The organism is Microbacterium sp. 22215 (genome assembly GCF_052045655.1).
Classification (GTDB): domain Bacteria; phylum Actinomycetota; class Actinomycetes; order Actinomycetales; family Microbacteriaceae; genus Microbacterium; species Microbacterium phyllosphaerae.
In genome coordinates this window covers 226,422-281,545 of record NZ_JBQEPC010000002.1, presented here as the reverse complement: position 1 = coordinate 281,545, position 55,124 = coordinate 226,422, and the positions used below count along the sequence as shown (strand labels likewise).

General features: G+C 68.3%; 52 protein-coding genes and 2 tRNA genes (1 of these 54 only partly in view). 30 read left to right on the top strand and 24 right to left on the bottom strand.

What is annotated here, in order from left to right; translation table 11 throughout:
* The first annotated feature begins 77 nt into the window (after window positions 1–77).
* Complete coding sequence (gene serA, locus ACTJKH_RS04620) at window positions 78–1,682, top strand: phosphoglycerate dehydrogenase (protein WP_210097760.1); 1,605 nt, start codon at window positions 78–80, stop codon at window positions 1,680–1,682.
* A 77-nt stretch (window positions 1,683–1,759) separates the two neighbouring features.
* Here the strand turns inward: serA and ACTJKH_RS04615 are convergent, their stop codons facing one another.
* The gene (locus ACTJKH_RS04615) at window positions 1,760–2,305 is read right to left on the bottom strand and encodes a TetR/AcrR family transcriptional regulator (protein WP_440735934.1); all 546 of its coding nucleotides are present in this window, start codon (window positions 2,303–2,305) and stop codon (window positions 1,760–1,762) included.
* A 111-nt stretch (window positions 2,306–2,416) separates the two neighbouring features.
* Between ACTJKH_RS04615 and ACTJKH_RS04610 the strand changes: the two genes are divergently transcribed.
* From ACTJKH_RS04610 to ACTJKH_RS04585, 6 genes are all read left to right on the top strand, one after another.
* Complete coding sequence (locus ACTJKH_RS04610) at window positions 2,417–3,952, top strand: MFS transporter (RefSeq protein ID WP_440735933.1); 1,536 nt, start codon at window positions 2,417–2,419, stop codon at window positions 3,950–3,952.
* Between the two features lie 75 nt (window positions 3,953–4,027).
* Window positions 4,028–5,071, top strand: coding sequence for a 3-isopropylmalate dehydrogenase (locus tag ACTJKH_RS04605; protein WP_440735932.1), 1,044 nt, complete (start codon window positions 4,028–4,030; stop codon window positions 5,069–5,071).
* Between the two features lie 60 nt (window positions 5,072–5,131).
* Window positions 5,132–6,232 (top strand): branched-chain amino acid aminotransferase, encoded by a 1,101-nt coding sequence (locus tag ACTJKH_RS04600; protein ID WP_210097764.1) that lies wholly within the window; start codon window positions 5,132–5,134, stop codon window positions 6,230–6,232.
* An 80-nt stretch (window positions 6,233–6,312) separates the two neighbouring features.
* The gene (locus tag ACTJKH_RS04595; protein WP_440735931.1) at window positions 6,313–7,089 is read left to right on the top strand and encodes a fumarylacetoacetate hydrolase family protein; all 777 of its coding nucleotides are present in this window, start codon (window positions 6,313–6,315) and stop codon (window positions 7,087–7,089) included.
* Window positions 7,086–8,345, top strand: a complete 1,260-nt coding sequence (locus ACTJKH_RS04590) for an MFS transporter (protein WP_440735930.1) — start codon at window positions 7,086–7,088, stop codon at window positions 8,343–8,345. The genes ACTJKH_RS04595 and ACTJKH_RS04590 overlap by 4 nt, the downstream gene beginning before the upstream one ends.
* Window positions 8,342–9,106 carry a class I SAM-dependent methyltransferase gene (locus tag ACTJKH_RS04585; RefSeq protein WP_440735929.1) on the top strand — a complete coding sequence of 255 codons (765 nt, stop codon included), beginning with the start codon at window positions 8,342–8,344 and terminating at the stop codon, window positions 9,104–9,106. Before ACTJKH_RS04590 ends, ACTJKH_RS04585 begins: the two co-directional genes overlap by 4 nt.
* Window positions 9,107–9,216: 110 nt before the next feature.
* On the opposite strand, the gene ACTJKH_RS04580 is transcribed toward ACTJKH_RS04585, so the two are convergent.
* Window positions 9,217–10,461: an acyl-CoA dehydrogenase family protein gene (locus tag ACTJKH_RS04580; protein ID WP_440735928.1), complete on the bottom strand. Its 1,245-nt coding sequence runs from the start codon at window positions 10,459–10,461 to the stop codon at window positions 9,217–9,219.
* A gap of 185 nt (window positions 10,462–10,646) precedes the next feature.
* Between ACTJKH_RS04580 and gltX the strand changes: the two genes are divergently transcribed.
* Entirely contained in the window at window positions 10,647–12,152 is a 1,506-nt protein-coding gene (gene gltX, locus ACTJKH_RS04575; protein ID WP_440735927.1) for a glutamate--tRNA ligase, read from the top strand.
* Window positions 12,153–12,312: 160 nt separating this feature from the next.
* A tRNA-Gln gene (locus ACTJKH_RS04570) sits at window positions 12,313–12,384 on the top strand.
* A gap of 50 nt (window positions 12,385–12,434) precedes the next feature.
* On the opposite strand, the gene ACTJKH_RS04565 is transcribed toward ACTJKH_RS04570, so the two are convergent.
* Complete coding sequence (locus tag ACTJKH_RS04565; RefSeq protein WP_440735926.1) at window positions 12,435–13,358, bottom strand: hypothetical protein; 924 nt, start codon at window positions 13,356–13,358, stop codon at window positions 12,435–12,437.
* Between the two features lie 151 nt (window positions 13,359–13,509).
* Between ACTJKH_RS04565 and ACTJKH_RS04560 the strand changes: the two genes are divergently transcribed.
* Window positions 13,510–14,469, top strand: coding sequence for a DNA topoisomerase IB (locus ACTJKH_RS04560; protein ID WP_440735925.1), 960 nt, complete (start codon window positions 13,510–13,512; stop codon window positions 14,467–14,469).
* 7 nt (window positions 14,470–14,476) lie between these two features.
* Here ACTJKH_RS04560 and ACTJKH_RS04555 read toward each other — a convergent pair whose 3' ends face one another.
* A complete protein-coding gene (locus tag ACTJKH_RS04555) occupies window positions 14,477–15,334 on the bottom strand; it encodes a 3-hydroxyacyl-CoA dehydrogenase (RefSeq protein ID WP_440735924.1) in 858 nt (285 codons plus the stop codon).
* A gap of 35 nt (window positions 15,335–15,369) precedes the next feature.
* Window positions 15,370–15,816: a MarR family winged helix-turn-helix transcriptional regulator gene (locus tag ACTJKH_RS04550; protein ID WP_440735923.1), complete on the bottom strand. Its 447-nt coding sequence runs from the start codon at window positions 15,814–15,816 to the stop codon at window positions 15,370–15,372.
* 88 nt (window positions 15,817–15,904) lie between these two features.
* On the opposite strand from ACTJKH_RS04550, the gene pepN reads away from it, so the two are divergent.
* Window positions 15,905–18,391, top strand: a complete 2,487-nt coding sequence (pepN, locus tag ACTJKH_RS04545) for an aminopeptidase N (RefSeq protein ID WP_440735922.1) — start codon at window positions 15,905–15,907, stop codon at window positions 18,389–18,391.
* Here pepN and ACTJKH_RS04540 read toward each other — a convergent pair.
* Window positions 18,385–19,263, bottom strand: coding sequence for an aminoglycoside phosphotransferase family protein (locus ACTJKH_RS04540; protein WP_440735921.1), 879 nt, complete (start codon window positions 19,261–19,263; stop codon window positions 18,385–18,387). The genes pepN and ACTJKH_RS04540 overlap by 7 nt on opposite strands.
* 2 nt (window positions 19,264–19,265) lie before the next feature.
* A complete protein-coding gene (locus ACTJKH_RS04535; protein WP_259159340.1) occupies window positions 19,266–19,904 on the bottom strand; it encodes an MBL fold metallo-hydrolase in 639 nt (212 codons plus the stop codon).
* Window positions 19,905–20,057: 153 nt separating this feature from the next.
* On the opposite strand from ACTJKH_RS04535, the gene ACTJKH_RS04530 reads away from it, so the two are divergent.
* A tRNA-Glu gene (locus tag ACTJKH_RS04530) sits at window positions 20,058–20,130 on the top strand.
* Between the two features lie 65 nt (window positions 20,131–20,195).
* Here ACTJKH_RS04530 and ACTJKH_RS04525 read toward each other — a convergent pair.
* The 5 genes from ACTJKH_RS04525 to ACTJKH_RS04505 all read right to left on the bottom strand — a co-directional run bounded on the left by ACTJKH_RS04525 (window position 20,196) and on the right by ACTJKH_RS04505 (window position 25,118).
* A complete protein-coding gene (locus ACTJKH_RS04525; protein WP_440735920.1) occupies window positions 20,196–21,518 on the bottom strand; it encodes an acyltransferase family protein in 1,323 nt (440 codons plus the stop codon).
* Between the two features lie 57 nt (window positions 21,519–21,575).
* Complete coding sequence (locus ACTJKH_RS04520) at window positions 21,576–22,817, bottom strand: MFS transporter (RefSeq protein ID WP_440735919.1); 1,242 nt, start codon at window positions 22,815–22,817, stop codon at window positions 21,576–21,578.
* Window positions 22,814–23,362 (bottom strand): helix-turn-helix domain-containing protein, encoded by a 549-nt coding sequence (locus ACTJKH_RS04515; protein ID WP_440735918.1) that lies wholly within the window; start codon window positions 23,360–23,362, stop codon window positions 22,814–22,816. The genes ACTJKH_RS04520 and ACTJKH_RS04515 overlap by 4 nt, the downstream gene beginning before the upstream one ends.
* 113 nt (window positions 23,363–23,475) lie before the next feature.
* The gene (locus tag ACTJKH_RS04510; RefSeq protein WP_440735917.1) at window positions 23,476–24,570 is read right to left on the bottom strand and encodes a DUF4349 domain-containing protein; all 1,095 of its coding nucleotides are present in this window, start codon (window positions 24,568–24,570) and stop codon (window positions 23,476–23,478) included.
* Window positions 24,567–25,118, bottom strand: a complete 552-nt coding sequence (locus ACTJKH_RS04505; protein ID WP_210099162.1) for an RNA polymerase sigma factor — start codon at window positions 25,116–25,118, stop codon at window positions 24,567–24,569. The genes ACTJKH_RS04510 and ACTJKH_RS04505 overlap by 4 nt, the downstream gene beginning before the upstream one ends.
* 273 nt (window positions 25,119–25,391) lie before the next feature.
* Here ACTJKH_RS04505 and ACTJKH_RS04500 point away from each other — a divergent pair, with 273 nt between their 5' ends.
* On the top strand, window positions 25,392–26,396 hold the full coding sequence (locus ACTJKH_RS04500; RefSeq protein ID WP_440735916.1) for a TerC/Alx family metal homeostasis membrane protein: 1,005 nt from the start codon (window positions 25,392–25,394) through the stop codon (window positions 26,394–26,396).
* Between the two features lie 12 nt (window positions 26,397–26,408).
* On the opposite strand, the gene ACTJKH_RS04495 is transcribed toward ACTJKH_RS04500, so the two are convergent.
* Window positions 26,409–27,002, bottom strand: coding sequence for an LON peptidase substrate-binding domain-containing protein (locus ACTJKH_RS04495; protein ID WP_440735915.1), 594 nt, complete (start codon window positions 27,000–27,002; stop codon window positions 26,409–26,411).
* Window positions 27,003–27,038: 36 nt separating this feature from the next.
* Between ACTJKH_RS04495 and ACTJKH_RS04490 the strand changes: the two genes are divergently transcribed.
* A complete protein-coding gene (locus ACTJKH_RS04490) occupies window positions 27,039–27,536 on the top strand; it encodes a DUF427 domain-containing protein (RefSeq protein WP_440735914.1) in 498 nt (165 codons plus the stop codon).
* A gap of 15 nt (window positions 27,537–27,551) precedes the next feature.
* Here the strand turns inward: ACTJKH_RS04490 and ACTJKH_RS04485 are convergent, their stop codons facing one another.
* Together ACTJKH_RS04485 and ACTJKH_RS04480 are read right to left on the bottom strand one after the other, a co-directional pair.
* A complete protein-coding gene (locus ACTJKH_RS04485) occupies window positions 27,552–28,865 on the bottom strand; it encodes an LLM class flavin-dependent oxidoreductase (protein ID WP_440735913.1) in 1,314 nt (437 codons plus the stop codon).
* A complete protein-coding gene (locus ACTJKH_RS04480) occupies window positions 28,862–30,157 on the bottom strand; it encodes an O-acetylhomoserine aminocarboxypropyltransferase/cysteine synthase family protein (protein WP_440735912.1) in 1,296 nt (431 codons plus the stop codon). Before ACTJKH_RS04480 ends, ACTJKH_RS04485 begins: the two co-directional genes overlap by 4 nt.
* A 188-nt stretch (window positions 30,158–30,345) precedes the next feature.
* On the opposite strand from ACTJKH_RS04480, the gene leuC reads away from it, so the two are divergent.
* From leuC to ACTJKH_RS04450, 6 genes are all read left to right on the top strand, one after another.
* Window positions 30,346–31,830, top strand: coding sequence for a 3-isopropylmalate dehydratase large subunit (gene leuC / locus ACTJKH_RS04475; RefSeq protein ID WP_440735911.1), 1,485 nt, complete (start codon window positions 30,346–30,348; stop codon window positions 31,828–31,830).
* A complete protein-coding gene (gene leuD / locus ACTJKH_RS04470) occupies window positions 31,830–32,429 on the top strand; it encodes a 3-isopropylmalate dehydratase small subunit (protein WP_341957272.1) in 600 nt (199 codons plus the stop codon). The genes leuC and leuD overlap by 1 nt, the downstream gene beginning before the upstream one ends.
* Before the next feature lie 65 nt (window positions 32,430–32,494).
* Complete coding sequence (gene murA / locus ACTJKH_RS04465; RefSeq protein ID WP_210097787.1) at window positions 32,495–33,862, top strand: UDP-N-acetylglucosamine 1-carboxyvinyltransferase; 1,368 nt, start codon at window positions 32,495–32,497, stop codon at window positions 33,860–33,862.
* Window positions 33,863–33,867: 5 nt separating this feature from the next.
* Window positions 33,868–34,623, top strand: coding sequence for a lysophospholipid acyltransferase family protein (locus ACTJKH_RS04460; RefSeq protein ID WP_440735910.1), 756 nt, complete (start codon window positions 33,868–33,870; stop codon window positions 34,621–34,623).
* Window positions 34,613–35,746 carry an NAD(P)H-dependent glycerol-3-phosphate dehydrogenase gene (locus ACTJKH_RS04455; protein WP_210097789.1) on the top strand — a complete coding sequence of 378 codons (1,134 nt, stop codon included), beginning with the start codon at window positions 34,613–34,615 and terminating at the stop codon, window positions 35,744–35,746. The genes ACTJKH_RS04460 and ACTJKH_RS04455 overlap by 11 nt, the downstream gene beginning before the upstream one ends.
* Complete coding sequence (locus tag ACTJKH_RS04450; protein WP_440735909.1) at window positions 35,652–36,734, top strand: D-alanine--D-alanine ligase family protein; 1,083 nt, start codon at window positions 35,652–35,654, stop codon at window positions 36,732–36,734. Before ACTJKH_RS04455 ends, ACTJKH_RS04450 begins: the two co-directional genes overlap by 95 nt.
* Before the next feature lie 46 nt (window positions 36,735–36,780).
* Here ACTJKH_RS04450 and ACTJKH_RS04445 read toward each other — a convergent pair whose 3' ends face one another.
* On the bottom strand, window positions 36,781–37,410 hold the full coding sequence (locus tag ACTJKH_RS04445; RefSeq protein WP_440735908.1) for a hypothetical protein: 630 nt from the start codon (window positions 37,408–37,410) through the stop codon (window positions 36,781–36,783).
* A 76-nt stretch (window positions 37,411–37,486) separates the two neighbouring features.
* On the bottom strand, window positions 37,487–37,981 hold the full coding sequence (locus ACTJKH_RS04440; protein ID WP_440735907.1) for a DUF3515 family protein: 495 nt from the start codon (window positions 37,979–37,981) through the stop codon (window positions 37,487–37,489).
* 23 nt (window positions 37,982–38,004) lie between these two features.
* On the opposite strand from ACTJKH_RS04440, the gene thiL reads away from it, so the two are divergent.
* Window positions 38,005–39,000 (top strand): thiamine-phosphate kinase, encoded by a 996-nt coding sequence (gene thiL, locus ACTJKH_RS04435; RefSeq protein WP_440735906.1) that lies wholly within the window; start codon window positions 38,005–38,007, stop codon window positions 38,998–39,000.
* On the opposite strand, the gene rsmD is transcribed toward thiL, so the two are convergent.
* Window positions 38,970–39,572 (bottom strand): 16S rRNA (guanine(966)-N(2))-methyltransferase RsmD, encoded by a 603-nt coding sequence (gene rsmD / locus ACTJKH_RS04430; protein WP_440735905.1) that lies wholly within the window; start codon window positions 39,570–39,572, stop codon window positions 38,970–38,972. The genes thiL and rsmD overlap by 31 nt on opposite strands.
* 61 nt (window positions 39,573–39,633) lie before the next feature.
* Between rsmD and ACTJKH_RS04425 the strand changes: the two genes are divergently transcribed.
* From ACTJKH_RS04425 to mutM, 6 genes are all read left to right on the top strand, one after another.
* Window positions 39,634–41,808 carry an ATP-dependent DNA helicase RecG gene (locus tag ACTJKH_RS04425; RefSeq protein ID WP_440735904.1) on the top strand — a complete coding sequence of 725 codons (2,175 nt, stop codon included), beginning with the start codon at window positions 39,634–39,636 and terminating at the stop codon, window positions 41,806–41,808.
* Window positions 41,809–41,839: 31 nt separating this feature from the next.
* A complete protein-coding gene (coaD, locus tag ACTJKH_RS04420; protein ID WP_259159297.1) occupies window positions 41,840–42,337 on the top strand; it encodes a pantetheine-phosphate adenylyltransferase in 498 nt (165 codons plus the stop codon).
* Between the two features lie 83 nt (window positions 42,338–42,420).
* A complete protein-coding gene (locus tag ACTJKH_RS04415; RefSeq protein WP_210099164.1) occupies window positions 42,421–42,969 on the top strand; it encodes a YceD family protein in 549 nt (182 codons plus the stop codon).
* 2 nt (window positions 42,970–42,971) lie between these two features.
* The gene (gene rpmF / locus ACTJKH_RS04410) at window positions 42,972–43,181 is read left to right on the top strand and encodes a 50S ribosomal protein L32 (RefSeq protein WP_017830754.1); all 210 of its coding nucleotides are present in this window, start codon (window positions 42,972–42,974) and stop codon (window positions 43,179–43,181) included.
* A 17-nt stretch (window positions 43,182–43,198) separates the two neighbouring features.
* A complete protein-coding gene (gene rnc / locus ACTJKH_RS04405; protein ID WP_440735903.1) occupies window positions 43,199–43,891 on the top strand; it encodes a ribonuclease III in 693 nt (230 codons plus the stop codon).
* The gene (gene mutM, locus ACTJKH_RS04400; protein WP_440735902.1) at window positions 43,884–44,747 is read left to right on the top strand and encodes a bifunctional DNA-formamidopyrimidine glycosylase/DNA-(apurinic or apyrimidinic site) lyase; all 864 of its coding nucleotides are present in this window, start codon (window positions 43,884–43,886) and stop codon (window positions 44,745–44,747) included. Before rnc ends, mutM begins: the two co-directional genes overlap by 8 nt.
* 8 nt (window positions 44,748–44,755) lie before the next feature.
* Here mutM and ACTJKH_RS04395 read toward each other — a convergent pair whose 3' ends face one another.
* The 5 genes from ACTJKH_RS04395 to ACTJKH_RS04375 form a co-directional block, all read right to left on the bottom strand.
* The gene (locus ACTJKH_RS04395) at window positions 44,756–46,078 is read right to left on the bottom strand and encodes a permease (RefSeq protein ID WP_440735901.1); all 1,323 of its coding nucleotides are present in this window, start codon (window positions 46,076–46,078) and stop codon (window positions 44,756–44,758) included.
* Entirely contained in the window at window positions 46,075–46,770 is a 696-nt protein-coding gene (locus ACTJKH_RS04390) for an ABC transporter ATP-binding protein (protein WP_440735900.1), read from the bottom strand. Before ACTJKH_RS04390 ends, ACTJKH_RS04395 begins: the two co-directional genes overlap by 4 nt.
* 88 nt (window positions 46,771–46,858) lie before the next feature.
* Complete coding sequence (locus ACTJKH_RS04385; protein WP_440735899.1) at window positions 46,859–47,926, bottom strand: GNAT family N-acetyltransferase; 1,068 nt, start codon at window positions 47,924–47,926, stop codon at window positions 46,859–46,861.
* A complete protein-coding gene (locus tag ACTJKH_RS04380) occupies window positions 47,923–48,810 on the bottom strand; it encodes a GNAT family N-acetyltransferase (RefSeq protein WP_440735898.1) in 888 nt (295 codons plus the stop codon). The genes ACTJKH_RS04385 and ACTJKH_RS04380 overlap by 4 nt, the downstream gene beginning before the upstream one ends.
* Window positions 48,811–49,008: 198 nt before the next feature.
* Window positions 49,009–49,290 (bottom strand): hypothetical protein, encoded by a 282-nt coding sequence (locus tag ACTJKH_RS04375; protein WP_440735897.1) that lies wholly within the window; start codon window positions 49,288–49,290, stop codon window positions 49,009–49,011.
* A gap of 542 nt (window positions 49,291–49,832) precedes the next feature.
* Here ACTJKH_RS04375 and smc point away from each other — a divergent pair.
* From smc to ACTJKH_RS04360, 3 genes are all read left to right on the top strand, one after another.
* Window positions 49,833–53,378 carry a chromosome segregation protein SMC gene (gene smc, locus ACTJKH_RS04370; protein WP_440735896.1) on the top strand — a complete coding sequence of 1,182 codons (3,546 nt, stop codon included), beginning with the start codon at window positions 49,833–49,835 and terminating at the stop codon, window positions 53,376–53,378.
* Between the two features lie 97 nt (window positions 53,379–53,475).
* Entirely contained in the window at window positions 53,476–54,348 is an 873-nt protein-coding gene (ftsY, locus tag ACTJKH_RS04365; protein WP_210097805.1) for a signal recognition particle-docking protein FtsY, read from the top strand.
* 44 nt (window positions 54,349–54,392) lie between these two features.
* Window positions 54,393–54,893 carry a DUF2004 domain-containing protein gene (locus ACTJKH_RS04360; RefSeq protein WP_210097806.1) on the top strand — a complete coding sequence of 167 codons (501 nt, stop codon included), beginning with the start codon at window positions 54,393–54,395 and terminating at the stop codon, window positions 54,891–54,893.
* Window positions 54,894–54,918: 25 nt separating this feature from the next.
* Here the strand turns inward: ACTJKH_RS04360 and lipA are convergent, their stop codons facing one another.
* A protein-coding gene (gene lipA / locus ACTJKH_RS04355) for a lipoyl synthase (protein ID WP_210097807.1) crosses the window boundary here: on the bottom strand, window positions 54,919–55,124 show its end. Its footprint extends 784 nt past the window's final position; the window shows 206 of its 990 coding nt (coding positions 785–990); its start codon lies beyond the right edge, outside the window — the gene reads right to left on this strand; its stop codon occupies window positions 54,919–54,921.

The window sequence follows — 55,124 nt, the reverse complement described above, 5'->3', positions numbered from 1 at the left end:
CGGGTACAGTTGGAGTGATCGCGCCCCCACGGTGTGCGGCGCATCGGCCCCCTGTCGCGCTGCCCCGAAGGATCCCTGTGCCGAAGCCCGTCGTGCTCCTCGCCGAAGTTCTCTCACCCGCCACGATCGAGGCCCTCGGCCCCGACTTCGACGTACGCAACGTCGACGGCACCGATCGCGAGGCGCTGTTCGCATCGCTCGCCGATGCTGACGCGGTGCTCATCCGCTCCGCGACGCAGATCGACGAGGAGGCGCTCACCCACGCTCCGAAGCTGAAGGTCGTCGCCCGCGCGGGCGTCGGACTCGACAACGTCGACATCAAGGCCGCCACGACGGCCGGTGTCATGGTGGTCAACGCGCCGACGTCGAACATCGTCTCCGCCGCGGAGCTCACGGTCGGGCACATCCTCAGCCTCGCCCGTCGCATCCCCGCCGCGCACGCATCGCTCTCGGCGGGTCAGTGGAAGCGCAGCTCCTTCACGGGGGCCGAGCTCTTCGAGAAGACGGTGGGAATCGTGGGCCTCGGCCGGATCGGCGCGCTCGTCGCCGCTCGCCTCGCCGCGTTCGACATGCGCGTCGTCGCGTACGACCCCTACGTCACCTCGGCTCGCGCCCAGCAGCTGGGCGTCCAGCTCCTGACTCTCGACGAGCTCGTCGCCGAGTCCGACTTCCTCACGATCCACATGCCGAAGACGCCCGAGACCACGGGGATGATCGGTGCCGAGCAGTTCAAGGCCATGAAGCCGACGGCGTTCGTCGTCAACGTCGCTCGTGGCGGACTCATCGACGAGGAGGCGCTGCACGCCGCACTCGTGGCCGGCGAGATCGCCGGTGCGGGTCTCGATGTCTTCACCTCCGAGCCTCCGGCCGAGGGCGGCACGGCGCGTCCGCTGCTCGACCTTCCGAACGTCGTCGTCACCCCGCACCTCGGAGCCAGCACCGAGGAGGCCCAGGAGAAGGCCGGAGTGTCGGTCGCGCGCTCGGTGCGCCTCGCTCTCGGCGGAGACCTCGTGCCGGATGCCGTGAACGTCGCCGGAGGCGTCATCGATCCCTACGTCCGCCCCGGCATCTCGCTCGTCGAGAAGCTCGGCCAGATCTTCGCCGCTCTCGCGACGTCGCCGCTCACGAGCCTCGACGTCGAGGTGCACGGTGAGCTGAACGACTACGACGTCAGCGTGCTCAAGCTCGCTGCGCTCAAGGGCGTCTTCACGAACATCGTCAGCGAGACGGTCTCGTACGTCAACGCGCCCCTGCTCGCCGATCAGCGCGGGATCGCGGTCCGCCTGCTGAAGGATGACGTGAGCGACGAGTACCGCAACGTGATCACCCTCAGCGGCGCTCTCTCCGACGGCTCGCAGCTCTCGGTCTCCGGAACACTCACCGGCCCGAAGCAGTCCGAGAAGCTGGTCGCCATCAACGACCACGCGCTCGAGCTGCCGATCGAGAAGCACCACGTCGTGATGCTCTACACCGACCGCCCCGGAATCGTCGCCGTCTACGGTCAGAAGTTCGGAGAAGCAGGCATCAACATCGCCGGCATGCAGATCTCGCGTCTCGGCGCCGGAGACCAGGCGCTCAGCGTGCTCACGCTGGATTCGCCGGTGCCGGACGACCTGCTCGACGACCTGCGCGGCTCCATCGACGCGGACCTCTTCCGTCAGATCGAGATCACCGAGGTCTGAGCGGGGGACGCCCCGATCAGCAGAGCGGGAGGGCGGCCGAAAGGCGGCCCTCCCGCTCTCTGCATTCGGGGCCGGTGTCAGGGTGCGGTCGCCCGCAGCACCAGCGCGATCAGATCCGAGAGCTCGTCGCTGCGGGGAACCAGTCGTTCCGGCCCGTGCACGTCGAGGGAGTTGTTGAAGTAGAGCCCGTCGCTCAGCAGCATCACGAGGTCCAGGCTCGCGGTATCCCGCACGTGGGGGCGGATCGTGGCCTCCCAGCGGTCCCGGTTCCTGCGCAGCGCGTCGGCTGCCGGCGCCGAGCCGCCCTGCGCGAGTCGCGTCGCGGCGATCAGTGCGCGATCCAGCGCATCGTCCTCCATGACGGAGGTGCGCACGTAGTACGCCACCGGTCCCTCTTCGGCCGTCGTCATCCGCTCGAGATCCAGGGTCGTGAGCGCGTCGAGGCGTTCGATCAGCCCGGCGGCCAGATCCTCTTTCGAGCCGAAGTGGTAGAGAAGCCCGCCCTTCGAGACGCCGGCGGCCTTGGCCGTCGCATCGAGCGTGGCTGCGCGCTCACCGTCTTCGATGACGATCGCTTCGAAGGCGTCGAGAACGCGTTCTCGAGCCAGGGGAGGTCGGGGCATCGGGATCCTCTGTTCGTCTCGCATCACAGTAGCGCGGCAGTGTGACGACTCTGTTACTATACCATCTGGACGGTTTAGTAACGATGCCGTCGTGACTCTGAGAGGTGTTCCATGACCCGTACTGCGTCGATCCCGACGACAGAGACGGATGCTCCCCGCGTCGGAGCCCGAGGCTGGGCGGCGCTCGTCGTCCTCATGCTGCCGGTGCTCCTGGTGTCGGTGGACAACACGGTGCTGAGCTTCGCGCTCCCCGAGATCTCCATCGCGCTCGCACCCACCGGCGCCGAGCAGCTGTGGATCATCGACGTCTACCCGCTCGTGCTGGCCGGACTCCTCGTGACCATGGGAACCCTCGGTGACCGCTTCGGACGTCGGCGGATGCTGCTGATCGGCGCGACCGGCTTCGCCGCGGTGTCCGCCCTCGCCGCCTTCGCGCCGACCGCCGGCCTGCTGATCGCCGCCCGTGCCCTCCTCGGCTTCTTCGGTGCGATGCTGATGCCGTCGACCCTGTCGCTCCTGCGTTCGATCTTCCAGAACCGGGATCAGCGTCGTCTCGCGATCGCCGTGTGGGCGTCCGCATTCTCGGCCGGATCCGCTCTCGGGCCGATCGTGGGCGGATTCCTGCTCGAGCACTTCGACTGGGGCTCGGTGTTCCTGATCGCCGTCCCCGTGCTCATCCCGCTGCTCATCGCAGCGCCGCTGCTCGTGCCCGAGAGCCGTGACCCGAACCCCGGCCGCATCGACATCGTCAGCATCGTGCTGTCGATGGCCGCGATGATCCCCGTGGTGTACGCGATCAAGTCGCTCGCCGTCGACGGACCGAGCCTCACCGCCGGCGGCTGGGCGCTGCTCGGCATCGTGATGGGCTACCTGTTCGTGCGGCGTCAGCTGCATGCCGAGGTGCCGATGCTCGACATGGCGCTGTTCCGCCGGGGCTCCTTCTCCGGTGCGATCCTGGTGAACCTTCTGAGCGTCGTCGCGCTCGTGGGCTTCCTCTACTTCGTGTCGCAGCACCTCCAGCTGGTCCTCGGCCTCTCGCCGATGACCGCGGGGGCGGCGCTCGTGCCCGGCATGATCGCGATGATCGTGGCGGGACTCTCGGTCGTCCCGATCTCGCGTCGGGTGCGCCCGCACATCCTGGTGCCGGCAGGACTCGTCTTCTCCCTCGCCGGATACCTGCTGGTCGCGTTCACGACCTCCGATCACGGTGTCGCGCCGCTGATCATCGCCTTCGTGGTGCTCGGAATCGGCATCGGTGCGGCCGAGACCATCTCGAACGAGCTGATCCTCTCGAGCGCGCCCGCCGAGAAGGCGGGAGCCGCGAGCGCGGTGTCCGAGACGGCCTACGAACTCGGCGCCGTCCTCGGCACCGCGGTGCTCGGTGGCCTGATCACGGCCTTCTATCGCGGGGCCCTGGTGATTCCGGCGGGTATTCCCGCGGATGCGGCGCACGCGGCCAAGGAGACCCTCGCCGGTGCCTACACCGCCGCGCAGGAGCTGCCGGCACAGCTCGGCGATGCTCTGTGGGATGCGGCCTCCGCGGCCTTCGGCTCGGGCGTCCTGGTGACCTCGCTCATCGGTGCGGGCCTGGTCGTGCTGGCCGGCCTCATCGCGGCCGTCACACTGCGCAAGACCCCCTCGCACTGACCAGTACGCTGGGAGAACCGGCCTGCTCGGCATCCGTCCGAGCGCTGGCCGGTTCATCCCGATGCAAGGAGTGTCATGTCGCGTGTCGTGAAGCTGGCCGTCATCCCCGGTGACGGAATCGGCCCCGAGGTCGTCGCCGAAGCGGAGAAGGTGCTGGATGCGGTCACCGCGTCGAGTGACGTGACGTTCGACAAGACCCGCTTCTCGCTCGGCGCCGCGCGGTACCTCGAGACGGGTGACACGCTCACGGATGACGACCTGAAGGCGATCTCCGACCACGACGCGATCCTGCTCGGTGCCGTGGGCGGCACCCCTGGGGACCCCCGTCTCAAGGACGCGAACATCGAGCGCGGGCTGCTGCTCAAGCTCCGCTTCACGCTCGACCACTACGTGAACCTGCGTCCGTCGAAGCTCTTCGCCGGTGCTGCGGGTCCTCTGTCCGACCCGGGCGACATCGACTTCGTGGTCGTCCGCGAGGGAACGGAGGGGCCCTATGTCGGCAACGGCGGTGCGATCCGCAAGGGAACACCGCATGAGGTCGCGAACGAGACCTCGGTGAACACGGCGTTCGGCGTCGAGCGCGTCGTGCGCTACGCCTTCGACCTGGCCGAGCGTCGCAGCAAGAAGGTCACGCTCGTGCACAAGACCAACGTGCTGGTGCACGCCGGCGCGATCTGGCAGCGCATCGTGAACGAGGTCTCTGCCGAGCACCCGGACGTCGCCGTGGACTACCTGCACGTCGATGCCGCGACGATCTTCCTGGTCACCGACCCCTCCCGTTTCGACGTGATCGTCACCGACAACCTCTTCGGCGACATCCTCACCGACCTCGCGGGCGCGGTAACCGGAGGCATCGGACTCGCGGCCTCGGGGAACATCAACCCCGACGGCGCGTTCCCCTCGATGTTCGAGCCGGTCCACGGATCCGCCCCCGACATCGCGGGGCAGCAGAAGGCCGACCCCACCGCGGCGATCCTCTCGGTCGCGCTGCTGCTCGACCACCTCGGACTCACCGGAGAGGCCGCTCGCGTGAGCGCCGCCGTCGAGTCCGACATCGCGTCTCGCGCAGGGGCGCGCACCACCGCGGAGGTCGGCTCCGCGATCACCGCTCTGCTCTGAGCGACAGGCGTAGGCTGGAAAGGCGCGAGGACGCGCGCCGCACGAGGAATGGATGACGAGATGACGACCATCGACGCCGAGACCGCCGTGGCTCCGCTGGAGTTCGCGGTGACCAAGAATCTGACCGCCGCGACACCCGGTCGGGTCGCCGAGGTGCACGAGAACCCCGGATTCGGCGTGGTCTTCACCGACCACATGGTGGACATCTGCTGGTCCACGAAGGGCGGATGGCACCGTCCTCGCGTGCAGCCGTACGGACCGATCCCACTCGACCCTGCCGCATCGGTTCTGCACTACGCCCAGGAGATCTTCGAAGGCATCAAGGCCTACCGCCACGCCGACGGCTCGATCCACACCTTCCGTCCCGACCGCAACGCGGCGCGTCTGCAGGCCAGTGCCCGCCGACTCGCACTGCCCGAGCTGCCGACGGAATACTTCATCCAGTCGCTGCGCGAGATCATCGCCGTCGATGGCCGTTGGGTCCCGTCCGGCGAGGACCAGAGCCTGTACCTGCGCCCCTTCATGTTCGCCAAGGAGGCCTTCCTCGGTGTGCGTGCGGCACAGAAGGTCGCGTACTACGTGATCGCGAGCCCTGCGGGCGCCTACTTCAGCGGTGGCGTGAAGCCCGTGCGGATCTGGCTCTCCGAGGACTACGCGCGCGCGGGCAAGGGCGGCACCGGCAAGGCCAAGACCGGCGGCAACTACGCGTCGAGCCTGTTGGCGCAGAGCGAGGCCTCGTCGAAGGGATGCGACCAGGTCGTGTTCCTCAACGAGGAGCGCAATGTCGAGGAGCTCGGCGGCATGAACGTCGTCTTCGTGTTCAAGGACGGCCGCGTCGTGACTCCCGAGTCCGACAGCATCCTCGAGGGCATCACGCGCGACTCCCTGCTGCAGCTCGCCGAGGATCGCGGCTACACGGTCGAGAAGCGACCGATCTCGATCGACGAGTGGCGCCAGGGTGTGGCATCCGGCGACATCGTCGAGGTGTTCGCCTGCGGCACCGCCGCCGTCGTGACCCCGATCGGTGCCCTCGTCGGTGAGGGCTTCGACGAGGCCCAGCCTCTCGGCGAACTCGCGCTCTCTCTGCGCGAGGAGCTGACGGACATCCAGTACGGCCGTCGCGAAGACAGGCACGGCTGGCTCCTGCGCCTCGACGCCTGAGCTGAACGGACCCGAGACCCCGCCGTGCGCACTGCGCAGGGCGGGGTCTCGTCGTTCTGCACCGTGGCTAGGCTGGTGGCATGAAGATCGCCCGATTCAGCCATGACGACGCCATCCTCTTCGGGATCGTCGATGACACCGACCTCGTCGTCCTCTCGGGCGATCCGCTCTTCGCCGGATACGAGCCGACGGGCGATCGTGTGCCGATCGCGGACGCGGTGATCCTCGCGCCGGTGATCCCGCGCTCGAAGATCGTGTGCGTCGGCAAGAACTACCACGACCACGCGGCCGAGATGGGGGGAGTGGCTCCTGAGGAGCCGCTGCTGTTCCTCAAGCCCAACACCGCCGTGATCGGCCCCGGAGATGCGATCGTGCGCCCGTCGATCTCGGACCAGACCGAGTACGAGGGTGAGCTCGCCGTCGTGATCGGCAAGGTCGCCAAGAACGTCACCCAGGCGGATGCGCTCGACCATGTACTCGGCTACACCATCGCCAACGACGTCACCGCTCGCGACCTCCAGCGCAAGGACGGACAGTGGTCGCGCGCGAAGGGGTTCGACACGTTCTGCCCCCTCGGGCCCACCATCAGCACGGATTTCGACCCCTCGGTCGCGACCATCGAGACCCGCGTGAACGGGGAGGTCCGCCAGAAGGCACCTCTGACCGACATGATCCACTCCGTCGAGGCGATCATCGAGCATGCGTCGGCCGTGTTCACCCTGCTTCCCGGTGACGTCATCCTGACGGGTACCCCGGCGGGTGTCGGCACGTTCGACGCCGGCGACACGGTCGAGGTCGAGATCACCGGACTGGGGATCCTGCGCAACACCGTGCGCGACGCCGTGCGCCCATCATGACCGTCGTCGCTCTGACGGCGACCCAGCAGGCGGCCGTCCAGCGACGCACGGTGCTGGTGCTGTCGCTCGGACAGGTGCTCGGTGGGATCGCCTTCGGAGCGACGGTGTCACTCGGCGCTCTGCTCGCCGCCGATCTCTCGGGGAGCGACGCGCTGTCCGGTCTCGCCACGGCATCGGTCACCCTGGGGGCCGCGCTGTGCGCGATCCCGCTCGCTCGCCTGGCCTCGAGGGTCGGCAGGCGTCGTGCACTGACTCTGGGCAACCTGTTCGCACTCGTCGGCATCGCCGTGGTGATCCTGGCCGCGTCGCTGCGGGTGTTCCCCCTGTTGCTCGTCGGGATCCTCATGATCGGTGCGGGCAATGCCGGCAACCTCCAGTCGCGGTTCGCCGCCACCGATCTCGCCGCGCCGCAGCACCGCGGGCGCGATCTCTCGGTCGTCGTGTGGGCGACCACGATCGGCGGCGTGGCCGGTCCGCTGCTGCTCGGGCCGGGAGAGATCGTCGGCGAGGCCATCGGCATGCCCCCGCAGACCGGCTCATACGCGTTCTCCTTCGTCGCCCAGTGCGCGGCGCTCGCGCTGTACCTCGTCGCGCTGCGACCCGATCCTCTGCTCGCGGCCCAGGGACTCGCCAAGGCTGCGGCGGCGGTGCCCGGGCGGGTGGCGGTCGATCGTCCGGTCGTCGCCCGATACGCGATCTTCGCGATCGCAGGGTCACACGTCGTGATGGCGTCCGTCATGGCGATGACGCCCGTGCACCTCGCCCACATGGCGCACGGCAGTGAAGGCATGGCGCCGACGCCTGCCGATGTCTCCGCTCTGGTCGGAATCACGATCGCGCTGCACGTGGGCGGGATGTACGCGCTGTCGCCGCTCTTCGGTATCCTCGCCGATCGCTGGGGGCGGCTTCGGGTGGTGCTGCTCGGTCAGGTGCTGCTGGGCGGGGCGCTCGCCTTCGCCGTGTTCGTGAACGATCAGGAGTGGGGTGTGATGGTCGCGCTCATCCTGCTCGGGCTCGGCTGGAGTGCCGCGACGGTCGCCGGGGCGGCATTGCTCACCGAATCGAGTGCACCCGAGGTCCGCACTCGACGGCAGGGCAGGAGCGATTCGCTGATGAGCCTGTCGGCTGCGGCCGGGGCGGTGATGGCCGGGGTGATCCTCTCGAACTTCCAGTACGCGGGGCTCGGCATCGCCGCATCCGTGCTCGTGATCGCGATCGTCGTGCTCTCGCCCCTCGGACGCTCCGCGACACGATGAAGGACTGGGCGGGCACGGGGCGCGCGTACGCCGATTCGTACGCCTCGCTGTGCGTCGGGACGGCTGCCTTCCTGATCGACGAGCTCGGGGAAGCGCGTGGGCGCACCCTGCTCGATGTGGGCTCGGGCACCGGATCGCTCTCCGCGGCGTTCGCCGCCGCCGGCTGGAACGTCACCGGATGCGAGCCGGAGCCGACGATGAGGGAGATCGCGTCGCGAGAGCACGCCGGGATCCCCGTGGTCGACGGGGCACTGCCGCAGCTGCCGTTCCGGGACAGGGCCTTCGATGCGGTCGTCGCCAACTTCGTGCTGAACCACGTCGCCGATCCGCGGATGGCGGCACAGGAACTCTCGCGAGTGTCGGCCGGCCTGGTCGCGGCGACCGTCTGGACGAACTCACCGACGTGGCTGTGGCGCGAAGTCTGCGACCGCGCGGGGCTCACGCCGTCGGCGGGGGACCGGCTGCCCCCGGAGAAGGACTTCGAGCGGACGGTCGACGGCTTCGCGCGGATGCTGGACGATGCGGGCTGGACGGGCTCTCGGGTGTCGGAGGTCACCTGGACCTGGTCCGCCGGAGTCGCCGCGCTGTGGGTGTCCGCAGAAGGGGGGATCGGGGGAGCCGGCCAGTTCTACCGTGCGCTCGACAGCTCGGAACGCGGTGCTTTCCGCGCGGCCTTCGACGCGGTGTGCTCCGAGCGGACCGTCGACGGTCGTGTTCCGCTGGAGCACTCCGCGGCGATGGCGATCCGCTCGCGCCGCTGAGATCCGCGCGTCGCGAGGGGCATCCACCGGAGCACCGCAGTCCGCCCCGCGACCCTCGGTGCCGCGTCCGCCTGTGCCGGCGCGACACCGAGGGGTGGGAGTCGCAGCGCTCAGGTGTACCAGGTCGGCTCGGGCACTTCGTTCTTCAGCACGAACGTCCCGACCTCGCGCTTCTTGTAGGCGATCGGATCGTGGAGGCTGTGCGTTCGCAGATTGCGCCAGAAGATGTCCAGTCCGACCGTGTTCGCAGACGCACGTGCTCCGGTGAGCTCGTAGACCTTCGTGGCGACCTCCAGCCCGTCGTCGACGATCCGGAGCTTCCCCGCCGCGATCCGGACAGCGATCTCACCGCGTCGGCGCGCCGTGAGATCCTCGCGGGGTGCATGCAGCACGGCACTGATCTCCGCCCCCACGGCATCCAGCAGGGCCTCGTCGGCCCACAGCTTCGACGCGAGCTCGCCGTAACCCTCGAGCAGGTACCACTCGTCCGTGGCGTGTTGCTTGTCGTCTCCGCCGTACGGCCAGGGGCGCGTCGTGGTGCGCGTGTACGCGGACGCCGTCTCGAGCGCACCCTGCGCGATTCCGAGATAGAAGTTCGCGAACACGAGCTGGATCGCCGGGACGTTCAGCGTGTTGTAGGTGAGCGGCTGGAACTCCTTGTCGACGAATCCCGCAGCGGAGGCCCAGGGAACGCGTACGTCTCGGATCTCGACGGAGCCGGACTCTGTGAGTCGCTGCCCCAGGTTGTCCCAGTCGTCCGCGAAGACGATTCCCTCCTGCGCGGTCGGGACGATCGCGAAGACGTGTGTGTCAGTGCCCTCGAGGATGCCTTCGAGAACGGTGAGGTCCGAGACCTGCCCGCCGGTGGAGAAGGATTTACGCCCGGAGAAGACGAGATCGTCGCCGTCTTCTCGGATGACGAGATCGGAGTCCCGGGGGTTGACCGCCCCTCCGAAGAGGAAGTCGTTGGTCGTGTAGAGCTCCTCGACGGCGGCGATCTGATCGTCGGTGGCGACGAGCCGCGCGGCCCACGCCCAGAGGTAGTGATAGCCGAGCAGCTGGCCGATCGATCCGTCGCCCCTGGCGACGGTGCGGATCACCCTGTACGCCGTGTCCCAGCTCTCGCCGGCGCCGCCGTGGATACGGGGGCCCAGCAGCGTCACCAGTCCGGACTCCTTCAACAGCCTGACTTCGGCGTGTGGCGTCGCGTTCGCCCGATCGCGCTCGACGGCGTCCGCCGCGAGGATGTCTGCCACCTCCTGTGCGCGGGCGAGCCAGCCTGCGCTGGTCTGTGGTCGTGCGGCGCCCTGCCATCGGTCCTCGAGACCCGTCGTCACTGCATTCGTGAGTGTCACGTTCTTGCCCTTCCGTCTGTGGGTTCGGTGTTACGTTGCGGCAACGATAGGAGCAGGTCGGCGCCGAACGCGGGTTGTTTCCCCGGGTGAGTGACTGTTACCCACGGTGACCCCGGGTCTCGTCCCCGGTCGCCTCGCCGTGAGCCCCTGTGGCGTGCCGCGCCGGCAACTAGAATCGGAGGGATATGGCTACTCCGCACCCCCTCACCACGACCGCCAGTGGCGCCGACGTCCGCGTCCGCTTCTGCCCCTCGCCGACCGGACTGCCGCACGTCGGCATGGTCCGCACCGCGCTGTTCAACTGGGCCTACGCCCGTCACACGGGCGGGAAGATGGTGTTCCGCATCGAGGACACCGACGCCGCCCGTGACAGCGAGGAGAGCTTCCGTCAGCTCGTCGATGCGCTCACGTGGCTCAAGATCGACTGGGACGAGGGCGTCGAGGTCGGTGGCCCGCACGCGCCCTATCGCCAGTCCGAGCGCCACGACATCTACCGCGGCGTGATCGACAAGCTGCTGGCGACGGGTGCGCTCTACGAGAGCTACTCGACCGCAGACGAGATCGACGCCCGCAACGAAGCGGCCGGGCGTGCGAAGCAGCTCGGGTACGACAACTTCGATCGCACTCTGACCGACGAGCAGAAGGCGGCGTTCCGCGCTGAGGGACGTCAGCCCGCACTGCGTCTCCGAGTGCCCGATGAAGACCTCACCTACGTCGACCTGATCCGTGACGAGGTGACCTTCCCGGCCGGATCGTTCCCCGACTTCGTGGTCGTGCGACCCAACGGCATCCCGCTGTACACGTTCGTGAACCCGGTCGACGACGCTCTCATGGGCATCACCCACGTGCTCCGAGGCGAAGACCTGATGCCCTCGACGGCTCGCCAGCTCGCCCTCTACGCGGCGTTGATCGAGGCGGGCGTCACGACCTTCGTGCCGCGCTTCGCGCACATGCCGCTGGTGCTGGGGGAGACCGGCAACAAGAAGCTCTCCAAGCGCGACCCGCAGGCCGACCTCTTCCTGCATCGCGATCGCGGCTTCATCCACGAGGGTCTGCTCAACTACCTGGCCCTTCTCGGCTGGTCGATCGGTCCCGACCGCGACGTGTTCTCCCTCGAGGAGTTCACCGACGCGTTCGACATCGTGAACGTCAACCCGAACCCGGCCCGCTTCGACCAGAAGAAGGCCGAGTCGATCAACGGCGACCACATCCGCACCCTGGGGGAGAAGGACTTCGCCGAGCGCACGATCCCCTACCTCGCGGCTGCGGGGCTCTTCGACGAGCCCACGCACGAGCAGCTCGTGATGGCGTTCCGCGTCGCACCGCTGGTGCAGGAGAGGGTGCAGCTGCTGGGCGAGGTGCCCGGGATGGTGGGTTTCCTGTTCACCGACGACGTGTCCTACGACGCCGACGCTCTCAAGGGTCTCCCCGCGAACGCCGCAGAGGTGCTCGACGCGTGTGTCGCTGCTCTCGAACCGGTGACCGAGTTCACCCCGGAGAAGGTCCAGGAGGCTCTCGCCGAGGCACTGGTCGAGAAGCTCGAGCTCAAGCCCCGGATCGCCTACGGGCCGCCGCGTGTGGCGATCACCGGCCGCCGGATCTCGCCCCCTCTTTTCGAGTCGATGGAGCTGCTCGGCAAGGACGAGTCGCTGCGACGCCTTCGCGCACTCTCGGAGTTCCTCTCGAACTGAGTCGTTCCGAGCGTGTCACGAGGGAGGGCATCCGACGGATGCTCTCCCTCTTCGCCATCGTGATCGGAGTGCGACTCGCCCGGACGACCCGGGGCGTTTTGGCATTCGGGGCGAGGCTCGGGTAGGCTTGACTCTCGGTGCGAGGCTCAGGTTTCGCCCTTGGGGTATGGTGTAATTGGCAACACGGCGGTTTCTGGTTCCGTTGTTCTTGGTTCGAGTCCAGGTACCCCAGCAAGACAAATACCCCCGCGCGAGCGGGGGTTTTGTCGTATCCGGTGGTGTCTACTCGCACTCTCCGATGAACCCGAGGTAGCAGACGGCCTCATGGGTCACCGCCGGCTCGTAGTCGTCGTTCGAGACCTGTCGGGTGTCGATCTCGGCGCTGCGGTGCAGGTTGCCGTAGGAGCCCAGCGTGGCCACGTAGTACCCGTCGCCGTCCTGGGCCTTCATCTCGTCGATCGCGCTCTTGTACTCGGTGCAGAGCAGTGTCGCCGTCTCGGTGAGCTCGACATCGGCGCACGCCGCGGTGTAGGTGGCGGACATCTGGTTCGTGCAGTCAGTCCAGTCCTGGTTGACCGTGCACGGGTTCACGTCGTCCATGGTGACGTCGTAGCGTCCGGTCTCATACTCTTCGCTGTGGAAGGTCTCGGGCTTCTCCGGGGAATCAACCTTGGTCCAGTGCCGGGCCGTGGTGAACGCGACGACGACGACGATCGCGGCGATCAGCAGCAGTGCCCCGATAATCGAGAGGGCGACCCAGAGGCCGACCCTCCTCTTCTTGGCCGGCTCGCCGTCTGCAACGGGCCCGTACCCCGGGTGCGCCGCGTTTCCGGTGGCGGCGCCGTCGTAACCCGGGTACGCTGCCGTCGCGGCGTACGCCGGATCCACGGGTGCGGCGGTCGGCGCGCCGTACGGGTCGACGAGAGGAGCGGTCGGCCGCGCGTCGAAGGTCGGCTGCGCCTCGTAGGCGGGCGGAGGCGCATCGAAAGCGGGCGGCGGCGCATCGTAGGCGGGCGCATCCTGTGCGGGCGGCGGAGGCGTCTGCGCGGCCGGCTGAGTCGAGAGCCAGTACGCGTACCAGCTCTGCGTGGAGCCCGGATCTGCGGCGACCTGCTGCGCTTCGACCTCCGTGAGCTGTAAGCCGAGGGAACCGCGCAGATCCGGTCTCGTCAGGGACTCACGGAACTCCTCGAGTGACATCGTCATAGTGAAGAGGATGGCAGACCTGAGTGTTCACAGACAATCCGAGAGAGCGCCCTACCAGTCTGATCCCGCCCGCGCCATGCCCTTCACGTCCGTGCGCCGCCGCGGCATCGTTGCGAGCGATCCAGCACGCTGACGGACAGGAAGGTCGAGGATGGCGCTCAGACGAGTCGTTCCGGGGGAGGAACCGGGAATCCGGCGTCGTCGATCCGGTTCCGGATTCAGATACCTCGATGCGGGCGGCGACCCCGTCTCCGAGGCCGACCGTGAGCGGATCCACGACCTTGCGATCCCGCCGGCGTGGAAGGACGTCTGGATCGCCGCCGACCCTCTCGCGCATATCCAGGCCGTCGGCACGGATGACGCCGGTCGACGCCAGTACCTCTATCACCCGCTCTGGCGGACGGGACGGGACCAGCGCAAGTTCGCCAGGGCGCTCCGACTGGCAGAGGCCCTGCCCGCGGCCAGGGCGAAGGTGACGCGCGCGATCGGGGAATCCGGCCTGACACGCGAGCGGGCGCTCGCGGTGGCGTTCCGGCTCCTCGACGATGCTGCTCTTCGGATCGGCTCGGAACGGTACCTCGTGAAGCACGGCAGCCGAGGGCTCTCGACGCTTCGACGCCGCGATGTGCGTATCGACGGAAGCACGGTCGCCCTGAGCTTCCCCGCGAAGAGCAAGCAGCTGGCGTCGATCGAGATCAGCGATGCTCCGCTGGCCGAGGCGCTGTCGGAGTTCGCGGTCGGATCCCCGCGCGCGCCGCTGCTCGCCTATCGAAAAGGTCGCCGCAGGGTGCGTCTGACCTCGGGGGAGGTCAACGACTACCTTCGGGAGGTCGCGGGGGCCGCGTTCACGGCGAAGGACTTCCGCACGCTGCACGGCACGATCCTCGCGGCGGATGCGCTCGCGCGGATCGGTCGGCTCGAGACGAAGAACGAGCGACGGCGTGCCGAGCGTCTGGCCGTGCAGGCCACGGCCTCGGCGCTCGGCAACACCCTCGCGGTGGCTCGGGGAAGCTACATCGACCCGCGCGTCTTCCGGCTCTACGCGCGCGGCCGCACCCTCGATCTGACCGTGTCGCCCGAGACGGCGATCCGCAGGCTGCTCGGGCGCTGATCGCGCGTCAGCTCGCGCGCGGGTAGGTGTAGAAGCCTTCCCCGGTGGCGACGCCGAGCTTGCCCTTGTCGATGTACTGCTCCTTGAGCAGCTCGGCGAAGCGCTGCTGCTTCTCGCCACCCATGCGCGAGATGTTGTAGGCCGTCGTCAGCCCCACGATGTCGTAGATCTCGAACGGTCCGGCCGGTGCCCCGGTGCCGATGCGCCAGGTCGCGTCGATCGCCTCCGGTTCCGCGATCCCGTCGACGAGCAACTCCGCGCCCGCCTCCAGGAACGGCACGAGAAGTGAATTCAGGAGGTATCCGGCCTTCTCCTTCTTGATCTCGATCGGGACCATGCCGATCTGTGCCGCGAAGTCGACGACCTGGTCGTAGACACCGGGAGCGGTGTCGGGTGTGCCCATCACCTCGGCGGTGTTGTGCGACCAGATCTCGTTCGCGAAGTGCAGCGCGAGGAAGCGATCGGGGCGGCCGGTCGATTCGGCCAGAGCGCTGGGAAGGAGGGTCGAGGAGTTGGTCGCGAAGATCGTCGTCGCCGGCGCCACTCCGGCGAGCGTCCGGTAGATGCTCTGCTTGAGCTCCAGGCTCTCCGGCACCGCCTCGATGATGAGGTCTGCGTCAGAAGCTGCATCCGCGAGATCCGAGGTCAACCGGATGCGTCCGATCGCGCTCTGCGCGCCTCCGTCGGCGGCGTTCTCCACGCCGTCCGTGACGTAGCGCGCGGCGAGTCCCCCGAAGCGCTCGGCTGCGCGGTCGAGCGCCGCCTGATCGATGTCGTACGCCACGACGTCGAATCCGTGGAAGGCGGTCTGGAACGCGATCTGCGATCCGAGGACGCCGGTGCCGAGAACGGTGATGTTCTTCATTTCTCTTCCTTCTGTGGTGGCCTTGTGGGCCGTGGTCACGATGCGGCGTCGCCGCGGTCGAAGCGCAGGAGGTCATGCGCGAAGCGCGAGACCTCTGCGTCCGACCACCGCGCGAGATGGGTGTCGATCACGTGCTGCAGCGTGTCGAGCGTCCTGCGGAAGGCGTCTTCACCGTCCGGCGTGAGCGCGAGAGGGCGTCCACGTCCTGCCGTCGAGGGCATCTCCTGAACGAGTCCCAGCGTGATGAGGGAGGAGAGCTGGCGGGACACCGTCGATCGGTTGAGTCGGAACATCTGCGCGATGTCGGTCGAGCGGATCCCCGGCTCATCGGCGATGGCCATCACGATCGACTGGTCGGTGATCGACAGGTGAGTCTCGCCGGAGCGGGCATCGACCAGGCCGCGTCGCGTGATCGCCAGGAGAGATCTCAGCACCGTGGCGCTGTCCTGCCCTCGTGCGTCCGCGTCCTCTCTCTGTTGCATACAGCAACTCTAGACCTGACTGTTGCATAGTGCAACTTATAGGTTGTGACGAAGCACGGACATCGGACCCGGATGACAGGATGGAGGAATGCAGACAGCCAACCTCACGCGAGAGGAGACCGCAGCGCGATCCGCCGCGATCTCCGTGCGCAGCATCCGCGTCGAACTCGATCTCACCGGAGCGCCTGAGCGGGCGCGCACGGGGTTCCCGACGGCGACGACGCTCGAGTTCAGCTCGACGGTCGAATCGACCTGGCTGGACTTCATCGGCGAGAGCGTGGAGCGCGTCATCGTCAACGGTGCCGAGCACGAGGTCGTCCACGACGGTGCCCGCATCGCTGTGCACGGTCTCGCGGACACCAATATCGTCCGCGTCGAGGCCGTCGGAGCCTACAGCCGTTCGGGTGAGGGGCTGCACCGCTTCCACGATCCGGTCGACGACCGCACGTATCTGTACACACAGTACGAGCCCGCCGACTCGCGGCGCGTCATGGCGTGCTTCGAACAGCCGGACATCAAGGCGTCCTATACATTCGTGATCGATGCGCCGGCGGGGTGGGAGGTTCTCTCGAACCAGTCCGCAGCAGCCGTCGACGTCGGTGTCGGCGTGCAGCGCGTCGAGTTCGCCCCGACGCTGCCGATCTCGAGCTACATCACCTCGATCGCCGCGGGTCCCTACGCCCGCGTGGACGGCGACTGGCGGCGCGACGAGCAGCACATCGCGCTGGGAGTGCTCGTGCGACAGTCGCTGGCGCAGTATCTGGAGTCGGACGAGATCCTCGACGTCACGCGTCAGGGCCTCGATTTCTTCACCGATGCTTTCGACTACCCGTACCCCTGGGGCAAGTACGACCAGATCTTCGTGCCCGAGTACAACCTCGGCGCGATGGAGAACCCGGGGCTCGTCACCTTCACCGAGGCGTACCTGTCGCGGGGCGCCGCGACGGACGCCCAGCGGGCGGCTCGGGCGAACACGATCCTGCACGAGATGGCCCACATGTGGTTCGGCGACCTCGTCACCATGAAGTGGTGGGATGACCTGTGGCTCAAGGAGTCCTTCGCCGACTACATGGGCTCGCACGCGTCTGCGGTCGCAACACGTTTCCATGATGCCTGGGTGAAGTTCGCCGCCAACCGCAAGGCCTGGGCCTACCAGCAGGATCAGCTTCCGACGACGCATCCGATCGTCGCGGACATCACGGATCTCGAGGCGGCCAAGCTCAACTTCGACGGGATCACCTATGCAAAGGGTGCAGCCGTCCTCAAGCAGCTGGTCGCCTTCGTCGGGGACGACGCGTTCTTCGAAGGCGCTCGACGGTACTTCGCCGCGAACGCGTTCGGCAACACGACGCTCGACGACTTCCTCGTGGAGCTCAGCGCGGTGTCGGGTCGCGACATGTCCGCGTGGTCACGGGCCTGGTTGCAGACGACGGGTGTCTCGACCCTCGAGATCGAGAAGGATGCCGAGGGGGCGACCGTGCTCGTCCAGAGCGATCCGCGCCCTCACCGCCTGCGCGTCGGGTTCTATGACCGCGTCGAAGGTCGCGTCATCCGCCGCGAGCAGATGGCGATCGACATCCACGACGAGCGCACTCCGGTGGACCTGCCCGACGCCGATCTCGTTCTGCTCAACGACGACGATCTCACCTACGCCAAGGTGCGCCTCGACGAGGCCTCTCTGGCCACCGTGCAGGACTCGTTGTCCGCTGTCGAGGATCCTCTGGCTCGCGCGGTCATCTGGTCGTCCCTGTGGAACGCGACGCGGGACGGCGAACTGCCGGCGACCCGGTACACCTCGATCGTGCGAGCGCATGCGCCGCAGGAGTCGAATATCGGGCTCCTGGGCGGTGTGCTGGTGAACGCGCTGTTCGCGATCCGACACTATGCCGCGGATGATGTCAGGCGTGACGAGCAGAGACGGTGGGTGGAGACCGCATGGAGCGCCCTGCACGCAGCGGATGCCGGGAGCGACGCGCAGCTCTCGTGGGCCCGTGCTCTCGCGGCGGCGTCGGCCTTCGAGGACGCACGTGCCGGAGACATCCGGGCGATCCTCGACGGCGACGCTCCCGAGGGGTTGATCGTCGACCCCGACCTGCGATGGCAGCTGCTGACGGCTCTCGTGACGACCGGCCATGCCGGGACCGACGAGATCGCGGGCGAACAGCACCGCGATGACACCGGAAGCGGTCGCACCGCCGCGCGGCGGGCTCTCGCGTCGCGCCCGGACGAGGCGGTCCGTGCCGAGGCATGGGCCGCGGCATGGAACGACGAATCGCTCAGCAACGACCATCTCGACGCGGTGATCGCGGGCGTCCGCGCCGGCGGGCGCCGCGACCTGATCGCGGGCTTCGATGAGGACTACTTCGCCCGGATCGGCGATGCCTGGGCGGGGCGGAGCATCGAACTGGCGCGGCGCCTTGTCGTCGGCCTCTTCCCGGCGACGCCCAGTCTCGCTCTGGTGGATGCCTGGATCGCCGAGAACGGATCGGCGCCTGCCGCCCTGCGCCGCGTCGTGGTCGAGCAGCGTGACCACCTCGCCCGAGACCTCCGCGTGCGAGCGGCCCAGGCTCAGTAGGTCTCCAGCGCCTCGGCGGTCGACTGCCCGACAGCGAGGTGCTCGGGTCGATCATCGCTCTGCGTCAGCAGGACGAGGGCCATGTAGGCAGCCCACGCTCGTGCGCGCGCCCAGGTCGCATCGTCGTACCGCGAACCCGTGGCCCTCCGGAACGCACCCAGCCCCGGAGCATCGAAGAGCATCCATGCCGACGCGAGGTCGTAGGCGGGGTCGCCGACGGTGACGTCGCCGAAGTCGATCAGTGCGGCGAGCCGTCCCTCGTGCACGAGCAGGTTTCCCGGGTGCAGATCCCCGTGGATCCAGACATGTTCGACGCTCGGTGATGCGGCGAGCCCGTCGGCCCAGGCCCCGCGCAGCGCCGACCGTGCGGGGAGGGCGTCGAGTCGAGGACGCATCACATCGTCTCGTGTGATCAGGGCTCGACCGCGCACGGGGTTGAGTGGTGCGTCGACGGGGGCAGGGACATGAAGGGCCTGGAGCGCCGCTGCGAGTCGCGGTGCCCAGGCGGCGTTCTCGGCTCGCGGTGTGCGGAGGGCGCTCGTGCCGTCGATCCAGGGGGCGACTGACCACGGCCAGGGGAAACCGTCGCCCGGCTCGCCCGCGATCACGGGGATCGGCGTCCGGATGCCGAGCACCGCGAGCGCCGGACCGATCTCGGGGAGGGCTCGCTGCTCGTTCGCGATGAGCGGGACGGCGAGGGCGCGGCGGGGGAGGCGGACGACGAGCTCTGATCCCAGCCGCCACATCGAGTTGTCCCACCCGTCGGCGAACAGCGTCAGGGGAAGGTCGGCCAGTTCCGGGGCAGCGGCGCGAAGCAGCGTGCGTACACCGCCCTCGTCGAGCGACCACTCGGCCGAGGGGGAGTCCGCCATGCTCAGATGTCGAGCGAGTCGCCCGGCTCGAGCACCGAGAACTCACCGCCGCCCTGCTCGGTCGCCCACTGCAGGCGCTGGCGATGCATGGTCTTGCCGGCCACCGAGAGCGTCATGTCGTGCGTCCCGAACGCACGACGCGGCTTCACGGCGAGGACATAGTCCATCGCCTCGCCGATCTTTAGCCACGGAGCGCCGAGGGGAGCGGCGAGGGTGCCGACCTCGATGCCTTCCGGCACGGCATAGGAGTCTCCGGGGTAGTAGAAGTCGCCGTTCACGAGCACGCCGACGTTCTCGACGGTCGGGAGGGACGAGTGGATCACCTCATGCGTTCCTCCGAAGAAGCGCAGCGCGAACGCTCCGGCGTCCACCGTGTCACCGGGCGCCACGACCGAGATCTCGTATCCGTCGGCGGCACTCGCGACGCCGGCAGGCGCATAGATCGGCGTGCCGGGGGCGGCGCGGAGGATGCGATCGAGGTGCTCAGGGGTCCAGTGGTCCGGGTGCTCGTGGGTGATGACCACGGCGACGAGACCGGCGAGATCGTTCAGGGGAGCCGTGAACGAACCCGGGTCGATGAGGAGGACGTCATCGCCCTGCTGGAGGCGAAGAGCCGCATGTTCGAATTTCGTGACGCGCATGAGATGAGTCAACTCCTTCCGAGCCTCACTGGCAAACCGCTGTCCGGGTGCGCCACGCCCGGGAATCGAGGAGGGCGCGGCTCGATTTGGCGGCGCGAGAATCGTCGTGGCATACTTGAACAGTTGTCGCGGCACGGAAACGTTCCGCCAGACGGCCCCATCGTATAGCGGCCTAGTACGCTGCCCTCTCACGGCGGTAACGCGGGTTCGAATCCCGCTGGGGTCACACAACACACGAAAGCCCTCGGTTCTCCGAGGGCTTTCGTCGTATCCGCGGGGAATTCCCACCGCTCAGGTGGCCGATCTCCGCCGAGTGCCCGCCAGCCACAGTGCGAGAGCGGTGCATCCGAGCGCGATCGCGGCGAGCAGGAAGTCGAGGCCGTATGCGGTGATCGCGATGATCGGCGCGATGAAGACCAGCACGGCGGTGACGACGGCGCCGGTCGAGGGGAACCGTGCCGTGCCGCCGACCGGAACCTTCTCGAACCGGATCAACCAGAGCGACAGCACCCATACCGCGGCGAGCACCACGACGAGGAACAGCGGCCGCGTCCACCACCAGATCGCGCTCCCCGGTACAGGGAGCGGAATCGGGAGTACGAGCTGGATGCCGATCAGCACCATGATCATGGGCAGATGCCACAGATAGACGGTCATGAGACGTGAGCCGATCAGGAAGACCACGCCCTGAGCGGCTCTCTGCCGCATGAGGGCGGTCAGGGGTCTGTGCAGCAGAGTCAGGGCGGCGGCCTGGATCACCGCGAGCATGACCATCGCTGTCGTGGGCGGCCATTGATTGCCGAGCATGTTCCACGAGTATCCTCCGAGCGACACCAGCCCCCAGAGCGCCGCATAGCCCGCTGCGATGAGCAGCAGCAGCTGCCACCAGCGGCGTGCGCCGAACCAGCCGTCGAAGAGGAAGAAACCGATCTGTTGGGCGAACAGCCAGACGAAGACGATGTTGGGGATGCCGAACAGCTCCTGGCCGAGTCCGTAGCCCGACCCTGCGACGGGCTGGATGCCGAGGAACCCGCCGATGACCGTGAACCGGAACGTGTCGACGAGCACTGCGCCCGCGAGAAGGCCCACAAGCACCCAGCCGCCAGATCTTTCGTGCAGGCGCATCATCGCCGGAGCGAGAGCCTGCACGATCATGTACGCGGCCAGGAACCACAGCGGGGAGCCGACGCCGATCGCGATGGTGTCGACGAGCTCGGGATCGATCCCGATCAACCGGGTGGCGCCGAGGACCACGGTGAAGAAGATGAACAGCGGCAGCGCGGGGCGGGAGAGCCGCAGCAGACGCACCCGAACGAAGTCCACCGCCGAATCTCCGCGGGCCGACGCCGATCGCCACCCCGCGCGGGCCGCGTATCCGCCGACCACGAAGAACAGCGGCATGATGTTCGCGATCCACGACGCCGCGGTGAACCAGGACTGCGCCTCGACGGTGCGCTCGATCAGCAGCGACCCGTCCGGTGCGCGACCGACCCCCGTGAACAGGATGTGCACGAAGACCACCAGCACGACGCACACGACTCGCGCCAGATCGAGGGTGAGATCGCGGCCTGCAGGTACGGTGCGGGTCGTCGAGTCGGTGGCGGCGCTGCTCATGCCGACGACTCTAGCGGCGGCGGGTGCCGAGCGAGGGGAGCAGCAGCGGGCGCGGTGTCAGGCGCCGGGTGCGAGAGTGAGGCGCCGGAACGCGGCGGTGCTCAACGGCAGAGCCATGAGTGCCATCATCGTGCCGCCGAAGAGGGCGAACGGCACCCAGACCGCCGTGGTCGAGGCGAGCAGACCGAACCCGGCCATGGCGAGTGGCATGAGGCAGTCATCGCCGAGACGAGTGATCGAACCCATCCGGCCGAGGTAGGCGGTGTCGACCGTGGCGGAGAATGTGGCGCTCAGGAGCACCGAGGCGTAGCCCGCGGTCACGCCGATGACGAAGGCTGCGATCGCGACCGTCCAGGCCGGTCCCCACCCGAGTGCGATGATCCCGGCACCCTGGACGACGAGCGCCCAGAAACCTGCGAACGCCTCTCTTCGCGGTCGCCACGTCACGACCGAGACCGCCCCGAGCGCCGCGCCCAGTCCGAGCAGCGCTTCGAACAGCCCGACAGCCTGGGCACCCCATCCCTCGTCGTGCGCACGCAGTGCGAGCCCGATCCCCACCGCCGGACCGACGGCGAGGTTGAGTCCTGACAGCGCGATGACGAGGGTGCGGGTCGTCGGGTGGGTGCCGAGGTGGGCGAATCCGCGGGCGATGCCGTGCAGCGCGGACTCCCTCGGTGCCCGTGCCAGCACGAACCTCGGCCGGAGCCAGAGGGCGATAAAGGCGAGCACGAGACTGAACGTGAAGGCGTTGACGGCTGCGCTGCCCACGAGCCCCGCATACGCCACGAGGACCCCGCCGATCGCAGCGCCCGCCATCGTGCCGAGGCGCGAAGCCGTCTGCGCGAGCGCTCCGTAAGAGGGAAGATCGCTCGTTCGCACGAGCTGTCGGGCGACGGTTCCGGCGGACGGTTCGTAGAAGGCATCGCAGATTCCGAAGGCGATCGCCGCGAACAGCAGGACGCCGACCGTGGGCGGGGTCGCGAGCACCCACAGCGCCACGGCGACGAGCACACCGACCCGAAGCACGGTGAACAGCATCATGACCCTGCGCGCGTCGGACCTGTCGGCGATCACACCACCGAACAGCAGGACGATCGCGCGGGGGACGGTGCCTGCGGCGACGATGAGACCGGCGATCGCGGGAGAGGCGGTCTGCACGGCCGTCCAGGCGAGCGCGATCGTCCAGAGCGCGTCGCCGGCATCCGAGAGCGCTTTGACACCGATCCAGGCGTGCACACGACGGTCGCGTCGGAACGCGGGCGGCTCCGCCAGCTGCCGGGGTTCGGCCGCGGACATCATGGCGTCGTGGGGAAGGCGTGCGCGAAGACGAAGATCGGCGTGCGCTGCTGCCCGTCGTCGAGATCGACGGACTCGCGCCATTCCTCCAGGGTGCGCAGGATGCGGGCGCTCAGGTCGCGGAGCTCCTCGGGGGACGCCCACGCGGTCGTCTCGGTGTTCGACGCGTCATACGCGGCGTACGCAGGATCATCGTGTCGCCGCTGCCACCTCTGCAGGCGGTCGATCTGCATCCGGATGCCCTGACGCTGCGCCTCGCGGGCGAGGAGCGCCTCGGCGGGAGAATCGGAGAAATCGTCGGCAGACCAGGTGAAGCCGCGGCGAGCGAGCGTCCACCAGCTGGTGCGCCGGTCTCCGGAGGGGTCCTCGACCCGCTCCACGAGCCCCGCACGTTCGAGCATGCGCACATGGTGGCTGATGCTGCCGACCTGGCTCTCGAGCGATCGCGCTAGCGTCGTGACCTGCGATGTGCCGTAGAGAAGCAGGTAGTCGTAGATGCGACGACGGAGGGGGTGATGCACGGCGGTGATCACCGAGATGTCTTCCATGGACGCAACGGTAGATCCGGCCCCGTGTTCGCACAAGACTTCTTGTATACCTCTGGAAATCAACGAAAGAGCCGTCTCTCGCGAGGAGAGGCGGCTCTTTCGGTCGGTGCGGGTCAGTCCTCGGCGGATGCCTCGCCGCTCGTGCGGCGAGTACGTCGTGCTCGACGGATGAGCCACACGACCAGCACGACCGCACCGGCGAGGGAGAGCCACGGCAGCACGAAGCCGACCGCGACGACCAGAGCGTTGAGCGAGACGACGAGGCCGTTCCATCCGGCGACGAGGCCATCGGCGAATCCGGCGGGGTCGGCCGTCGTGGGCGGAGTCGTCCGGGTGAGCTCGATCTGGAGGCTCGACATCGCGACCTGATCGTCGAGCGCGGCGAGCTGCTGCTCGTATGACTCGAGCTGCGCCTGGCGATCCGTCAGGGCGACCTCGGCCTCGATCAGTTCCGCGACCGTGCCGGTCTGCGACATCAACTCGGTGAGTCGCTTCACCGAGGCCTTCGTGGCGTCGACTCGAGCCCGCAGATCGATCGCCGTCGAGGTCACATCCTGCTTCGAGATCGACGAGGAGAGCAGATCACCGGAGTCCGAGAGGCCGTCGATCGCGGTGGCGAGGTCGGCGGAGGGCACGCGGATGCTGATCCAGCCGTATCCGTCGTCCGCGGAGGCGGACTCGGATGTGCCGTCGACGGCGATGCTCTTGCCGATCTCGGTGCTCTCGACGTAGCCGTCGTACTTCTCGGCGAGTGCGCCGATCGCCGCTGCGGCGTCTGCGATGTCCTTCACCTCGAGGGTGGCGTTCGCGGTGGCGATGATCTCGCGATCGGTGCCGTCGACGGCACCGGGCGCCACGCTCGACGACTCCGCCGAGTCGGACGCCGCCCCGGGCACGCTCTGGTCTGCGGATCCGGAGGACGAGTCCTCCATCACGACCCCGGAGGACGTGTCCCCGCCTCCGGCCGTGCTCATGGCGCTGCCGCCCATGACGCCCAGGATCGGGGGAGTCACGAGCACTCCCACCACGAAGGCGGCGGCGATGCCGGCGCCCGTCAGCCAGCGGCGACGGCGTGCTCGCGCTCGGATCGCGGTCGGCGTCTCCGGCCGACGCCCTTCCGCGATCTCCTCGAACACGGAGGCCTCGATGCGCGCCACCGCGGCATCCGAGAGCTCGGGCAGGCCATCGATGGGTGCGTTGTCGTTCATGCGTCGCTCGCTTCCTTCACGGCACCACGCAGGCGGGTGCGGACTCGGGAGAGACGGTTCCGGACGATGGCATGGCTCACACCGAGCTGTTCCGCCGCGGCCTGGTAGGCATAGCCTTCCGTGGCGCAGAGCCTGAAGATCTCTCGGTCGAGATCGTTCAGGGTCCCCACCTCGGCGGCGATCCGCGCGGCCAGAGCAGCGGTGATCACCTGCTCCTCGACGCTGATCGTCGAAGGGATGCTGTCGTCGACGGCATCCGTGGTGTGCGCTCGGTCGCGCAGGCGCTGTCGGAGTCGGTTCGCTGCCTGGAAGCGACAGATCGTCGCGAGCCACGGGAGCAGGGACTCTCCCTGCAGCTCGAGCCCCGGCAGCTTGCGCCACGCGGTGACGAAGGTCTCCTGGGTCACGTCCTCGGCGTCGGCGGGGGAGCCGAGAAGGCCATGGGCTATCCAGTAGACCGGTCGGACGTGCGAGCGGTACAGCTCGCGGAAGGCGCTCTCGTCACCTGCCGCGGCCTGCGCCACCCATCTCTGATCTGTCGTCTGCACGGTATCCGGTTTCCGTTCGGTGTCTCTCACCCGGGAAGTGTCGAAGGATGCACCATCGTCTCAGATCGATGCCGTCGATGGGATGCCGCCGGTGCGGACATCCATCGTCCGTCTGCGCTCCGCTAGAATCGGTGATGCGAGAGGGAGTATCCCGCAAGCGCATCCACCGTCATCACGAGCACCGACATCGCTGCTCCGGTCGTGCGACGCACTCTGTGCGTGGGAGAGACTTTCGGCGTTCTTCCGACCCCTCCCGAAAGGTGCACAGCGCCCGTGGACATCCCCGTCTGGTTCGAGATCACCTCGATGATCGTCCTCACGATCATCCTGATCGGCGACCTGCTCCTGATCCGTCTTCGTCCGCACATCCCCTCGACCAGGGAGTCGACGCTCTGGGTCGTCTTCTACGTCGGGCTCGCGCTGTTGTTCGCGGTTCTCCTCGGAAACGTGGCCGGATGGCGCAATGCGGGCGATTTCATCACCGGATGGGCGCTGGAGTACAGCCTCTCGATCGACAACCTCTTCGTCTTCGTGCTGATCATGGCGCAGTTCGCGGTGCCGCGACGCCTCCAGCAGCAGGTGCTGATGGTCGGCATCATCATCGCGCTCGTGCTGCGCGGCGCATTCATCCTCGTCGGCGTGACCGTCATCGAGCACTTCTCGCCGATCTTCTACGTCTTCGGCGCGTTCCTCATCTACACCGCGATCAAGCAGGCCATGCCCGAGGGCGAGCACGACGACGACGTCAAGCGCGAGAACTTCATCGTCCGGCTGCTGCGTCGCCGCATCGACATCAGCGAGACCTACGACGGCTCGAAGCTGCGCACCACGGTCGACGGCAAGCGGATGTGGACGCCGATGGTCATCGTGTTCATCACGATCGGCGTGACGGACCTGATCTTCGCGATCGACTCCATCCCGGCGATCTTCGAGATCACGACGAACGGATTCCTGGTCTTCGCGGCCAACATCTTCGCCCTGATGGGCCTGCGACAGCTCTACTTCCTGCTGGGAGACCTGCTCGACCGCCTGCGCTACCTGCACTACGGCATCGCGGTGATCCTCGGGTTCATCGGAGTCAAGCTGATCCTGCACGCGCTGCACGAGAACGAACTGCCGTTCATCAACGGCGGTGAGCATGTCGAGTGGGTGCCGGACATCGACAACCTCGTCTCGCTCGGTGTCATCGTCGTCTCGATGACCGTCGCGACCGTCGCGAGCCTCATCGCGGCATCGCGCGAGAAGTCCGCAGCGAAGAAGACGGCGATCGTCGAGTAGGGGCGGATCCTCTCAGCCCGCCGACCACAGCAGCTCGGCGTCGAGCGTGAGATCGATCACCTGACGCAGCAGGGCACCGACGGTGGTCGACTGAAGCAGCGTGTATCGGTCGTACTCTCCGAGCGGTGCGATCGCGGCGAGCTGCCAGGCCGCTTCGAGCGGGTCGTCGGAGAGCTCAGTCTCGGGGTCCCAGGGCCCGTCGACGCGCGCGAGGACGCGTCGTACGATCGCCTCCGCTTCGGTGCGCAGCGGGGTGAGCGCGTCGTTCCACGTCAGCTCGGGAAGCGGCGAGATCTCGGCCCGAGGGTAGGGCGCGTCGTCCGTCCACTGTTCGGCTGCGAACCGAGCGGTGCCGACCGCGATGATGTGGAGCACGTCCGCATCGGCGGAGACGCTCACCAGCCGGGCGAGCGTGCCGACCTGGCTGCGCCGGTCGCCGCCGCCGACCTCGTGACCGCGTTCGATGAGCACGACACCGAACTGCGGGTCGTCTTCGTCGAGAAGTTGCCCGATCATCGTGAGGTATCGCGGCTCGAACACGCGGAGCAGAAGCGGGGTGTGCGGGAACAGCACCGAGCCAAGCGGGAACATCGGTCGTGCGGCCATGACCCCAGTCAACACCGCGGGACGTACAGTGAACAGATGCGCAGACCAGACGCCATCACACCTGCCCCCGGCCAGGAGTCCGTGTGGGACTATCCGCGGCCACCGCGGGTCGAGCGGGTGGCCGAGCGCGTCACCATCCGTCTCGGCGGTGAACTCGTCGCCGACACGTCCGATGCGGTGCGGGTGCTCGAGACGAGTCATCCTCCTGTCTATTACCTGCCGATCGCCGACTTCGTCGACGGAGCGCTCTCGGATGCCCCCGGTTCGTCGTTCTGCGAGTTCAAGGGTGCGGCACGCTATCTCGATGTGCGCGGCGGCGCCCTGGTGGCCGCGGGCGCGGCATGGAACTACCCGCATCCGACGCGCGGATTCGAGGCTCTGTCCGACCGGGTCGCGGTGTATGCCGGACCGATGGACGAGTGCACGGTCGGTGGAGAGGTCGTCGTCCCGCAGCCCGGTGGCTTCTACGGCGGGTGGGTGACGTCGACCGTCGTCGGGCCGTTCAAGGGAGTGCCGGGCTCGATGGGCTGGTGAGCCCTGGGCGCTCGCTCAGAACGCGCGCAGGTTGGCCTGCAGACCGCCCTCGACGTACTCGCGGCGCAGGATGCCGCGGCGACGGAGAACGGGCACGAGCTCATCGAGCGTGCGATGGAGCGTGACCGGGTGGAAGTCGCCCCACAGCAGCACGCCGTCGTTGCCCCAGTCGCCGAGCTCCTCGATGAGATCGGCGAACTCCTCGGCGGTCCCGACGAATCCCGATCGGTCGGTGATCCGGCCGGTGCGGGCGAGCGCCGTGAGGTGGGCGCGCAGCGGAGCATCCTCGCCTCGGTCCCCGATCAGGCGCTGGATGCTGCCGCGCGAGACATGCTCCCCGAAGATCGACAGATCGAGCGGTCGATCGAGGTCGAGCGCGGTCAGATCGGTCTCGAGATCACTCGACTGCTTGCGAGCGATCTGCACCAGGGCCGCGTCGTCGGGATGGGCGGATGCGGCGACGATGCGATCCGCCTCCTCCGGCGACGAGGTGATGACCGGCTGGATCGCGAACAGGATGGTGATGTCGGCGGCCGAACGGCCCGCCGCGATCGCCGCGTCGTGGATCTTCGCCCGATAGGCCCGCACGGATGCCTCATCCAGAGGGGCCAGAGCGAGCTGCACGTCGGAGTTCGCGCCGGCGAAGCCGAGTCCTCTTCCGGATCCGCCGGGGGAGACGATCGCGGGTTCGCCGTCTGTGAAGGGCACCGCGTTCAACGGGCCGTCGAACGCGAAGTGCTCGCCACGATGGCGCACGGGACGCAGCCTCGATCCGTCGGCGAACACGTCGGTCTCGCGGTCCTGCACCAGCGCGCCGTCGTCCCAGCTCCGCCACAGCGCACGGATGCCTGCGAGCCACTCCTCGGCGCGGTCGTACGCGGCGTCGTGACCCAGCTGCTCGGCAGCCGAGAAGTGGCGGGCGCTGCCGGTGTCGGTGACGACGTTGAGGCCGAGGCGGTGCGCGCTGAGGTGCTGCAGGGTCGCGAACTGCCTCGCCGCCGTGTACGGCAGGTAGGCAGCGGGGTTGACGGTCGGCACGACTCCGAGATGGCGGGTGGCCTGGAAGAGGTAGGGCGCAAGGAGAAGCGGATCGTGCTTGGGCCCGCCGAACGCGTGGCGGATGCGCAGATCGAGCGTCTCAGGGGAGCCGAGCGAGGGGGCGTCCTCGATGATGACGAGGTCGAACCCGGCCTGTTCCAGAGTGCGAGCCGCCTCCTGGTAGATCTCGGGGCGAGTCCAGTCGTAATCCCAGTCGAGTGACGGGTATCCCCAGCCCTGCGGACCGAAGCCGCGCGCCAGGAACCATCCGAAGTGCTGCGGCCTGCTCATGCGACGGCCTCTCGCGCGGGCTCGAGCACGCGCGCGAGATCCGCGAGGAGATCCGCGACGTCTTCGATCCCGATCGAGAGACGCAGGGTTCCCGGCTGCACGCCGAGGACGTCGCGTTCCTCCTGTGTGCGGTGGGAATGGCTGGTCGTCCCCGGGTGCAGCACGAGCGAGCGGACATCGCCGATGTGCGTCATGTGGGTGAACACCTCGACGCTCTCGACGAAGTCGCGTGCCGCGTCGAGCCCCCCGCGGAGGGTGAACGTGAAGATGGAGCCGTAGCCGCCGTGCAGGTACTTCTGAGCGAGAGCGTGATCGGGGTGAGTCTCGAGGCCGACGTGGTCGACGCTCTCGACCGCATCCTGCGCGGCCAGCCAGCGTGCCACCTCGAGCGCGTTGCGGGACTGCCGCTCGACGCGAAGCCCGAGCGTCTCCGCTCCCTGGCCGATCAGGAAGGCGTTGAGCGGAGACGGAGATGCACCGAAGCGGGGCGCGACGGATTCGCGGGCGTACGAGATGCGTGCCTTCCCGCCGTGCCGTGCGGCGACGCTGGGGAAGCCGCCGCGGCCGGGGAGCACCAGATGCGGTGCGTTATGCCCCGCCTTCGCCGCGTCGAAGCGACCGTCGTCGATGAGGACCCCGCCCAGGACCGAGCCGTGGCCGGCGAGGAACTTCGATGCGGAATGCACGACCATCGCGGCGCCGTGCTCGATCGGACGGACGAGGAACGGGGTGGCGAGCGTGTTGTCGACGATGAGGGGGATCGCGGCGTCATCGGCCACGGCGCTCACGGCTGCGATGTCGAGGATGTCATTGCGGGCGTTCGCGATCGACTCCGCGAACAGAGCCCTCGTGTTCGGACGGATCTCCCGGCGCCACGCCTCCGGGTCGCCGATGTCGTCGATGAAGGTCGCCTCGATGCCGAGTCGTGCGAGGTTGTCGAGGAGAAGCCCGCGGGTGCCCTCGTAGATGTGCGTCGAGGAGACGATGTGGTCTCCGGCTCCCGCCACCGTCAGGAGCGCGGTGACGACAGCCGCCTGGCCGCTGGCGACGAGCACCGCATCCGCACCGGACTCGAGCGCGGCGAGTTGCCGCTCGACCGCGTGCACCGTCGGGTTGCCGGTGCGTGTGTAGCCGAAACCCGCGCCCGTGCCGAAGTGGTCCGCGGCGTGGTCGAAGTCGTCGAACTCGAAGCCGGCGGTCAGATAGATCGGAGTCGCCCTGGACGACGCCACACCCTGATTCCGGGCGGCGTGGACCGCCTTGGTGGCGAAGCCGGTGGTGTCGTCGGTCATGCGGGGTGCCTCTCGAAGGTGCGGGTGACAGTAGCGTGTCACGCGGCGACTCCGTCCGCTGAAGCGGTGGTAATCTGACGTCATGCGGATCGTGCTCCTTCTTAGCGGCCGCGACGAGACCTCGTTCTGAGCCCCTCCTCGTCGCGGAGTCCAACGTGGGCCGACCCGCCAGCTTCAGGAGAAACGCAATGAACATGCCCGCAGCAGACTCTGCTCCCGCACGCCGCAGAACCCTCGCCGAGAAGGTCTGGGACGACCACCTCGTCGTCAAGGGCGAGAACGACGAGCCGGACCTCATCTACATCGACCTGCACCTGGTCCACGAGGTGACCAGCCCCCAGGCGTTCGACGGTCTGCGCTCCGAGGGGCGCCCCCTGCGCCGACTCGACCTCACCATCGCGACCGAGGACCACAACACCCCGACGTGGGACATCGACAAGCCGATCGCCGATCTGACGAGCCGCACACAGATCGAGACGCTGCGCCGCAACGCCGCCGAGTTCGGCGTGCGCCTGCACTCGCTCGGTGACGCCGAGCAGGGCATCGTGCACGTCGTCGGACCGCAGCTCGGACTCACGATGCCGGGCATCACGGTGGTCTGCGGTGATTCCCACACCTCGACCCACGGCGCCTTCGGGGCCATGGCGTTCGGCATCGGCACGAGCGAGGTCGAACACGTGATGGCGACCCAGACGCTGCCGCTGAAGCCGTTCAAGACGATGGCGATCAACGTCGAGGGCACCCTGCGTCCCGGCGTCACGGCGAAGGACATCATCCTCGCCGTCATCGCGAAGATCACCACCGGTGGCGGCCAGGGCTACGTCCTCGAGTTCCGCGGCAGCGCGATCCGTGCGCTGTCGATGGAGGGGCGGATGACGATCTGCAACATGTCGATCGAGGCCGGTGCCCGCGCGGGCATGGTCGCCCCGGACGAGACGACCTTCGAGTACCTGAAGGGGCGCCCGCACGCCCCCAAGGGTCAGGATTGGGACGACGCGGTCGCCTACTGGCGCACGCTCCCCACCGACGAAGGCGCGACGTTCGACGCCGAGGTCTTCATCGACGCCGACGAGCTCGAGCCGTTCGTGACCTGGGGCACGAACCCGGGCCAGGGCAGCTCCCTGTCGGCCGCAGTGCCCGACCCCGCCGAGATCGCCGACGCCAACGAGCGCGCGGCCGCCGAGCGGGCCCTCGAGTACATGGCGCTGACCCCGGGAACGCCCCTCAAAGAGGTTCCGGTCGACGCCGTCTTCATGGGCTCGTGCACGAACAGCCGCATCGAGGACCTCCGCGCGTTCGCATCGATCGTCGAAGGCAAGAAGAAGGCCGACGGCGTGCGCGTCATGGTCGTCCCCGGCTCCGCCCGGGTGCGGCTGGAGGCAGAGGCCGAGGGTCTCGACAAGATCATCACGGACTTCGGTGCGGAGTGGCGATTCGCCGGATGCTCGATGTGCCTCGGGATGAACCCCGATCAGCTCGCACCGGGGGAGCGATGCGCATCGACCTCCAACCGCAACTTCGAGGGTCGACAGGGCAAGGGCGGACGCACGCACCTGGTGTCGCCGCTCGTCGCCGCAGCCACCGCGATCCGCGGCACGCTGTCGAGCCCCAGCGACCTGGATGCGGTGCCTGCGACGGCCTCCGCAGCAGCCGGAACGAACGGAGCACTCTGATGGAGAAGTTCACCACTCACACGGGCATCGCCGCTCCGCTGAAGCGCTCGAACGTCGACACCGACCAGATCATCCCGGCCGTGTTCCTCAAGCGGGTCACGAAGACCGGATTCGAGGACGCGCTGTTCCACGGCTGGCGTCAGGATCCTGAGTTCGTGCTCAACCAGCCTGCCTTCCAGGGCGCATCCGTCCTTGTCGCGGGCCCCGACTTCGGCACCGGATCCAGTCGCGAGCATGCCGTGTGGGCGCTGCGCGACTTCGGCTTCTCGGTGGTCCTCAGTCCGCGTTTCGCGGACATCTTCCGGGGCAACTCGGGCAAGCAGGGACTCCTCGCCGCGACGATCTCGGAAGAGGATCTCGAGCGGATCTGGGCCGAGATCGACCGGAATCCCGGGGCATCCATCACGGTCGACCTCGAGGCGCGAACCGCCTCGATCGGTGAGATCCAGGCTGACCTCGGGATCGACGATTACACTAGATGGCGGCTCCTCGAAGGGCTCGATGACATCGGGCTCACGCTGCGCAACGAAGACAAGATCGCGCAGTTCGAGGCCCGTCGCGAGTCGTGGCGGCCCCGGACCCTTCCCGTTCAGCAGTGAACGGCGGGGCGGGGGAGCCGAGGGCGACCCCGCCCCGAATTCCGTTGAATGAAGTGAGGCTCCGAATGACGACACCTGTGCGCGACGCTCTTCCGGACGGAGTCCCCCCACTCACCGGAGACGTCCTCGCCATTCGCGGAGGGCGCCCGTTGCGCGGCCGCGTCGACGTCAAGGGAGCGAAGAACCTCGCGACCAAGGCGATGGTGGCCTCGCTGCTCGGAGACACCGTCAGCGTCCTGCGAGACGTTCCCGCCATCAGCGACGTCGCGGTCGTCCGCTCGCTGCTCGAGGTGCACGGTGTCCGTGTCTCCGACGGCGATGAGCCCGGTGCCCTCGTCTTCGATCCGAGCGACGTCGAGTCCGCGCACTTCGAGGAGATCGATGCCCACGCCGGTGCATCGCGCATCCCGATCCTCTTCTGCGGCCCGCTGCTGCACCGTCTCGGTCAGGCATTCATCCCCGACCTCGGCGGATGCCGCATCGGCGACCGGCCCATCGACTTCCACCTCGACGCGCTGCGCAAGTTCGGCGCGATCGTCGAGAAGCTGCCGAGCGGCATCCGCCTCTCGACCGGCGGCGCTCGTCTGCACGGCGCGAACATCCACCTGCCGTACCCGAGCGTCGGCGCGACCGAGCAGGTGCTGCTGACGGCCGTCCGGGCCGAGGGCACCACCGAGCTGCGCAACGCGGCCATCGAGCCCGAGATCATGGACCTGATCGCCGTGCTGCAGAAGATGGGCGCGATCATCTCGTACGAGCCGAACCGCGTCATCCTCATCGAGGGCGTCGAGAAGCTCCGCGGCTACGACCACCGGTCGATCTTCGACCGCAACGAGGCGGCATCCTGGGCCTCCGCCGCACTCGCGACCGACGGCGAGATCTTCGTCGGCGGAGCGAAGCAGCAGGAGATGCTCACGTTCCTCAACGTGTTCCGCAAGGCAGGCGGATGGTTTGACATCCAGGAGGACGGGATCCTCTTCCGCCGCGACGGAGAGCTCAAGCCCGTCGTCGTCGAGACCGATGTGCACCCCGGCTTCATGACCGACTGGCAGCAGCCTCTCGTCGTGGCACTCACCCAGGCCAAGGGACGCTCTGTGGTGCACGAGACCGTGTACGAGAACCGTCTCGGGTTCACGGACGCTCTCGTCAAGATGGGCGCCGACATCGTCGTGCACCCGCGCGGGCTGCAGGACGGACCCCGTCGCGTGCCGCGCCGTGACCTCGAGCAGGCGGCCGTCATCACCGGGCCGACCCCGCTGCACGCCGCCGACATCGTCGTTCCCGACCTGCGCGGCGGGTACAGCCACGTCATCGCGGCGCTGACGGCCGAGGGCGAGTCGAAGGTCTCTGGAGTCGACATCCTCAGCCGTGGGTACGAGAAGTTCCTCGCAAAGCTCGACGCCGTGGGCGCCGACTTCGACGTCATCCGGTGACGCCGATGGGTTCCCGTTCGACGGAGACCACGCGCCCGAGCCTTTTCTGGCCCGTCGCGGCGATCGTCATCCCCGCGGTGTCGTTGCTCGCGAAGGTCCGGGTCACCGGGGGAGAGAAGCTTCCGCGTGAGGGGGCCTTCGTTCTCGCACCGAACCACTACTCGGAGTTCGATCCGCTGATCGTGGCTCTCGCGGTCTGGCGCATCGGGCGTGCACCCCGGTTCATGGCGAAGGAGAGCCTGTTCAAGGTCCCCGTGCTGGGCTGGGTGCTTCGTCGCACGGGGATGATCCCGGTGGCGCGCTCGTCATCGGCATCCGCGGCCAAGCAGACCCTCAAGCAGTCCGCCGAGCTGGTCGAGCACGGTCGGGGAGTCATCGTGTACCCCGAGGGGACGCTCACGCGCGATCCTGACATGTGGCCGATGAGGGGAAAGTCCGGGGCCGTGCGGCTCGCGCTGGCCGACGGCATCCCGCTGATCCCGATGGCCCACTGGGGCACGCAGGAGATCATGGGGCGCTATCAGAAGGGCCTGAGCCTCTGGCCGCTGCGCAAGCGGGTCGATGTCGTGGTCGGGGACCCGATCGATGTCTCCGATCTCCGCGGGCGCGCCGGAGAGGCCTCGGCGCTGAACGAGGCGACGACCCGTCTGATGAACGCGATCACCGCGCTGCTCGAGGAGCTGCGCGACGAGAAGGCTCCGGCTGAGCGCTGGAATCCGACGTCGCACGGACAGAAGGAGACGGGTCGCCTTGACTCCTAAACGCAACGTCGCCGCAGGCCCCCGCGTCGCCGTCATCGGCGCAGGCAGCTGGGGTACGACCTTCGGCAAGATCCTCGCGGACGGAGGCGCGCAGGTCACGATGTGGGCCCGGCGCGCCGAGCTCGCCCACGAGATCGACGAGGCGAAGCGCAACTCGCGCTACCTGCCGGGAATCAACCTGCCTCGCACGATGGCGGCCACGCACGAGCTGGCCATCGCGATGCGCGACGTCGATCAGGTCTACCTGTCGGTGCCGAGCCAGTCGTTGCGGGAGAATCTGAAGGCTCTGCGCCCGCTGCTCGCCGACAGCGACACCAAGATCGTCAGCCTGATGAAGGGTGTCGAACGCACCACCGGGCTCCGTATGAGCCAGGTCATCGAGCAGGAGCTGCGCTGCGACCCCGACCGTATCGCGGTCGCCTCAGGCCCGAACCTCGCGCTCGAGATCGCCCGCGAGCAGCCGACCGCCGCAGTGATCTCGTCTCGCAGCCAGGAGACGGCCGAAGAGGTCGCCAGGGCCGCGCGCAACAGCTACTTCCGCACCTTCGTGAACACCGATGTGATCGGCACGGAGTTCGGAGGAGTGCTGAAGAACCTCATCGCCGTCGCGATCGGAATCGTCGACGGCGTCGGGTACGGCGAGAACACGAAGGCGTCGATCATCACGCGCGGACTCGTCGAGATGACCGACTTCGCGGTCGCCAACGGCGCACAGCCCGAGACCCTGCAGGGTCTCGCCGGGCTCGGCGACCTCATCGCGACCTGCCAGTCGCCGCTCAGCCGCAACAACACGGCCGGGCGCCTGCTCGGCCAGGGATACAGCTTCCAGGATGTCGTGAAGCAGATGCAGCAGACCGCTGAGGGCCTCGCGTCCGTCGCGCCGGTGCTGCAGCTCGCCCGCGAGTCCGAGGTGGACATGCCCATCGTCGAACAGGTGAAGATGGTGCTCGACGGGAAGATGAACCCGCGCGACATCGCACCCCACCTGACGACGGACGACGACACCCCTCAGGGTGAGAGGACCAACCATGGACAAGCAGACGGTGGTGGTGCTCTTCGGAGGGCGCTCCAGCGAGCATTCGATCAGTTCCGCAACGGCGGGCGGAGTGCTGGGCGCGATTGATCGCGACCGCTACGCGGTGATCCCCGTGGGGATCACCCGTGAGGGTGCGTTCGTCCTCGAAGACGACGACCCGGCGAAGTTCCCGCTGGATGCCGCGCATCTTCCCGAGGTCGCCGACAACGGAAGCCGCGTGCTCTGGCCGGAGCCGGGCGGCGACCGGACCCTGCGCGTGGTGCGCCCCGACGGCGATACGGAGAGCTTCGGCGAGATCGACATCGTGCTGCCGATCCTCCACGGTCCGCACGGCGAGGACGGCACGATCCAGGGATACTTCGACACGCTCGAGGTCCCGTACGCCGGCGGCGGTGTGCTCGACTCCGCTCTGTGCATGGACAAGCACTTCATGAAGATCGCGCTGCGTGCCGCGGGGCTCTCCGTGGCCGCAGGGCTGACGGTTCGCGCGCGCCAGTGGGCGCAGGACGCCGATGCCGTTCGGGCTGCTGCCTCAGAGCTCGGACTGCCGCTGTTCGTGAAGCCCGCGAGGGCCGGATCGAGCGTCGGCGTCTCGAAGGTCGAGCAGCCTGCCGAGCTCGATGAGGCGCTCGCGATCGCCTTCGCCGAGGATGACAAGGTCCTCATCGAGACCGGCGTGGTCGGTCGCGAGATCGAGGTCGCTGTGCTCGAGGGTGCCGACGGCGTACGCGCGTCGCTCCCGGGAGAGATCGTGCTCACCTCCCGCGGCTTCTACGACTTCGAGGGCAAGTACCTCGGTGGCGACGGAGTCGATGTCGTGTGCCCAGCCGCGCTCGAGGAGTCCGAGATCGCCGCGATCCAGGACGCCGCGATCCGCGCGTTCGAGGCCGTGGACGGGCGTGGCCTCGCCCGGGTCGACATGTTCCTCACCCCCTCAGGCGAACTCGTCGTCAACGAGCTGAACACGATGCCCGGCTTCACGCCGATCTCGATGTTCCCCAAGTGCTGGGTCGCTTCAGGGCTCAGCTACGGCGACCTCATCTCCGAGCTCATCGAGGCGGGTCTCCGCCGCTGACAGTCAGCGTCGCGGCTGCTCGGCCGCGACGCTGCCCGGGTGACGGCTAGCCCGCGTGCGGCGGCCGGGGCGGGTACGACGTGCTCGTCTGCGTCGCCTCGCCTGCCTGCGGAGGGTACGGGTAGGCCGTCGTCGCCGGGTGGCTGCTCGATGCTTCCCGTTCGACGTGCTCAGGGGCGGGCGCCGACCGATGGATCAGGGTGACCACGAGCGCTGTGATCCAGCCCCAGGTCAAGCCCCAGGCGGCACCAGCGGTGACGAATTGGAACCCCTGCACCATCAGGATCTCGGACTGCTCCGACGGGATGCCGAGCGCCGAGATCGCCAACGGCGCGCGCACCATGCCCGCGATCCACGATGCGATGATGACCGCGCCCCAGGTGCCGAAGAACACTGCGGCGCCTCGTTTGGGGAGGGCGCTCCGCACCACGAGCCGGACGAAGAACCATGTGAGCGCGACGATCACGATGAGCGCCAGGAACATGGCGACGACCGCGAGAGGGATCGGCCGGGGTCGCAGCGCGAAGCCGATCGGATCCTGCAGGATCATCGTGCGCGGGAGGTTCGGTACGCCCCAGATCACGAACAGGAATCCGGCGAAGCCGCTGAGAAGCGCCCCCGCTCCGACCATGATCGCTGCGATGACGGATGCTCTGCCGGCAGGGTTGGGATTCATGCCGCGAGTCTAGGGGCTGCCTCGAGGCGTCGGCGGGGCCGGCTCCGCGCGTCGGCGGTTCCGTGAGCGGATGCGCTCAGCCCTCGTCGGAGCCGTCCTCCGTGGGTACGCGGTCGGTGCAGCGTGCGGTGGCCGGGGCGAGACCCGACTGGATGCTCGTCGACAGGCTCTCCACCACGGTGCGGAAGTCGATCTCCTCGCCGCGCCGGATGATCACCTCGACCGCGGGGTCGCGGCCGTAGGTCACAAGACGCTGGCGCTCCTCCTCCTGATCGAGGACGAGCCAGTCGACGCTCCCGATCGTCGTGCACACGTCGGTGGAAGGCGCCGGGGGCTCGACGCCGCAGCGGAGCACCACGGTCGGCTCTCCCCAGGCGCCGGTCGCCTGAGCATCCGTCCAGACGCGGTCCAGGTCGCCGACCGCATCGGGGAGCAGCACGGACACCTCCGCGCACGCGGGATCGTTCGCATCCTCGGCGGGTTCCAGATGGACGGTGGTCGAGCATCCCGAGAGAGCCGCGACGAGGGCCAGCGAGCCCGCGATGACGGCGAGACGGCGAAAGCGGGGCATGCTTCCAGGCTACCTTTGACTGCATGCCCTCCCGACCCCGCGACGACGATCCGACCCTCGGCGAGCTGTCCGAGGGGGAGATCCTGCGAGCGATCCTCGCGCGCACCGCGCAGGCCACGCACGCGCTGATCGGACCGGGCGACGACGCGGCGGTGATCGCGGCGCCCTCCGGGTCGGTGGTGGCCACGACCGACACCCTCGTGCACGGACCGGACTTCCGGCTCGCGTGGTCGTCGGGGTACGACCTCGGCTGGAAGGCCGCCGCGGTGAATCTCGCCGACGTCGCGGCCATGGGTGCTCGTCCGACCGCTCTGCTGGTGGCGCTGGCGGTTCCTCGTGATCTTCGACTCTCGTTCGTCGAGCGGCTCGCCGACGGCTTCCGTGAGGCATGCGCCGCACTCGCTCCGGGGTGCGCGGTGGTCGGCGGCGATCTGACGGTCTCCGACGTGCTCACCGTCGCCGTGACCGCGTTGGGTGACCTCGAAGACCGTGCTCCCGTCACCCGTTCGGGTGCCCGCATCGGAGACGTCGTGGCGGTGGCCGGCGAACTCGGCCACGCCGCGCAGGGCCTCGCGGTGCTCTTCGGCAGGTTCCGCGAGGGCGATCAGCCTGTTCCGGTGGATGCCGCAGCGCTGGCCGCCGGCGAGAGTGCTGCGCTGGCCGCACAGCTGCGCCCGTCGCCGCCCATCGGTCTCGGTCCGTTCGCCGCCACGGCCGGCGCCACGGCGATGATGGACATCTCCGACGGGCTCGCGCTCGACGCACGGCGGATGGCTGCGGCATCCGAGGTGACGATCGCCCTGGACTCGGCCTCTCTCGGTGAGGCCCCGATGCGCGCCCTCGCCGGGGGAGAGGACCACGCTCTGCTGGCGACGTTCCCGGCCGGAATCCTGCCTCCGGGGTTCCGCGTCATCGGTGCAGTCGCCCCGCGCGGAGAGCATGATCTGCTCGTCGACGGTGCTCCCGCCGACGTGTCCGGGTGGGATCCCTATCGGGACTGGGACTCGACGACGGGTTGATACTCGTCCGCAGGCCGTGCGGGCTCAGCCCACCACAGCGTCGTGTCGCCGTAGGTCTTCTCACGGATCAGGTCGAGCCCTGCCTCGGCGAGATCGGGCGGCGTGGAACGGCGCGCGCGCTCGATGATCACGAGCGCGTCCGGGGAGAGCAGAGGCGCGAGGGAGACGAGATCGGCGGTCATCGCATCGTCCTCGAGGTCGTAGGGCGGGTCCGAGAACACGAGGTCGTACGGGCCGGTCGTGCGCTGCAGAAAAGCCCGCACCGCACTCTGATGCACACGGGCGGTGGGCAGCCCGGCCTTGGTGAGGACGGCGACATTGCGGCGGACCACGGCTGCCGCCTCGCGGCCCATCTCGACGAGATCGGCGCTGGCCGCCCCGCGGCTGAGGGTCTCGAGGCCCAGCGCGCCTGATCCGGCGTAGAGGTCGAGGACGCGCGCGCCGGCGATCGCATCCGCCGACTCCAGCGCTCCGAACAGCGACTCCCGCACGCGGTCGCTGGTCGGTCGTGTGCCTGCGTGCGGCACATCCAGTCGCGCTCCGCGTGCCTTTCCGGCGATGATCCTCGTCACCCGTTCACGATACGACAGCTGAGGCGCACGCCGTGTCGGTGCGGCCTCCTAGACTCGGAGCATGTCGCTCACGCTCGATTCGTCGCTGGAGGACGCGCTCGGCGCCACCCCGGCGAAGACCCTCGATCGAGCGTTCAGCATGAAGACGGTCGGCGACCTGCTCTCGCACTATCCACGGCGGTACGCAGACCCGGGCGAGCTCACCCCGATCCGCGAGCTCCCCCTCGGCGAGACGGTGACGATCGTCGCCGAGGTGCTGTCCTCCAGCGCCAGGGCCATGCGGAATCGGCGCGGAGCCATGGTCGACGTGGTGATCGGCGACGGCATCGGCAAGATGTCCCTCACCTTCTTCGCGAAGAACCTGGGCGCGGCGAAGTGGCGTTCCGAAGACCTCGCGGTCGGTCGTCGAGGTGTCTTCTCGGGCAAGGTCGGCGAGTTCAACGGCATGACGCAGTTCGCGCATCCGGAGTACGAGCTCTTCGACGATGAGGATGCCGCACGACGCAGGGCGGACGCGCGGGCGGCCGTGCTGATACCGATCTACCCCGCGACATCGAGTCTGCAGACCTGGCAGATCGCGAAGTTCATGGCGCGTGTGCTCGACGGACTCGGCGAGGTGCCCGAGCCGCTGGCCGCGGAGGTCCGCACCCGAGAGGAACTGCTGACCGCGCGCGAGGCTCTCGAGCAGATCCATCGTCCGCAGACCCGGAACGACATCGATCCGGCCGTCCGTACGCTGCGGATGCATGAGGCGCTGACGCTGCAGACCGCTCTCCTGCAGCAGCGCGACGCCGTCCGGGCTCTCTCGGCCACGGCTCGTCCGGCGAAGCCCGGTGGGCTGCTCGAGCGTTTCGACGCCTCGCTGCCGTATGACCTCACTCCCGATCAGCAGACGGTCGGGGTGCAGGTCGCCGCCGATCTGGTCGGCTCCTGGCCGATGAACCGACTCGTGCAGGGTGAGGTGGGCTCGGGTAAGACTCTGGTCGCGCTGCGGGCCATGCTGCAGGTCGCCGAGTCCGGGGGACAGGCGGCGCTCATCGCCCCGACCGAGGTGCTCGCCGGGCAGCACCTGCGATCCATCGCCAAGATGCTCGGTCCTCAGCTGGGGCCGCTGGTGATGCCGACCCTGCTGACGGGGCAGATGCCGGCGGCCGAGCGTCGCAAGGCCGCACTCCGAGTGGCCTCCGGGCAGGCTCTGATCGTCGTCGGCACCCACGCGCTGCTCGGCGAGAAGACGACGTTCGCCGACCTCGGGCTCGTGGTCGTCGACGAGCAGCACAGGTTCGGCGTGGAGCAGCGCGAGGCATTGCGCGCCAAGGGCTCGAGCCCGCACGCGCTCGTTCTCACGGCCACCCCCATCCCGCGCACGGTGGCCATGACCGTGTTCGGAGACCTCGACACGTCAGTCATCCGCACGATGCCGAAGGGCAGAGCGGGTATCGAGTCGTTCGTCGCCCCTCTGGCCGAGCACCCCGGGTGGTTCAATCGCGTGTGGGAGCGCGCGGCCGAGGAGATCGCCCAGGGGCGCCAGGTGTTCGCGGTGTGCGCTGCGATCGACACGACGAAGAAGACCGCGGAGGCGGGGGAGCAGCCGATCGTCCCGCCGGATGGAGCATCCGGTCCGCGGTGGGGTGTGGTGCAGCTCGATGAGGCCCTCGAGACGCACCCGACGCTCGGTGGCGTGCGACGAGCGGTGCTGCATGGCCGCATGCCGTCCGACGAGAAGGACGCGATCATGCAGGCCTTCGCCAGGGGCGAGATCGACCTGCTCGTCGCGACGACCGTGATCGAGGTCGGAGTCGACGTTCCCAACGCCTCGACGATGATCGTCCTGGATGCCGATCGCTTCGGCGTCTCGCAGCTGCACCAGCTGCGAGGGCGTGTCGGCAGAGGCGGTGTCCCCGGCCTGTGCCTGCTGGTCACGGAGGCCGAAGCCGGGTCCGTGGCGCGCGAGAGGGTCGATGCTGTCGCGGCCACGCTCGACGGGTTCGCGCTGGCCGAAGTCGACCTCGATCTGCGCGGAGAAGGCGACGTGCTCGGTGCGGCACAGGCCGGCGTCCGTTCCTCGCTCAAGCTGCTCCGCGTCGTCAAGGACTCCGGTCTGATCGTCAGGGCCCGGGAACTCGCGGAGGTCATCCTGGCCGCCGACCCCGATCTCGAGAAGAACGCGGGGTTGCGATCGGCGATCGAGCGACGGGTGAGCGACGACGATCGCGCGGCTCTCGCGAAGAACTGAGCTGCCGATGACGTGCCCTAGGCTGGGTGGCATGAGCAGTCGGATCGCCGTCGTCCCGGGTTCGTTCGATCCGCCGACCCTGGGTCACCTCGACGTGATCCGCCGCGCGGCGAAGCTGTATGACGAGCTTCATGTTCTCGTCGTGCACAACCCCGGCAAAGAGGCCATGCTGCCGATCGCGCAGCGGATGTCGCTGATCGAGCAGTCGATCGCCGAAGAGGGCATCGGTGACAACGTCGTCGTGGGCTCCTGGAGCATGGGTCTCCTCGTCGACTACGCGCGCGATGTGGGTGCCGGGGTTCTGGTCAAGGGCATCCGTTCGCAGATCGACGTGGCGTACGAGTCGCCGATGGCGATCGTCAACCGGCACCTCGCCGACATCGAGACGGTCTTCCTCCTTCCCGACCCCGCACACGCTCTGGTGTCCAGCTCTCTCGTCCGTCAGGTCGCAGGGCTCGGGGGCGATGTGTCGCCGTTCGTCCCTCCTGCGGTCGCAGCGTTCCTCGATACGGGCTCGCGCGGCATCTGAGTCACCCGGCCGAGGCGTCGCGCACAGCGCGGAACCAGCCCCGTCCGACGCAGAGCCGGTACCATTGCGGGGTGCGTTCCCGAATGAATGGTCCCTTCGTCCTCCCCGTCCGCGACATCGTCCGCAGGCCAGGCGAGATGCGCGAACACGAGTTCTCCGTGACCCTGCGCGAGGCGTGGGGTGAGGGGATCGTCGCGTACGAGGCAGGATCCGATCTCGACCTGGATGTGCGCCTGGAGTCGGTGCACGAGGGCATTCTCGTCTCCGGAACGGCCGATGCGGAGTACTCCGGAGTGTGCGGAAGATGCCTGATCGACATCGCTCGGCCCGTCGAAGTCGAGTTCCAGGAGCTTTTCGCGTATCCTGGTGAGGAAGAAACTGACTTCGAGGTTCAAGACGACCACGTGGATCTTGAAACTCTAGTCAGGGATGCGGCCGTGTTGTCGCTTCCATTTCAGCCGGTGTGTCAGCCGGATTGCCCCGGGCTCGACCCGGAAACGGGCGAGAGGCTGACCGAGAGCACCGGAACGGAGCAGGCCGCTCCCATCGATCCTCGGTGGAGTGCGCTCCAGAACATCACAGACCAAGACGGCACGGAAGAATCTCATGCCGTCGAGAAAGAAGAGAGCTAGTCATGGCTGGTAACCCCCCGAAGCGCAAGGTATCCCGTTCGAACACCCGCTCGCGCCGCGCGCAGTGGAAGGCGGCGCCCGTCGCGCTCGTCAAGACCATCGAGAACGGCCAGGTCGTCTACAGCCGCCCGCACCAGGCGAAGGTCGTCACCGACTCGCAGGGCACCGAGCTGTTCCTCGAGTACAAGGGCCGCAAGGTCGCAGACGTCTGAGTCGCGACTTCACGACTGTGACGAAGGTCCCTGGGGGGACGAGACCTCTCCCAGAGAAGCTCCGCGTCGATATCGACGCGGAGCTTCTGGAGTTGGCACTCACCCATCGCTCCTACGCGTACGAGCACGGCGGGATCCCGCATAACGAACGTCTCGAGTTCCTCGGCGATTCGGTGCTCGGTCAGGCTGTGACCGTGATGCTCTTCACGACCCATCCCGGCCTCGACGAGGGCGAGCTGGCGAAGCGACGCGCGAGCGTCGTGTCGACCGTTGCTCTCGCCGAGGTGGCGCGTGCCATCGACCTGGGCAGTCATCTGTTGCTCGGGCGCGGCGAGGAGCAGACCGGCGGACGCAACAAGGACTCGATCCTTGCAGACACGATGGAAGCCGTGATCGGCGCGACCTATCTGTCCGCAGGTCCGGAAGCGGCGACCGAGCTCGTGCTGCGCCTCACCGAGCCGTTGCTCGCCGACCCCGAGCGGTACGGCGCAGCGATGGATCCGAAGACGAGCCTGCAGGAGCTCGCCGCCCGTCTCGGCGCGACCCCGCCCGTGTACTCCGTCGAGGCCAGTGGGCCTGACCACGATCGCCGTTTCGTCGCCACCGTGACGGTCGGCGACGTCGCGATGACGGGCAAGGGCAGTAGCAAGAAGACCGCCGAGATGGCGGCGGCGCTCAGCGCATGGCGCTTCCTCGACGAGCGTGCCTGAGCTCCCCGAGGTCGAGGTCGTCAGGGCGGGACTCGCTCCCGCGGCGGTCGGATCCCTCATCACGGCGGTCAGCGTGCTGGATGAACGGGCTCTCACCCGGCACACCCCAGGGCCTGCCGATTTCGTCGCGCGTCTCGAAGGGCGCACGTTCACCGACGCCGCGCGCCGCGGCAAGTTCCTCTGGCTCCCGCTCGACTCCGACGAGTCCGCGCTGATCGCGCACCTCGGGATGAGCGGACAGATGCTCCTGCGGTCTCCGGACGCCGCCACGGAGCGGCACGAACGGATCCGCATCAGCATCGAGCATCCGCTGCACGGAGAGCTCGCGATCGTCTTCGCCGACCAGCGGACGTTCGGTTCGCTCGCTGTCGACCATCTGGTGGTCGACGGGCCGACGGCCATCCCGACGCAGGTCGCGCACATCGCACGGGATCCGATGGATCCCCACTTCGACGACGCCGGCTTCCGCGTCGCCCTGCGCAGGCGCGGCAGCGCGATCAAGCGGGTGCTTCTGGATCAGCAGGTCATCAGCGGCGTGGGCAACATCTACGCGGACGAATCGCTCTGGGCCGCGAGGATCCACCCGGAGACGCCTGCGAGCTCGCTCTCCACGCAGTCCATGAGTCGTCTCCTCGCCGAGGTGCGGACGGTCCTGGCCAAGGCCCTGGCCGAGGGCGGCACGAGCTTCGACGCCCAATACGTGAACGTGAACGGCCAGGCCGGCTACTTCGCACACTCGCTCAATGCGTACGGACGCGGCGGGCAGCCGTGTCCGCGGTGCGGCACGCCGATCCGCCGCGAGGCGTTCATGAACCGCTCGAGCCACTACTGTCCACGCTGCCAGCGCCGTCGCTGACAGCGCGCTCACACCGCGTGGAACGACCGCGCGAGGAGTGGCCTGGTGATGCGGGTGCTGGTCCAGACGAGCGCGATCCCCACGGCGACGACGGTCGCGATGGTGAGCAGCGATTCAGGTGCGGTGATGAGCGCGATTCCGATGAGCGGGAAGATCAGCACGGCTGCGCACAGCGCTGACCCGAGCGCGGTGACCAGCAGCGGCGACATGATCGCTCGTCGGCGGGCGCCGTCCACCGTGTCCATCGGCACGCCGAGATGGTGCAGACTGCGGTGGAGGTCGCTCTGATCCAGGACGGATGCGGCCTGGTTCACCCCGACCGATGCCGCGACCATGAGGAATGAACCGACCAGCGTGATGATGAGGCCGGTGCGCATGTCGGCCGCGAGAGTCGCGTCAGCGCCGTCGACCGCTTCGCCGCCCATGACGTTCATCAGAGAGACCCCGGTACCCGCGAACACAGCCATGAAGCTGGCCATCGCGATCCCGCTGACCTGGCGCCACGCGGCCTTGGGGGAGTCGAGCACCATCCGAGCTGCGAGCAGTCGATCGGCACTGTCGGCGCGACGCAGCGCGCGGGACGCGGCGACCTTGAGCACCCAGGGGCCGACCACGTTGAGGATCGCCAGCGCGATCGCGAACAGGACCGCCAACACGGTGATCGTCGTCGCCACACCCGCGATCGAGGGGATCATCTTCACGAGGACGAACGCGACGGCGATCACGGAGACGCCGATGATCGCCCGGAACCAGTGCACGGGTGACGCGGTCGTCCTGAGTCGCACACCGAGCGGCGAGATGATCACCTTCCTGAGGCCGAGCGCAGCGCTGCCGGCGGCGACGACGAGGGTACCGCCGACGACCGCGACGACACCGGCGGGTGGCAGCAGCACGGCATCGAGACCGAGTGCCGCTCCACGGAACGGGATGAGTCCGATGAGGGGAGAGATCGCGAGGTATCCGCTGATCCCGACGAGCGCGCCTGCGGCCGCCACCAGCATGGATTCGATGACGGTGGCGACGCCGACGCCCAGAGGGGTGACGCCGAGAAGGCGCAGGGTCGAGAGTCGCTCGTCGCGTCTTCTCGCCGAAAGACGAGCCGCGGCCCCGCCGAGGTTCGCGAGCGGAACGACGAGGAGAACCAGTGCGATCGCTGCAAGCGCTTGATAGAGCGGGCCATATCCGTCGTTCCAGGTCCAGAACGACTGCGCGCCGCCCACGACGGTGAGAACGAGCGCCGTGACGAGGGCGAAGGCGATGGTCGGGAGCGCGATCACCGCTGTCTGCCCCTTCGCGGGGCGGAGCAGGAGCGCGAGGACGCGCGCGTTCATGCCTGCACCGCCGTGGCCGTGACCCGGCCGTCGCGGACCGAGACGATCCGCGAGCAGCGCGCGGCGACCTCCGGATCATGGGTGACGACGAGCAGCGTCCGCCCCTGCCCGGTCGTCGACCAGAGCAGCGCGTTCATCACCTCCTGCGAGGTGTGCGAGTCCAACGCGCCGGTCGGCTCGTCGGCGAACACGAGGTCGGCGCCGGTGGCCTGGGCACGTGCGATCGCGACGCGCTGCGCCTGCCCGCCCGACAGCTCCCCGATCCGGCGGTCCTCCATCCCCGCGAGTCCGAGTGCGGCGAGCCACGACGCTGCGTGCGCCACGGCATCCGCTCTCTTCACACCGTTGATCATCGAGGCGAGCGCGACGTTCTCGACGGCGGTGAGCTCGGGGATCAGCAGACCCTGCTGGAACACGAACCCGAACCGCTCTCGTCGCAGCCGCGAGCGCGCCGATTCGCCGAGTCCGGCAAGCTCCACGGGTCCGCCGACTGACGGGTGGAAGCTGACCGTTCCCGAGTCCGGGGTGATGATCCCGGCGAGCACGTGGAGCAGTGTGGTCTTGCCGGATCCGGATGCGCCCATGATCGCCACGGACTCGCCACGATGGATGGTGAGATCCACTCCGGCGAGTGCGCGAGTGGTGCCGTAGGACTTCGTGAGGGATCGGGCGTCGAGGACGGATGCGTTCATGCTTCCAGCCTCGCGAGACGCTCCGATCGGTGCATCGGCCCGGCGGATGATCCGCGTCGAACCGCATACACCGATCGGATGATCTCGGTCAGATCCGCTTCTGCCACGCTCCCGCGTAGGAGACCGCGGTGAACCCGATCGCCTCGTTGATGACGAGCATCGGACGGTTCTCCTCCGCGTTGAAAGTGGAGACCACAGGGGAGAGGGGCATCAGTTCGCGCCAGTGCAGCAGGTTGGCGCATTTGACGAGCGCTCCGAGACGGTGCCCCCGGTGCGCGCTCGAGACGAGCGTGCCGAGCTGATGCGTCACACCCGCGCGGTCCGACGCGATCAGCAGCTCGTTGTAGGCGACGAGGTCACCGCTCGGGACATGCTGCACGGCGACCACCGACAGAGCCTGACCNCGCTTCTCTCGGCGGACGACGCGCTCGGCATCCCAGACCTCGGCGACGAAGTCCATCTCGCCGCTCGGCGCATCTGTCGAGAGGCGCGCCAGGATCGCCGCGAAGCCCTCGCGGTGTTCGGGCGGTGTCGGTGCCAGCCACTGCAGCACCCGGTAGTCGGGTCCGGCAGCGGCCCGGGCCGCCTCGAGCGCCGCGCGCAGTGGAGCAGGATCCGAGCGCAGATCGAACTCGCTGTTGCGCTCGACCTGCTCGAACTCGTAACCCCGGGCTTCGAGCGCGTCCGACAGCGGAATCGCGGGGATTCGTCCCCATCCGGTTCGCGGAACGATCATGCGCTCGGCCTCGACCGGGCGGTGGAGCGTCCAGGTCTGGACGAGCGAGCGACCGTGGGCGCGTGCCTCCGTCTCTGCGAGGTCGAGGAGGGCATCCTCGACGCCGCGCCCCCAGTGGCGCTCCGGCACCATCAGGTCGATCTCGGCTGCGTGGGCCTCCTCCTCCTGCGCGTAGTCGATCGTGAGCATCCCCACGATCTCGCCGCCGAGACGTGCGACGAACCCCGTGTGCAGAGTGTCGGTGCCGTCCTGCCACCCTGCGAGAAGCTGTGCGGCGTCGGGCGCGATGTCGGGCAGGCCGACGAGTTCGTCGCAGATCTGGCGGTTGAGTTCCCCGTAGGCGCGGAAGTCCGCGGCATCGACGTCATCCAGAGACTTCGGGACGGTCAGCGCGGAGATCGTCAGTGCGACGGTCGTCATGTCAGTTCCTTCTTCCAGGCGCCTTCGTAGGCGATGGCGGTGAAGCCCATGGCTTCGTTGATCGAGAGCATGGGACGGTTCTCCTCGGCGTTGTAGGTGATGACCTCGCGCGATTCCGGAGCGACGTCACCCCAGGAGAGCAGCGCGGCGCACTTCACGAGCTGTCCGAGACGGTGCCCCCGATGCTCGACCAGCACGAGGGTGTCGTGCTGGTGTGTGGTCGCGGTGAGGTCCGGGCCGATCCCGAGTTCGGTGAAGGCGGTCAGCTCACCGGTGGGGATGTGCTGCGCGACCGTGATCTGCATGGTCTGGCCCATCTCCTCGATGCGCTTCTCGCCGTCGATCAGGCGCTCGGCGTCCCAGGATTCCTCATCGGTCTCGAGATCGCCGGACGGGGCGTCCGTCGACATGCGGGACTTCAGCCACGCGTAGCCGTCGAGGTGCTCAGGCGGGGTGGGGAGCATCCACTGGAGCACCCGGTAGTCCGTCGACCACGAGCGGGCCTCCTCGTACAGCGCTCGCGCGCGATCGAGAGTCGACGCTGTGACATCGAGACGGCTCACGCGGTAGACCTGCTCGAGGGTGAAGCCGTGACGCGTCAGGAATCGGGCGACGTGGTCGTCCGGCACACTGCCGAATCCGGTGCGCGCCTCGAGCCGGGGGCCATCATTCGCCGGCTGCTCGGTCCAGTTCTGGATGAAGGTGCGCCCGTGCTCCCGCGCGACGGCCTCGAGGTGCGGCAGGGCGGCCGTGCCGATCCCGCGCCCCCAGAACCGCGGATGGATCTCGATCGACGCGATCGCCACTCGCGATCCTTCCTCATGGGGGATGTCGACGACGGCGCGGCCGACCATCTCGTCGCCGACTCTGACGGCCCACACCACCGTGGTGCGCTCCTTGCGGGAACGCAGCAGGGGCAGCAGTGCCTCAGGCGTGAGGTCCTGCTCGGTGCGGCCGGTGAGTTCGCGGTAGACGGCGTTGCGGACGCGGGNCCCGCGTCCGCTGCATCCGCCCGTGCCGGCAGCACGAGCGGATGCAGCGATGCATCGTCGGTGAGGGGAATGCTCATCGTGATCTCCAGGTCAGCGCAGCTGACGCTGCAGGTCGAACGTGAGCAGTGCGAGCGTCTCGCCGGCTGAGCGGTCTCGTCGTTCGAGAGGCGAGCCGTCCGAGTAGACGGGAGACGCGGTGCGGCGTTCCCGGCGAGGACGCTGAGCCCTCTGGAGCAGCCAGAGGCCGATCCGGAGGGAGAGACGGTCTGCGAGCGCGAGGCGCCGCAGTTCGTCGGAAGCGGGGATGTGGAGGACCAGCTGGTCCTCGGTATCCGGTGGGTGGGTGATGCTGCGGTACAGCGTGGTGTTCACGATGATCCTTCGAGGTGTGTGGTGTGGATGGGTGAGGCGAGCACCTGAGCAGACCACCGAGAGGTGTCCTGGCGGGTGCGAGGAGTCGAGAGCCCGGGGTCGCGAGAAGGCGGTCGCCGGGATCGGCGGGAATCCGTGATCCGAGGGCGGATCAGAGGGTGGGCGCGGTGACACGCGTCTGAGGAAAGCCCCTTACGGGGCGGCGACCTGCGGGTGACGCAGGGCAGAGTCCTCGGGCTGCGGTTCTACGAGAGCGCAGTGGTGCGGACGCCGGCGGCTACCGAGTGCGCAAGACGCGGCGCGAATGGCGCGGCGAGGCCTGTGGCCTGAGCGTTGAGTGTGATCATCATCGGTAACCTCCTTTCGTGTGGCGATCCGGAGGTTACGGTAGCGAAACCCGGGCGTGTCCGTCAAGCACCTTCGGCGTGGGTCGGCGTGTCGCACCCGTTTCGGGTTCCCTCGGTACCCGCGCGGGATGTCGGTTCTGAGCCGTCATTCCGGTAACGTGTGGGCGTGATTCACCCCGGAAGCGCGGCCCGCGCATGCATCTGAAGAGCCTGACCCTCAAGGGGTTCAAGTCCTTCGCGCAGCCGACGAGTTTCGTGTTCGAACCGGGTGTCACCTGCATCGTCGGACCCAACGGCTCGGGTAAGTCCAATGTCGTCGACGCCCTCGCGTGGGTCATGGGCGAGCAGGGCGCCAAGACGCTCCGCGGCGGCAAGATGGAGGACGTCATCTTCGCCGGCACCTCGACCAGGGGACCCCTGGGTCGTGCAGAGGTGCTGCTCACGATCGACAACAGCGACGGGGCGCTGCCCATCGAGTTCTCCGAGGTGACCATCAGCAGGACGCTGTTCCGCAACGGAGCCAGCGAATACGCCATCAACGGTGAGAACTGCCGACTGCTCGATCTGCAGGAGCTGCTCAGCGACTCGGGACTCGGCCGCGAGATGCACGTCATCGTCGGCCAGGGGCGTCTGGACACCGTGCTTCAGGCATCCCCGGAGGATCGTCGTGGCTTCATCGAGGAGGCTGCCGGAATCCTCAAGCACCGACGGCGCAAGGAGAAGACCCTCCGCAAGCTCGATGCGATGGAGACGAACCTCACGCGCCTCAGCGACCTGGCGGGGGAGATCCGTCGACAGCTCAAGCCGCTCGGACGTCAGGCCGAGATCGCACGCGAGGCGCAGACCATCGCGGCAGTCGTCCGCGATGCCAAGGCCCGGATCTTCGCCGACGATGTGGTCGCGCTTCGCACCGCGCTCGCGGATCACACACGCACCGAGCATGAGCGGCACACCGAGCGTCTCGTGCTCTCGGACCAGGCCGAGGCGGTGCGCGGGAGCATCGCCCGACTCGAGCAGGACCAGAACTCGGTCGCCGTCGACCAGGCGAGGGGAGTCGCGTTCGGCCTGGAGCAGGTGCAGGAGCGGATGCGCGGGCTCTACACCCTCGCCAATCAGCGCCTCGCGCTCCTCGGATCCGACGAGGACGACGCCGCGGTGACCGCGGTGACGGTGACGCAGGCCACGATCGACGAGGCCAAGGACGAGATCACGGAGATTTCCGCGGGGCTCGGTGACGCGCAGGAGGCGGCGACCGTCGCGAGCCGAGAGGTCGTGCTCGCGAGGGCAGAACTCGACACGCTCGATGTGGACATCGCCGAGCAGAGCGCCCTGGTCTCGGAGTACGACATGCGCCTCAGCTCACTGCGGGGCACGGCGGATGCCGCAGCGTCGGCCCTCGCCGCGGTGCGCGGTGCCGTGCTGCGTCAGGAGAACGCTCTCGAGGCCGCGAACGCGCGTCGCCGTGCGGCCGCTGAGGCACTCGAGTCGATCGACGACGCCGAGGCCCCTGAGGGCACGGCGGCGGAGCATTCGGCCGCATACGAGACCGCGCAGCGGGCGGCCACGGCAGCCGAGACCGAGCGCGAGACGCTGCGGGAGCGGCTGCACGCGGCCGAGCGCGAGGTCGATTCGCTTACGGCGAAGTCGGCGGCACTCGGAAGCGCGCTCGCGATCTCGGGCGGCGCCGCAGAGATCGTGAAGGCCGGAGGCGCAGGCATCCGGGGACTGGTCGGCGACGCGGTCCAGGTCAGAGCAGGTTTCGAAGCGGCTGTCGCGGCCGTGCTCGGGTCCCTCGCCGAAGGGGTGCTCGTGGACAGGGCATCCGACGCGTTCACTCTCGCGGAAGAGGCCGCGGAGCAGCGCAGGGGCGTCGTGGACTTCGTCGTCGCCGATGCCCTGCGACCAACGGTCGATCTGCCTTCGCTCGCAGGGGTGACGCCCGCGGTCGATTCGGTCACCGCTCCGGACGGAGTGCTGGGGATCCTGTCGCACGTCCTGATCGCCGAGAGTCTTGACGCTGCACGCTCTGCACGCGCTGCGCTCGACGTGACCGGCGACACCACGACGACCATCGTCACGACCGGGGGTGATGTGATCACCGCCCAGACGCTGCGCACCGGCTCCCGAGGAGAGCGTTCGCGTCTCGAGCTCGCGGCCGAGCGCGATGCGGCTGACGATCGTCTCGCAGAGGTGCAGGTCATCGTCGATTCACTGCGAGAAGCGCGAGAGGATGCGAACGAGATCGTCGAGAGCACCCGCCGCCAGGCGAAGGATGCTCTTCGATCGCTCCGCGAACACGACGCTGCTCTCGCGAGCCACGCCGAGCAGGTCAATCGCATCACGGTGACGCACGAGTCCGCTGTCGCCGAGTGCGAGCGGCTGGAAGCCGGCCTCGCGCAGGCGCAGTCGGCGGTCGAGGACGCCGAGGCGAAGGCCGAGGCGGCGAAGGCGGAACTCGAAGCTGCGGTGTCGGCGCCGCGACCGGTATTGGATGCCTCAGCGCGAGACGGTCTGCTTGAGGCTCTCGAAGTCGCCCGGGAGGGTGAAGTGCGCGCGCGGCTCGAGATCGAGACTCTCCGCGAACGGGTCCGAGCGGCGCAGGCACGGGTCGCGAGCCTCGAACGCCAGCGCGAGCAGGAGCGCGACGCAGCGGCCGAGGCCGCCCGCCGCGCGGTGATCCGACGTGCGCAGCGCGAAGCGGCATCCGGTGTCGCCGACGAGCTTCCGCGCATCCTGGATTCGATCGATCGCTCGGTCACCGAGGCGCGGGTCGCCCTGGCCGAGGCCGAGGCCGCGCGGTCCGCGCAGAACCAGGAGCTCACCGCTCTGCGGGCGCAGGAGACATCCCTCCGCGAACGGTTGGCGGGGCTCACCGAGAGTGTGCACGGACTCGAGCTGCAGATCCACGAGAAGAAGCTCCACCTTCACAGCCTGCTCGAGCGCGTTGCGTCGGAACTCGCGCTCGATGAAGATATTCTCGTTGCGGAATATGGGCCTGACCAGCTGGTTCCCCGTGATCCTGGCGTGGAGCACGCTGAAGACGATCTCGCAGGGGCCACGGCGATCCCCTTCGATCGACGCATCCAGCAGCGCCGACTGGCCGACGCGGAGCGCAAGCTCGCACAGCTCGGCCGCGTCAACCCGCTCGCGTTGGAGGAGTTCGCGGCGCTCGAGCAACGCCATGCCTTCCTCACCGAACAGCTGGCCGATCTGACTCAGACCCGCCAGGATCTGCTGACGATCATCGCCGACCTCGACGAGCGGATGCAGACGATCTTCGCCAGCGCCTTCGAGGATACGAGGGTGGCGTTCGGCGAGGTCTTCCCGCTGCTCTTCCCGGGCGGATCGGGAAGCATCTCCCTGACGGATCCCGAGAACATGCTCACCACGGGCATCGAGGTGTCGGTTCGTCCCGTCGGCAAGAAGATCGAGCGGCTGTCTCTCCTCTCGGGAGGCGAGCGTTCCCTCGCCGCCGTCGCCCTGCTGGTCGCCATCTTCAAGGCCCGTCCGAGCCCGTTCTACATCCTCGACGAGGTCGAGGCGGCTCTCGACGACGCCAATCTCGGTCGACTGCTGACGGTGTTCGAGCAGCTGCGAGAGAGCTCGCAGCTTCTCGTGATCACGCACCAGAAGCGCACGATGGAGATCGCCGACGCCCTCTACGGCGTCTCGATGCGTCAGGACGGCGTCTCGGCCGTGGTCGGCCAGCGTGTCGGAGACCGCGCAGCGGCCGTGAGCTGATCCCAGGAGTGGTCCCGTCGCCCCAGAGCTCGGAAGTTGTGCTCAGAGCGTAGGCGTGGGCCGCAGGCCGCCGCGGCGCTACCCGTAGGCTGGAGTCATGGCGGAGAAGTCCTGGTCCCTCACCCGTGCGCTGCGCGGGATGTTCGTCAAGCCCACGATCGACGAGACGACGTGGGAGGACCTCGAGACCGCGCTCATCACCGCCGACTTCGGTCCCGACATCAGCGAGCGCGTGGTCGAGGAACTCCGAGAGAAGGTGGATCGCTATCGGACCACCGACCCGCAGGATCTCCAGCGCATGCTGCGCGAGACCCTCGAGGAGCACTTCGCGAAGTTCGACACGACGCTGAAGCTCACAGAGCGCCCCGCCGTCGTGCTGGTCGTCGGTGTGAACGGGGTCGGCAAGACCACCACGATCGGCAAGTTCACCAAGTTCCTGCGCGGCTTCCAGCGCAGCGTGGTCGTCGGGGCCGCGGACACGTTCCGCGCGGCAGCCGTGGACCAGCTCGCCACGTGGGCGCAGCGCGGGGGAGCGGCCATCGTCCGTCCCCAGCAGGAGGGTCAGGATCCGGCATCCGTCGCGTACCAGACCATCGAATACGCGCAGCGCGAAGGCATCGAGATCGCGATCATCGACACCGCGGGTCGTCTGCACACCAAGGGCGGTCTGATGGACGAGCTCACGAAGATCCGCAGGGTCATCGAGAAGCAGGCGCCGATCAGCGAGGTCCTGCTGGTCCTCGACGCCACGACCGGCCAGAACGGCGTCATGCAGGCTGAGGCGTTCCTCGAGCATGCGGGCGTCACCGGCCTCGTCCTGACGAAGCTCGACGGCTCGGCCAAGGGCGGCTTCGTCCTGGCTGTGCAGGAGCGCACAGGCATCCCGGTCAAGCTCCTCGGCCAGGGTGAGGGCATCGACGATCTGACCGGTTTCACCCCCCATGTCTTCGTCCAGTCGCTTGTCGGCTGACGACGGGACTACCGCCGCGAGCACGAGGCTGGTTTCATAGCGTTATGGCGATCGAACACGACTACTTCGGCCTCCTGTCCTCCGGACCGGACGGATCGATCTTCTGGTCTGAGACGGTGGAGCTCGGTGACCAGAGTGTCACCGTCGACCTCACGGCGCCCGACCAGGACGACGTCTCCGCAGACGCGCTGGACATCGCCGCATCGCTGATCGCAGGACTCGAGAACGTCGACGCCACATCCCGACGGGGGATGCTCTCGGAGGTCGACGACCGCACGAGCGAGGTGACCGAGTACATCCTGCAGCAGCAGGAGGCCTACGGCGACGAGCTCGAAGACGTCCTCGTCGATGTGAGCGGTGACGCCGCGGTCGACATCATCCGTTCGCTCCGACTGATGAGCATGACGATCCTCGCTGACGAGCACGGGGGATCCGAGCCCTTCGCCGTGCTCGAGTACGCCCTCGACGCCTCGACCACCGACGACGTGCTGCTCGTGAATCTGGGTTCCGACGGCAGCGTGCAGTCGGTGATGAGCGCCGACTGACGCTGCGGGTCCTCTCGGACTCCGGTCAGACCGCCTGCGCGAAGCCGAGGTCTGCGCTCTCAGCGATGTGTGCCAGGTGCGGCGGGATCTCCCGCCCCTTCGACACCATCGACTGCGCCCAGAGCCGCCCTGCCCGGTACGACGAGCGCACGAGGGGCCCCGCGAGCACACCGAGGAAGCCGATCCGCTCCGCCTCCTCCTTGAATTCGACGAACTCTGCCGGCTTGACCC

What these genes read in the sequence shown, in the direction of transcription:
- ACTJKH_RS04615 (WP_440735934.1), bottom strand. Translation starts at nt 2,305, where the DNA reads ATGCCCCGACCTCCCCTGGCTCGAGAACGCGTTCTCGACGCCTTCGAA.
- ACTJKH_RS04610 (WP_440735933.1), top strand. Translation starts at nt 2,417, where the DNA reads ATGACCCGTACTGCGTCGATCCCGACGACAGAGACGGATGCTCCCCGC.
- ACTJKH_RS04605 (WP_440735932.1), top strand. Translation starts at nt 4,028, where the DNA reads ATGTCGCGTGTCGTGAAGCTGGCCGTCATCCCCGGTGACGGAATCGGC.
- ACTJKH_RS04600 (WP_210097764.1), top strand. Translation starts at nt 5,132, where the DNA reads ATGACGACCATCGACGCCGAGACCGCCGTGGCTCCGCTGGAGTTCGCG.
- ACTJKH_RS04595 (WP_440735931.1), top strand. Translation starts at nt 6,313, where the DNA reads ATGAAGATCGCCCGATTCAGCCATGACGACGCCATCCTCTTCGGGATC.
- ACTJKH_RS04590 (WP_440735930.1), top strand. Translation starts at nt 7,086, where the DNA reads ATGACCGTCGTCGCTCTGACGGCGACCCAGCAGGCGGCCGTCCAGCGA.
- ACTJKH_RS04585 (WP_440735929.1), top strand. Translation starts at nt 8,342, where the DNA reads ATGAAGGACTGGGCGGGCACGGGGCGCGCGTACGCCGATTCGTACGCC.
- gltX (WP_440735927.1), top strand. Translation starts at nt 10,647, where the DNA reads ATGGCTACTCCGCACCCCCTCACCACGACCGCCAGTGGCGCCGACGTC.
- ACTJKH_RS04565 (WP_440735926.1), bottom strand. Translation starts at nt 13,358, where the DNA reads ATGACGATGTCACTCGAGGAGTTCCGTGAGTCCCTGACGAGACCGGAT.
- ACTJKH_RS04560 (WP_440735925.1), top strand. Translation starts at nt 13,510, where the DNA reads ATGGCGCTCAGACGAGTCGTTCCGGGGGAGGAACCGGGAATCCGGCGT.
- ACTJKH_RS04555 (WP_440735924.1), bottom strand. Translation starts at nt 15,334, where the DNA reads ATGAAGAACATCACCGTTCTCGGCACCGGCGTCCTCGGATCGCAGATC.
- ACTJKH_RS04550 (WP_440735923.1), bottom strand. Translation starts at nt 15,816, where the DNA reads ATGCAACAGAGAGAGGACGCGGACGCACGAGGGCAGGACAGCGCCACG.
- pepN (WP_440735922.1), top strand. Translation starts at nt 15,905, where the DNA reads ATGCAGACAGCCAACCTCACGCGAGAGGAGACCGCAGCGCGATCCGCC.
- ACTJKH_RS04540 (WP_440735921.1), bottom strand. Translation starts at nt 19,263, where the DNA reads ATGGCGGACTCCCCCTCGGCCGAGTGGTCGCTCGACGAGGGCGGTGTA.
- ACTJKH_RS04535 (WP_259159340.1), bottom strand. Translation starts at nt 19,904, where the DNA reads ATGCGCGTCACGAAATTCGAACATGCGGCTCTTCGCCTCCAGCAGGGC.
- ACTJKH_RS04525 (WP_440735920.1), bottom strand. Translation starts at nt 21,518, where the DNA reads ATGAGCAGCGCCGCCACCGACTCGACGACCCGCACCGTACCTGCAGGC.
- ACTJKH_RS04520 (WP_440735919.1), bottom strand. Translation starts at nt 22,817, where the DNA reads ATGATGTCCGCGGCCGAACCCCGGCAGCTGGCGGAGCCGCCCGCGTTC.
- ACTJKH_RS04515 (WP_440735918.1), bottom strand. Translation starts at nt 23,362, where the DNA reads ATGGAAGACATCTCGGTGATCACCGCCGTGCATCACCCCCTCCGTCGT.
- ACTJKH_RS04510 (WP_440735917.1), bottom strand. Translation starts at nt 24,570, where the DNA reads ATGAACGACAACGCACCCATCGATGGCCTGCCCGAGCTCTCGGATGCC.
- ACTJKH_RS04495 (WP_440735915.1), bottom strand. Translation starts at nt 27,002, where the DNA reads ATGGCCGCACGACCGATGTTCCCGCTTGGCTCGGTGCTGTTCCCGCAC.
- ACTJKH_RS04490 (WP_440735914.1), top strand. Translation starts at nt 27,039, where the DNA reads ATGCGCAGACCAGACGCCATCACACCTGCCCCCGGCCAGGAGTCCGTG.
- ACTJKH_RS04485 (WP_440735913.1), bottom strand. Translation starts at nt 28,865, where the DNA reads ATGAGCAGGCCGCAGCACTTCGGATGGTTCCTGGCGCGCGGCTTCGGT.
- ACTJKH_RS04480 (WP_440735912.1), bottom strand. Translation starts at nt 30,157, where the DNA reads ATGACCGACGACACCACCGGCTTCGCCACCAAGGCGGTCCACGCCGCC.
- leuC (WP_440735911.1), top strand. Translation starts at nt 30,346, where the DNA reads ATGAACATGCCCGCAGCAGACTCTGCTCCCGCACGCCGCAGAACCCTC.
- leuD (WP_341957272.1), top strand. Translation starts at nt 31,830, where the DNA reads ATGGAGAAGTTCACCACTCACACGGGCATCGCCGCTCCGCTGAAGCGC.
- murA (WP_210097787.1), top strand. Translation starts at nt 32,495, where the DNA reads ATGACGACACCTGTGCGCGACGCTCTTCCGGACGGAGTCCCCCCACTC.
- ACTJKH_RS04460 (WP_440735910.1), top strand. Translation starts at nt 33,868, where the DNA reads ATGGGTTCCCGTTCGACGGAGACCACGCGCCCGAGCCTTTTCTGGCCC.
- ACTJKH_RS04450 (WP_440735909.1), top strand. Translation starts at nt 35,652, where the DNA reads ATGGACAAGCAGACGGTGGTGGTGCTCTTCGGAGGGCGCTCCAGCGAG.
- ACTJKH_RS04445 (WP_440735908.1), bottom strand. Translation starts at nt 37,410, where the DNA reads ATGAATCCCAACCCTGCCGGCAGAGCATCCGTCATCGCAGCGATCATG.
- ACTJKH_RS04440 (WP_440735907.1), bottom strand. Translation starts at nt 37,981, where the DNA reads ATGCCCCGCTTTCGCCGTCTCGCCGTCATCGCGGGCTCGCTGGCCCTC.
- thiL (WP_440735906.1), top strand. Translation starts at nt 38,005, where the DNA reads ATGCCCTCCCGACCCCGCGACGACGATCCGACCCTCGGCGAGCTGTCC.
- ACTJKH_RS04425 (WP_440735904.1), top strand. Translation starts at nt 39,634, where the DNA reads ATGTCGCTCACGCTCGATTCGTCGCTGGAGGACGCGCTCGGCGCCACC.
- coaD (WP_259159297.1), top strand. Translation starts at nt 41,840, where the DNA reads ATGAGCAGTCGGATCGCCGTCGTCCCGGGTTCGTTCGATCCGCCGACC.
- ACTJKH_RS04415 (WP_210099164.1), top strand. Translation starts at nt 42,421, where the DNA reads ATGAATGGTCCCTTCGTCCTCCCCGTCCGCGACATCGTCCGCAGGCCA.
- rpmF (WP_017830754.1), top strand. Translation starts at nt 42,972, where the DNA reads ATGGCTGGTAACCCCCCGAAGCGCAAGGTATCCCGTTCGAACACCCGC.
- ACTJKH_RS04395 (WP_440735901.1), bottom strand. Translation starts at nt 46,078, where the DNA reads ATGAACGCGCGCGTCCTCGCGCTCCTGCTCCGCCCCGCGAAGGGGCAG.
- ACTJKH_RS04390 (WP_440735900.1), bottom strand. Translation starts at nt 46,770, where the DNA reads ATGAACGCATCCGTCCTCGACGCCCGATCCCTCACGAAGTCCTACGGC.
- smc (WP_440735896.1), top strand. Translation starts at nt 49,833, where the DNA reads ATGCATCTGAAGAGCCTGACCCTCAAGGGGTTCAAGTCCTTCGCGCAG.
- ftsY (WP_210097805.1), top strand. Translation starts at nt 53,476, where the DNA reads ATGGCGGAGAAGTCCTGGTCCCTCACCCGTGCGCTGCGCGGGATGTTC.
- ACTJKH_RS04360 (WP_210097806.1), top strand. Translation starts at nt 54,393, where the DNA reads ATGGCGATCGAACACGACTACTTCGGCCTCCTGTCCTCCGGACCGGAC.